Genomic DNA, 57,120 nt, shown 5'->3' on the forward strand with positions numbered 1-57,120 from the left:
CGCTGGGCGTGCCTGAGAGCCTTGCAGATGACGGCGGCTTTGGCGGCGGTACGGAAGCGGCTACTAATGCGGTGCTCGGGAAGCTGGGGTACAAGCAGAACGGGGTAGCGGGTAAAAAGCTGATGAAGAAGTTGGCTGAAAAATTGAAGTAAAAGGCAACAGCCGACAGGGGAGTTATTCCTTGTCGGCTGTTTTGGTTTACGGGTATAAAAAAATACCGCAAGAACGAATCCTTACGGCATTTTCACAACGATTGCAAACACATAGCGAAAAATTATGAGTTCGTATGTGTGCGTTTTGGTCGAGGTGACGGGACTTGAACCCACGGCCTCTACGTCCCGAACGTAGCGCTCTACCAAACTGAGCCACACCTCGATATTTTAGTCCTGTGCAGCAACACCGCACTCAAACCGATAATTATTATATCACATCATCGCGGTTTTGTCAAGCATATTTTTCAAATTGATATGCCGCTCTAATGATAATTGTGCAACATAAACAATATACGCAATCACAATTTAGCAAATTCGACGATTCATTCTCTCCACTTGTCGCGATTGAAAAGAAACTCGGCGTAGTTGAACTCTTCGGGAACGCGGGTTATGCCGTCTGCGCCGATGATGTAGTGCGCCGCCATTTCGCCGCCAAGCTCCAGCGCTCGGTTTTTGATGTACGCCGTTGACGATATATCGCCGGATGACGGCGTGCAGCTCGCGTTCGGGTGATTGTGCGTTATGATAAATCTGCCGCTCGGCTCGTTGAACATAAATTTGGATATTTGTCCGAAATCTACCTGAACATTGCTGTATGTGCCCTCAGAGATCAGCCGACGGTGCTTTAAAAATCCTTTTTTATCCACTGAAAACATATACAGCTTCTCGCGGCATTCAAGGCTGTACAGCGCTTTCAGATAGTCCGTCAGCGTGTTGAGGTCGTCGAATTTTATCGGCTTTTTGAAGCGCTCTAACAGCACACGCGTCATGAATGCGCTCACCAGACGTATGCCTCCCGCCTCTTTTTCGGTGACGACGCCGCCCTCGCATATCTCGTCGATGGTCGCAGAAAGTACTCGCTTTACCGTGCCGAAACGCGCTATCAGGAAATCCGCACAGCGCGCCGCCCTGTCCTCGTCGATGATGAAATTAAGCATTATCTCCTCCATTATCACCGACTGCGACATTCCGTCAAACGTACTGCCATTCTCCGTGAACACCCGCAGTATCTGCGAGCGCCGCGTTTCTCTTCTCGGTTTGTTTGACATCTGCGCACCCCTCTACTTGATCTTCAGCATTTTCAAATATTTTTTCGTTTCAGGCGGCACTTGACGGCTCTCGACCGCTTTTTGTATCGCCGCGTTGTGCACGAAAACCGAAAGCCGCCGCTCTGATATGTACTTCACCGCTTCATCGTAATTTTTCGCGAGCGCCATGCTGAAAAACCACGCGTTTGCCATGTCGATATAATACTCTCCGCTCGGGACAGCCGCCGCAAGTTCGCAATAATGCGGGTCGAAATCATCGTCCAGAAAATATGTCAGCAAACAAACTAATCCATATCTAACAACATATGTATGCTCACTTTTCAGCCACTTTTCTACGCACTTTATCAGCTCGGGGTGATTTTTCGCGAATATTTTCGGCTTCATGCTGTCGCAGGTCGCCCAGTTATCCGCGTGTATCATAAGCCGCTCGGCTTCCTCCGCGGCGCGCTGAAAATCGGCTATCTGCTCGATGAGAAACGCCCGCAAGTTCATCTCTTCATAGTAAAAATATGGCAGCTCCATCTGCATGAACTGCTCTGCCCTGCCGCTGCGAAAAAGCTCTTTCGCGTAGCTGCGCAGGCGTGGGGTGCGCACGCCGATTATCCTTTCGCGCGGGACGTTCGGTATCAGCCGTGCGTGAAAATTGCGGTACTTTTCATCGCGCATTGCGAAAAGCTCGGCAACTATCTCGCGCTCAAGCTCGCCGACGGGCGTGAATTTTTCAGACATTGCGATCCCCCATTTCACTAACAATTATAACATTTATCTAGCTTTTTGTCAAGAATTTGCCCAAAATTTCGACAAAAAAACCGCCGAGTTTTGCCCCGACGGTTTTCCGCACTATTAAGGCAACACCGCACAACTACCGCCTTCGGCTTTGTGCACGTCTTGCTTGCATATTTCCCGCCATATTGCACTAAAACTCCTTGACTAACGCGAGTTAGCCTGCGTCGCTTTAGCAGAATCTGACGAAAAATCTGACTGCGCAATTCGCACACAATAGTTGCGCGGTGTTGCCTTAAAATTATTTTGTCTTTACGCTCTTTGCAGCGCTGGCGTCGCCCCAGAATGTGCCGCCATACATCCACTTGTGGTAAGCTTTTACCTTGTATTTGTATGTCGTCTTGGATTTCAGCGATTTCTTGTCAACGTATCTGGTCTTGCCGTTCTTTACAGTAGCGAGTTTTTTCCACTTTTTAGTCTTGCTGTCGTATCTGTAAACACGGTAGCCGTCAGCGCTCTTGACCTTGCCCCATTTCAGCGTAATGCTGTTTTTGGTGGAGGAGGTGGATTTTATAACAGCCTTACCAGGAGTTGTCATTGCCGTTCCGTTTGAATAATCTCCCCAATAGGTCTTGCCGTTACGCTTCGCATATGATCTTACTCTATACTTGTATGTCGTTCCGGGCGTAAGGTTGTAAAGCTCGAAATATTCGCCCTTGCCATCGCGAACAGTGCCTTTGTTTACCCATTTTTTAGTTGATGAATTGTATATGTAAAATTTGTAACCGTCGGCGTCGGGAGCGGTAACCCAGTGGAAACGCAAAGACGTACCTTTCTTTACTCCATCAGCATCGCGGTTGAAGTAGTCTGCTATTATGTCAAGTATCGGCTGGGAATAATCGTAGTTGTAAAAAACCCTTTTATCATAAAATTCTGCTGAGGTCATTTCGATCTTTTCCCAATCAGATTTTGAACCCGTATAATACACCTTTTTTAAATGGAATGCTTGTTCAAACAAATAATCACCGATGTGATTTACTGTTTTAGGAATTACGATTGTCACTAGTTCAAAACAGTTTCCAAAGGAAAAGTTACCAATATAGGTGACTTTTTTAGGCAGAACAATATGTGTTAATTTATCACATTCATAAAATGCAAATTTTTCGATAACTGTAACGCTGTCGGGGAAATTAACATTTGTTATTTTGCCATTGTACTCAAACGCACCGGCAGCAATTTTGGTAACACCGTCCGGAATCGTTATATTGCCCTCTGCATTTGAACCATCAATAAGAATATTATTTAAGATAAAGAATGTTTTATTTGCTTTCTGAGCTTCAAGCCACGGCGTAGCGCAAAAAGCATTGTAACCAAAATTTGAAACAGTAGAAGGTACAGTAATGCTTTTAAGATTTACACAATGGCAGAAAGCTTCGTCCCCAATAGTTGTAACGCCATCTGGTATTACTACACTGGTAATATCAAGACCAACGCAATAATCTGCCGTAGTTTCACCGAAATCAACATAGTCAACAAAAGCTCTTTCGCCTATACTTGTGACCTTTTTTCCATTCAGCTTACTGGGAATATTCACCTTTTTAGATGAACCGATATACTTTGAAATCTCAACCGTACCATCTTCAAGCACTGTATAATTATAATCCCCGTAAGTCAGCGTAGCACCCGCTACCTGAACATCTTCTCCCGACTGCTCGGCTATGTAGGCTTCGCCATCGTCGAGCGAGATCTGCTCGTTAGCCGCGTAGTCCTCGCTCATCTCCTCGGCGCTTGCCGATACCGCCGCAAAACCGCTCTCCGCCGCGGGCAGAGCCAATCCGCCGAACGCTATACTGAGCGCCACAACGCCTGCAACAAATTTCTTCATAAATTTTCCTCCTATAATCTGCAAATTTAAGCCGAAAACGCGCTTTTTCCCGCGCTATACCGACCTTTCTTAAAATTTTATCAGAAATTTTTAACAAAAAAAAAAAAAAAAAAAAAAAAACGATAAACATTTTGTGAACTATGACTAAGAGCAAGTTTTCGCCGCCAAATAATCACGTTCACCAACGCCCCGAGCGTCACGGTACGCCGTTTTCGCCAAAAATCCAATATTTCCTTGACTTTTTTTATTATATGTGCTATAATAGCTAACAGTATTAGCAATGAAAAAGGCGGTGATTTTTTGGATAAGCGCGAAACTACTCAGGCGTTTTTGAGTGCTATGCGGGCTTCTTATTTTAACAATACAGCAAAGACCTCGGCCGACTACCTGCGCGGCGAGTGCCGTATGCTGTCTTTCCTCAACATCGACAAAGAGCGGCAGTACCAGTCGGGCGAGTTGGCGAAGCACCTCAACATCACCACCGCGCGCACTGCCGCCACGCTGAGAACGCTTGAAAAGAAAGGCTACGTTGCCCGCAGCGTATGTGACGGCGATAAGCGTAAGATATTCGTTTCCATCACCCCCGCAGGCTCGAGATTTATCGAGAAAAAGCGCGAGGACGTCTGCCTGTTTTTCGACCGCATTTTCGACGAGTTAAGCGAGAGCGACCGCCGCGATTTTATCCGCCTCATCTCTGAGATAACCGAGATAGCGGGAAATATGAAGTAACGAAAGGAATTTGGAAATTTATGTACATAGATGATTTTTTTAGCGGCAGAGCATTTGACGCATATGAGTTTTTCGGCGCTCACCCCACGTCAAACGGCGTAGTTTTCCGCACATTCGCGCCAGGCGCGGGCAAGGTGGCTATTATCGGCGATTTCAACGACTGGCACCCTTGGCAGCTTCACTGCGACCGCGGCATTTGGGAGCTTGAAGTGCCGCAGGCTAAGGTCGGCGACAAGTACAAATTCGTGATATACACACGCAGCGGCGAGATGATAGAGCACTGCGACCCCTATGGCTTCGGCATGGAGCTTCGCCCCAACTGGGCTTCTATCGTGCGCGACTTAAACGTTTACAAATTCACTGATGAAAAATGGCTCGCCCGTCGCGACAAGAATTACAACAAGCCGCTCAACATCTACGAAATGCACCTCGGCTCTTGGAAAACGAATGAAGATGACGAAAACGGCTGGTACGATTACGCCGCGATCGCCGAACTGCTTATCCCATATCTGAAAGAGCATGGCTATACTCACGTTGAATTCATGCCGCTTTCCGAGCACCCCGCCGATTGTTCGTGGGGCTACCAGAACACAGGCTTTTACGCGCCTACCTCCCGCTACGGCACGGCTGAGCAGCTTATGGAGCTTATCGACAAGCTTCACAACGCGGATATCGGCGCGATAATGGACTTCGTGCCCGTGCATTTCGCGATAGACGGCTACGCTCTGCGCAATTTCGACGGCACACCGCTTTACGAATATCCCGAATCTGACGTATCGGTCAGCGAATGGGGCACTTGCAATTTCCTTTTCAACAAGCCTTCTTCGGCGGTATTCATGCAGTCATGCGCAAATTACTGGCTGGAAAAATATCACTTTGACGGACTGCGAATGGACGCTATCAGCCGCGCGATATACTGGCAGGGTCAGCCCGAACGCGGCGTAAACCCCAACTCCGTCAACTTCATAAAGCAGATGAACGCGGGTCTGCAAAGGCTGCACCCGAACTGTATGCTCATCGCGGAGGACTCGACCGCATTCCCGAAGATCACCTGCCCCGTAGAGTATGACGGCATGGGCTTCGACTACAAGTGGGATCTCGGCTGGATGAACGACACGCTGAATTACTTCCGCACCCCGCCCTCCGAGCGCCCCGCGCAGCACAACAAGCTCACATTCTCGATGTTCTATTTCTACAATGAGCTGTATATGCTGGAGCTTTCGCACGACGAAAACGTACACGGCAAGGCGACGGTCGTACAAAAAATGTGGGGCGATTACGAGCAGAAATTCCCACAGGCTCGCGCGATGTACGCGTATATGTTCACCCATCCCGGCAAAAAGTTGAACTTCATGGGCGGCGAATTTGCACTGTTCCGCGAGTGGGACGAAACGCGCGAGCAGGACTGGGACATTCTAAAATACCCCCTGCACGAAAGCTTCGACCGCTACATGAAAAAACTGATGGGGCTTTACAAGACCGAGCCTGCGCTGCACAACGCCGAGTACAACAGCGACACGTTCCGCTGGCTGATGGCGGACAACGCCGAGCAGTGCAGCTACGCATACATACGCACCGCTGAAAATCAGACGATATGGTGTCTTTTCAACTTCTCGGATAAGGAGCAGACTTTCCCGCTTAATACCGATAAGCCCTGCGAGCTCTTGCCGCTGCTTTCATCTGACGAACAGACTTACAGCGGCTCTACGTCTGCGAATGAGCTTAAAAACATTGCGATAGAAATGGCAGGCGCGCACAAATTTACTCTGCCGCCATTTACAGCCGTGCTTTATGAAGAGCTGCCCGCCGAAACGATCAAGCCTGCAAAAACTGCAAAGAAACCAAAGTCTGCCGCTAAGTAACTTTTTCACCGCCGCCTGCGTAATATGTATGGGTGATGCTATGAAATTTCTTATCGGTATGACTTCGATAACCTACGCTATGCGGGCGCAGGAGCTGCTCACCGCAAAAAAGATACGCTGCCAAGTGGTATCAACGCCGAAAAATGTCGGCAGCGGCTGCGGATATTCGCTTTCGGTCAGCGGCGAACCCAACGAGGTCAAACGGCTTCTGAGTGAAAACGGGATAAAATACAAAGAAGTTTACCTTTAATAAAAAAAGTCCCTCTGTTTTGCGGCGGAGGGACATTTTTTTGTACTTGACGAAACGCGTCGAATATGGTATAATTATTACAAACATTTTAAGCGAGGTGAAGAGCATGATAAGCGATCATTCCATACTAAAGTCGATAATCGAAAACGGCGGCCGCGAGGGCTACATCACCGATGAGCGCTTTAACGTGGTATGGACAAATTCGCAGAAGCCGCTCACCGAGATACTTCTTTGCTCAGAACACAGCTCTCTGGAGCGTGCGCGCACTAAAGAAGCCATGATCTCATGCTCCGACGGCTCGGCACTGAAAATAACGCCGATAATGGTAGACGGCAAGGCTGAGGCTTACGTTTTCGAGCGCTTTACGGGCAATCAGATACTCGATATGCTCTCAAAGACCTCTGTTTTTTACAGCTTCGCCGAGCAGTACAATTCTTTTCGCGACTCCTCGCTGGAACTGCTGCTGAAAGCCGCCGAGAACGACCGTTTTATTGCCGAAAAGACCGACAAGCTCACGGCGGGCAGCGTAAACAAATCAGGCTCTTTCAAGATACTATCGCCCGAGTCTGAGCCTATCACGATGGATCTTTACGTTCCGCTCAGCTACTGCTGCGGCTCGCTGCAAATTCTTGCGAATTACACCGACCTAAAGCTTGAAACTGAAATCTCGATGGGGCTTTTCACGCTTACGCACCTTACTTCATTCGAGTACGTTGTGCTAAACCTCATCATAAACGCTTATCAGAACGCCGAGCCGGGCAACCGCAAGCTGCTTGTGCGCGGCTACCGCAAAGACGACAACGTCATCGTCGAAATACATAACAACGGCGACGCGCCTGACATTGAGAAGATAGAGGCTTTTCGTCATATTTACGCGGTAGACCGTCCAGAATACAGCGGCGAGGGCCTTGGCATCGCGATGGTGCAGCTTTTTGCCGACAAATACAACGGCGAATTTCTCATGAGCCGCAGCCACCTCGGCGGACTTTGTGCCGAACTGCGCCTGCCGTATCGCCTGCCTGACAGCCGCGTTTCGCTCTTCTCGCCGAATTACGGTGAAAACGACGATGAACTTATGATAGAGCTTCTGAAAAAATGCTTTACCGCGAAACAGCTTTCCGTACTGCAAAACAGATAAACTAAACCGCCCGACATTTCGCCGAGCGGTTTTTTCATTCTATAAAAATGTCAGCTTCGTTGAAAGTTATGCTTACACAAGTGCCTTTGCCGACCTCTGAGGTGATGGAAATACCGTGACCCAGTCTGCGGCATACCTCGCTGCAAAGGTACAGCCCGATACCACTCGAGCGCTTCTCTTCCCTGCCGTTGTAGCCCGTGTAGCTGCAATCAAAAATGCGCGGCAAGTCCTCGGCGGCAATGCCTATGCCTGTGTCAGAGATCATGAGCGTGCGACCGACTGTGCATATCTTTATCTCGCCCGCCGAAGTATATTTCAGCGAATTTGAAAGTACCTGCTCTATCACGAAGCAGAGCCATTTTTCATCGGTAAGTACGGTAATATCGCCAGGCTCGTACTCCAGTTTCAGGCGCTTCATTATAAACTGCTTTGAGTATTTGCGGATAGATGTGCGCACCGCCGAGTCAAGGCTGCGGCGGGTTATCACAAGGTCGCTGCTGCCGCAAAAAAGCCGCTGGTAATTCAGCGCCATCTCGACATACTGCTCTATGTGGAAGATCTCGTTTTGCAGCTCTGCCGAGCGTGCGCCGCTTTGTATAAGCAGGCGCAGTGCGGAGATCGGCGTTTTTATTTGGTGCACCCACATTGTGTAGTAATTGCGCATATCAGCTTCGCGGCGGCGGTGCTCCAGCGCGGCGCGCTCATACTCGGCGTAGGTCTTTTGCAGCATTTGCGTGTACAGCCGCTCGCTTTCATTTTGCGGCGTCGGCAGACTTTCGAGCGTTTCCGGCAACTCAGAAAGCGTTCTTTTCAGCGCGGAGACCCTTTTGTAATATCTGTAAAAGCCGACAAGCGCATACACTGCCGTAAACGCCAAGCAGAGCGCGCCCGCATACAGCACAGTTTCGGCAGGCACTTCCGCAGCGTAAAGCACCGTTGCAAATATAAGCAGATACGCCGCCGCAAGTATGACCATACGCCTATACCCCGAAATATACGCAAGAAATGTTTTCATTCTATGATGTACCCCATTCCCTTTTTGGTAGTGATGAAGCCGCTAAGTCCTGCGTCGTCGAGCTTTTTGCGCAGGCGCGCTATGTTGACGTTCAGCGTGTTTTCATCGATGTAGCAGTCGGTCTGCCAAAGCTTTTACATAAGCTCCTCGCGAGGAACTATCCTGCCCTTATTGTGCAGAAGCTCTGAAAGTATCTTTATCTCATTTTTGGTAAGGCTTATCTTCTCGCCGCCGAAATTAAGCATGCCGTCATCGGTATTGAGAACAGCGCCGCGGTGCTCGATATAGCTTACAGCCGCGGCAAATTCATACGTCCGCCGCAGCATTGCCTGCACCTTTGCGACAAGCACGTTCATGTCAAAAGGCTTCGCGATAAAATCATCGCCGCCCATATTCACAGCCATGACGATGTTCATATTATCGGAAGCGGAGGATATGAATATCACGGGCACGCGGCTGACGCGGCGTATCTCGCTGCACCAATGGTAGCCATTGAAAAAAGGCAGCGAAATATCCATAAGCACAAGCTGCGGCGAAAGATCGGAAAACTGCTTCATCACATCGGAAAAGTCGGTAATAGCTATCGGTTCAAGTCCCCACGCCGCGAGCTGTTCTGAGATTACTTTCGCTATCACCTCGTCGTCCTCTACTATCATTATCCTGTACATAAAAAGCCGCCTTTCAAATTTATCTATATCTATTTTAACACGTATCGCTGCGAATTGCAAGCGCAGACCCTCTCTTTTGCGAAAAGGTCTGCGCTTATATATATCCGTTTTGATGTCTGAAAAAAATCAACGGCTGACTATGTTGTAATATATCTTTGAAGTTATCTTGTAAAGCGCAAAGTATATCAGCGCGAATACCACGATAACAGCAGCCGTTGCTTCACCGAAGCGTGTGAGGTCTACCAGATTGAAAAGCTCCAATATGCGCCGCAGCATAGGGTACGCCGCGAGCAGGTGGCAGATAGCCGTGATGAGCGGCAGAAAAAATACTATCAGCACCTGAGAATTTATCGACTTTTTCACCTCGCGGTGAGTCATGCCGACTTTCTGCATTATCTCAAATCGGGAGCGGTCATCGTAACCTTCGGAAAGCTGCTTGTAGTAAATTATCAGCGCCATGCCCACGATGAAGATGCTGCCGAGGTACACGCCGATGAAAAGCAGTCCGCCGTACATCTGCAAAGCGAAAGCCCTTTCTGCCGACCTGTTCGGCACATAAAATGTATAGGGAGCGCTTTGACCCTCGTCAGCGAGCTTTTCAGACTTATTTGAAAAAAGTTCGCCGATCTTATCGAATATATCGTCTTTAAATGCTATTTGAGAGGCACTGCTTCCCACAAGATCAAACTGAAACTGTTTTGAAACTTGGCTGGCGTTTTCTTCGTAAACTTCTTCATTCACGCTGACCAGCTTATCAAAAAGTACTTTATCCCGAACAACTGCAAATTCTGTATCAAAGCCGTAATTCGAGCTTACTATCGGGAAAGCTTCAGTGTGTTTTTTGGCGTACACTTTCGTTCCGCAGAGGTCTATCTCGCCTGCGGGGGCGTCTTCGCCAAATACCATTATCTCATTTTCCGCAAGCTTTTCATTTTTATTTGTAAGCTTGTTGTAGTCGTCAAGCGTTATCGCGGCAAGAAGCATAGTGTCGGAATAACCATAGCTTGCAGGCACTACCTTATAGCCGTTTTCTGTACGAACAGCGCCGAACGATATGAGATCCATCTCGTGCATATCGTTGACTTTAAGGTCGTGCTTTTCAGCAATTTCATAGATATTCTTTTCAATGTCAGCGGCAAGGTCGTCGCCTAAATCAGTAAAGCAAACGGCGGTATTCTGCGCGAACATTTTGTCAATGTACCAGTCTACGCCCGTGTAGAGCGAAAAAGTGGTAGAAACCATTACAAGCACCATAGTCAGCAGTATGCAGATAGATGCAAGACCAGCCGCGTTCTGCTTCATGCGATACATCAATCCCGAAACCGCGGTAAAGTGGTTCGGCTTGTAGTAATATCGCTTGTTCTTTTTCATAAGTTTCAGTATCGCGATGGTAGAAGCTGTGAAAAGCAGATATGTGCCGATGATGACAAGCAGTACGGCGAGGAAAAACAGACTCATTGCGGTAAATGGGTTATCGGTGGTTATCGAAATGTAGTAGCCTGTGCCGATACAGCCGATACCCAGCATGGCGAGCAGCCACTTTGCTTTAGGCTCTTTTTCGCCGACGCTGCCGCCTTTCAGCATCTGTATCGGGTCGTTCAGACGAAGCTGAATGAGGTGGAAGATGAACGAAAGCAGGAATATTCCGCCGAAAAGCAGACAAGTAATGCCCGTCGCTTTCCAAGATATGAAAAAGTTCATGCCTATCTTCATATCCGCTACCTTATCGCAGACCATGAAAACAAGCTTTGAGAGAAGAAGACCCGCGCTAAGACCGCCCGCAAGCGAGATCACTGTGCTGTAAAGCGTTTCAAAGAAAAGCGTGATGCCGATGTGGCGCTTTTCCATGCCGAGGATGTTATATAATCCCAGCTCTTTTTTGCGTCGCTTCATCAAAAAACTATCGGTGTAAAAGAGGATTATCGCAGAAAATATCGCGACTATCCTGCCCGCCAGCGCCATTACGCTTACTATCGTTTCGCTGTTGGTAGCTTGGACAAGCTGCGGGTTGTACGAAAGCGCCATTATCATGTAAAACGCGCAAACGGTGAAAATACCCGTGCATAAATACGGTATCTCAAACTGTGAATTCTTGCGCATATTTGTGAAAGCGAGCTTTTGATAAAACAGCTTACCCATTCAGCTCACCGCCCGTCGCTATCATCGTAAGTGTGTCTGAGATCTTTTGGTACATCTCCTCACGCGTACAGCCGCCGCGGTAGAGCTGGTGGAACACCTCGCCGTCGCGCAGGAAAAGCACACGTTTTGCGTGGCTGGCAGCCTTTACCGAATGTGTTACCATAAGTATAGTCTGCTCGCGCTCGTTTATGGAATTGAAAAGATCGAGAAGCTGATCGGCGGATTTAGAATCCAGCGCGCCGGTAGGCTCGTCGGCAAGCACGAGCTTCGGCTGAGTGATGAGCGCTCTCGCCACTGCCGCGCGCTGTTTTTGTCCGCCGGAAACTTCATACGGATATTTTTTCAGCAGGCTCTCTATGCCCAATATCCGCGCCAGCAGACCCAAACGGCTGTTCATTTCCTTATAGCTTTTGCCCGAAAGTACCAGCGGCAGAAATATATTATCCTGCAAAGAGAAAGTATCGAGCAGGTTGAAATCCTGAAAGACGAAGCCCAGATTATCGCGGCGGAACTGCGCTATGTCGCGCTCCTTGATATTTGAGAGCGGCATACCGTCGAGAATGACCTCGCCGCCCGTAGGCTTATCGAGCGCGGCAAGAATATTCAAAAGCGTAGTTTTACCGCTGCCAGATTCGCCCATTATAGCGACATACTCTCCTTTTTCCACCGTGAAATTCACGCTTGTGAGAGCCTGCACCTTAGCGCCTCCCAGCCGCGTAGTGTAGATCTTTTTTAGATCTCTTACTTCAAGCATACTCATTTTGTTTTGTCCTCCTTATTCAGATGCGTTGTTTTCTTTATGTATATATCATACCACATCTGAGAGCGCCTTTGCAATATCCCGCGCTTACAAAAATACGGCGTACCTTACATAAACGTAATTTATGGCGAAAAAAATCGCCGCTCAAAGCCTTTTGCAGCTTCGGCGGCGGATAAAAATACTATCAAAGCTCGACCTTGTCGCTCACATCACCATTTACAACATAGTAAGCGGCAGATTCCTCAGGCTTGATGTACACGCTGATAGACTTTACAGCGCCCTTGTTCTTTGCCTTGAAATCGGCCTTGCAGGCTTCGGTAACAGCGGCAACGTCATATTCTTTGCCTAAGCACTGTACCTTTACTTCGCACTTCTCAGCAGTTTTTGCAGCGGTTTTCTTAGCAGCAGGCTTCTTTGCAGGGGCCTTCTTTGCGGGGGCTTTCTTTGCAGGAGCTTTAGCCTCTTCCTTTACTGCGGGCTTGCTTGCGGCAGTCTTTGCAGCTTCGGACTTTACTGCCTTTTCATCGGTCTTCTTAACAGCCATTGATTCTTTCCTCCTATTACTATTTCTCGGGTATATCTGGCGGGCGTTAGCTTATGCTGCCCGCCGCTATGATTGTATTATATACTATTTTCTTGGCTTTGTCAAATGTTTAACAAGCTTTTTCGGCAGTTTTTAATGAAATTTGTATACTGTAACAAAATTTTAACATACGACAAAAGCGCAATTGTGATTTTTGAAATGAAAAACCCCGCAGTATCAGCGTTTCTGCGGGGTAAATGCTCAAATATTCAGTATGTTTTTGCCTCGTTCAGCAGTTCTTCCGCGTTTTTCAGCGTAAGCTCGGTTATCTGGTCGCCGCCGATTATGCGCGCTATCTCACGCTTGCGCTCCTCGAAATCAAGCCTGCGTATCTGTGTAGAGGTACGGTCGCCAATGACTTTTTTCTCGATAAGCAGGTGCGTGTCTGCCATCACAGCCATCTGCGAAAGGTGGGTAACGCAGAGCACCTGACGGAATCTCGATATACTTTTCAGCTTCATGCCTATCTTCTGCGCCGCTCTGCCGCTGACGCCTGTGTCGATCTCATCAAATATCAGCGTGCCGATGCTGTCTTTATCGGCGATAACGCTTTTGAGCGCGAGCATTATTCGCGAAAGCTCACCGCCCGATGCTATCTTAGCGATGGGGCGCGGCTGCTCGCCGACGTTCGCCGAAATGAGAAATTCCACATTGTCCATTCCGCTGAGGGTAAGCTTGCCCTGCTTGATGTCTACGACGAGCCGCACCTTCGGCATATTCAGAAATTCCAGTTCGCCCGTTACCTGCTCTACAAATCGCTCGGCTGCTTTTTTGCGAAATTCCGAAAGCTCCGCCGCTTTGAGCGAAGTTTCGCGAAGAAGTTTTTTCTGACTTTCCAGCAGCTCTGAAAGGCTTTCCTCGCCGCCGTTTAGCTCGTCAAATTCCTGCTGCGCGCTCTCTAGGCGTTTCAGCACGTCTTCGAGGGTCGGGCCGTATTTCAGCTTCGCCTTATCCAGCTCGCGCGAGCGCGAATTCAGCCATTCAAAGCGCTGCGGGTCTGCGCCGAGCCTTTCGACCAGCGCGCTAAGTTCCGACGAAATATCGTTGACCTCTATCTGCGCCGAGCTGAGGCGTTCATACAGCGCGGAAAATTCGCTCATCAGCTCAGTGCCGTTCTCGATCTGCTTTAGCGCCTGCTGCATAAGACCCTCGGCGCCGTCGAAATCTTCATCGCCGCCCAGCAAACGCGCCGCCGCGAACGCCGCTTCCGATAGGAACACCGCGTTTTTAGAGATCGCCAGTTCCTGATCTATCGCTTCGTCCTCCTCGGGCTTTGCGTCAAGCTCAGTAAGCTCAGCTATGATCTCGCTAAGCTGCTCCAAGCGCGCCGCCCTGCCCGCCTGCTCTTTTTTCTTGCGGCTGATCTTGCGCGAAAGCTCCTGCAATTTATGGAAAGACGCGCGGTACTTGGCTATCAGCGGCTCGGCTTCGGCGTAACCGTCAAGTATCTCGATATGACGCTCTGGCGCCATGAGTATCTGATTATCGTGCTGACCGTGTATATTTACGAGCAGCGAGCCTATCTCGCGCATCGCCGAGATATTTATACTGCGTGAATTTATGCGCGCCGAGCTTCCGCCGTCGAAATTTATCTCGCGCGAGAGAAAGAGTTTGCCGTCCTCTGCTTCGATACCCAGCTCGTCCAGTTTCTTCATGCACTCATCGCTGAGGTGTGAAAAGCAGCCCGAGATAACGGCTTTCTTCGCGCCGGTGCGCACGATGTCTTTAGTAACACGCTGACCCAGCAGCGCGTTTATACCATTTATAAGTATAGATTTTCCCGCGCCGGTCTCGCCCGTGAAAACATTGAGATCGTTTGTGAACTGCACGGTAGCTTTTTCAATAACGGCTAAATTTTCGATATAGATCTCTTCCAGCATTTTCTCACCGCCTATTTACATTTGCCGATTATCTGGCTGAATTCTTTTACTAATCTTGCCGCGTCCTTTTCGGTGCGCATGAGCACGAATATCGTGTCGTCGCCCGCCAGCGTGCCGACCGCGTTGTAAAGGTCGGTAGAGTCGAGCTTTGCGCATATCGCCTGCGCCATGCCCGAAGCGCACTTTACCACAACGGTATTGACCGCATAATCAACGTCCTTGACGCTTTCGGCGATTATCGAAAAAAGCAGCCCGTCACTTTCCGAGATCGACCCGCGTTTCAATGCTGGAACGGCATACTTTGAGCCGCCCTCGGCATCGGGTATCTTTATCAGCGCCAGCTCTTTAATATCGCGCGAAACAGTCGCCTGCGTTACGCGGTAGCCCGCCTTTTGAAGCTCTTCGCAGAGCATTTCCTGCGTTTTTATCTCCTTTTCGGCGACAAATTTTATTATCTTTTCCTGACGTTCATTTTTCACGATACCACCCCGTTCACATCGTTTCTTTCAGCGGCGTCATAAGCTTTCGGTTGACCGTCGGGAAAAAGCTGCCGCCCGTAATGTCTATTATCTGCGTGGTAAGCTGCGAGCGCTCTATCACTACGATGTCACGGTCGGAAAGCTTCGCGAGCTGAGTTCCGTCAACGGTGAGTATCGCGTGGCCGCCGCCGCGGTTGTGGCAATGTACCGATATGTGCGAGCTTGGCGAAAATACGATAGTCCGCGCAAATAGCGAGTGCGCGCAGATCTGCGAAAACTCGATGCACTGCATATCCGGTTCGATGATGGGGCCGCCCGCCGAGAGCGAGTACGCCGTAGCGCCCGTTGCGGTGGAAAAGATCACGCCGTCCGCACGCAACGATGAGATAACGCTGCCAGATTTCGACACCTCGAAGTCGGTTATCTTGCAGTCCTCACCTTTGATTATAACGGCGTCGTTGAGCGCGTCAGCGGAAAGCTCCTCACCGTTTTCGCACTTCACCTTGACCGAAAGCATCATTCTGTCAGTCACGGTATACTCGCCGCGGCAAAGCAGGCGCAGCTTTTCGATCTCAGTAAATTCAAGCGAAGCCATAAAGCCGAGAGTTCCGCAATTTATGCCGAGTATCGGTTTTCCGTATTTTGAAGCGACCGATGAGCAGCGCAGTATAGTACCGTCACCGCCTGTGACCACGATAACGTCGCACTTCTCGACGCACTCGGTCTGGCTGAGGTACTCTATTTCGTAAAGCTCGCCGAAGATCTCGCGGTACTCCTCCTCCATGCAGATCTGCGCGCCCTCTGAGATCAGCACGGCGCACGCCTGTTCGGTGTACTTGCGGCTGTTCGGCTTGACAAGGTTCGGGTACATATAAATTTTCATTTTCATCACCACTGATCAGCGTTTTCAAATGCTATATCCACAATTTTCTTTATGTCGAATGACTTTGACGGCACATCAGACTTTTCCAGATGTGCCAGATATTCAATGTTGCCGTCGCCGCCGCAGATAGGCGAATTTGTAAGCCCGCGCAGTGAAAGACCCATCTGCGCAAAGAAAGCGCAGAGCGTATCCAGCGTTCTGATATGGTCTTTTTTGCCGCGCACAAGACCGTTCTTGTTCAGCGCCGCCTTGCCAGCCTCAAACTGCGGCTTTATCAGCGCGACTATCTCGCCGCCGTCCGTCAGCGACGCCGCCATTTGCGTAAGCACCTGCGTCAGCGAGATGAATGAGAGGTCACAGCACATGAACTGCGGCAAGCTGTCAAAGATTTCGGGCTGCATATACCGAGCGTTCACGCCCTCGATATTTCGCACGCGGCTGTCCTGCGCCAAACTTTGCGCAAGCTGCCCGTGACCGACGTCCACCGCGTAGACGAGCTGAGCGCCGTTTTCCAGAAGCACTTGCGTGAAACCGCCCGTTGAAGCGCCGATGTCCGCACATATTTTTCCGCGAACGTCTATCGGAAACGCCTCAAACGCGCCGATCAGCTTGTAAGCGCCCCTGCCGACGTATTTTTCGCTCTCCAGCGCGGCAAGTTCGTCGCTGTCGGAAACCGCAAACGCAGGTTTTGTCACAACCGCGCCGTTCACCGTGATCTTACCGTCAGCGATAAGCCGCTTGGCTTTTTCACGGCTTGAAGCCAATCCGCGCTTAGCAGCGGCAACGTCTAGTCGTTTCATATGTTCATACTCCCTGCTATCTTTTCAGCCATTTTGCATGCGGATAATCCTGCTTCGTCCAGTAGGTCGCAAGTCTTGCCGTGAGCAACAAAGCCATGCAGTGCTACTCTTTTGCAGACAGTATTACCCGCCGTCAACGCCGCATATTTCTCACCCATAGAGCCGTATTCATAGCACTCTTCAAAGATAAATACTCTTTCATATTTTTTCATAATGTCTATGATCTCATCCGCTATAGGGAAGATCTCAACGGGCTTGAGCAGGTCTATCTTACAGCCTTTTTCAAGCAGAATGTCGCTCGCTTCGCGCAGATCACCGTAAAGTCTGCCGTAAGCTATCGCGAGCGCTTTGCCGCCGTTCTGCTCATAAACGTAGTTTGTCGAGCACTCAGCGTCGCGCGCCAAAACGCTCTCAGCACCGCGTGGATAGCGCACCGCGCAAAGTCCTTCGTCCGTGAGCGCCGCCTTTTCTAAGCAAGCTTCAAGTTCAGCATAATTCGACGGAGAATATATCTTGATATTTGGAATTGTTGTAAGAAATGGTATGTCAAAAATACCCTGATGGGTTTCGCCGTCCTCCCCGACGATACCCGCACGGTCAACGCCGATAACTGCATGAGTGCCCATTATCGCCAGATCATGCATGAGCTGATCGTAACTGCGCTGCAAGAACGTGGAATATACAGCGAATACAGGTATCATTCCGTCAGAAGCAAGACCCGCACAAAACGTCGCGGCGTGCTGTTCGGCAATGCCGACGTCAAAAAATCTGCGTGGCAAAGCCTTGTGAAAATATTGCAGACCGGTGCCGTACTTCATCGCGGCGGTCACAGCGCAAATTTTCTTGTTGTCATAAGCCATGTCCAGCAATTTTTTGCCAAAAACGGTCGAAAAGCTGTCGGTCGCGACAACGTCGGGGTTGCCCGTAGCTATCTCAAACGAGCCGACACCGTGAAATTCGCCTGGGTTCGCCTCTGCGGGCGGATAGCCGTGACCTTTAATAGTATTAACCATCACGATTGTCGGGCGGTGAAGCGATTTCGCTGCCGTGAGCTGCTCTTCAAGCTCTGCAATGTTATGACCGTCAACGGGGCCGACAAATTCAAAGCCGAGATCCTCGAACATCGTGCTATGGAAAATAATATCTTTTAAGGCATCTTTTGAGTAGGTCATCGCCTTTTTAACAGGCTTGCCAATTACCGGCGTTTTGTCAAGCACGCGCTCGACCGCAGATTTCGTGCGGTGATATCCCTCTTTTGTGCGGAGGGTCGAGAGATATTTCGCCGCCGCGCCGACGTTTTTCGAAATGCTCATTTCGTTGTAATTTATTACGATAACGAGGTTTGTGCCGCTTTTTCCGGCGTTGTTCAAGCCCTCGTAGATCTCGCCGCCCGTGAATGCGCCGTCGCCGAGTATCGCAACGGTGTGGTGCGGGTCATTTTGCAGTTTCATAGCGGTGGCAATGCCGAGCGCCGCCGAAACGGAAGTCGAGCTGTGACCGCTAATGAATGCGTCATGCTCCGACTCATCGGGTCGAGGAAAGCCGCTCAGACCATTTTCTGTGCGAATTGTAGAAAACTGCGCTGCCCTGCCCGTCAGCAGTTTGTGGGTATATGCCTGATGACCAACGTCCCAAACAAATTTATCCGCGGGCGAGTCGAAAACGCGGTGCAGAGCTATGGTCAGCTCCACCGTGCCGAGATTTGATGCGAGGTGTCCGCCGTTTTTTGAAACAGTAGTTATCAGCGTTCGGCGTATCTGCGCGGCAAGCTTGCGGCACTCATCTATGTTCAGATATTTAAGATCCTTCGGCAGATTCATATTGTACAGATCAGCCTTATTTTCAATTTTATCCATATGAAAAACTCACACGACTCAGCTTCTTCTGTGCAGCAGATATTCGGTCAGATCACGCAAAAATTCGTTATCGTCAAACTGCTCAAGGATCAGCAGCGCCTGCTCGGTGAGTCTGTCAGCCTCCTTTTGCGCACCCTCGATACCCAAAGCGGTAACGTAAGTGCTTTTATGCTGTTCGGCGTCGCTTCCGATAGGTTTTCCAAGCTCTTCAAAAGATCCTGTAACGTCGAGAATATCGTCCACTATCTGGAACGCTCTGCCAAGTGCCTGCGCGTAATCGGCGGCGGCAGGTATCTTCTCAAAATCGCCCGCAAGGATAACGCCCATCACGCAAGCCGCCTCGATAAGCGCGCCGGTTTTGTGCGCCTGAAGCAGGTCAAGCTCTTCAATGCTTATCTCCCTGCCCTCAGCGCCAAGGTCGATTATCTGACCGCCGATCATGCCGTTCACGCCGACAGCTTTTGCCAGCACGGAAACGAGCATGATAGCCGTCTGCGCAGAGATAACGCCCTCAGTCGCGGCGTCTGCGATAGCTTCAAAAGCCAGTGTATTCAGCGCGTCGCCCGCAAGCAGAGCGGTAGCTTCGCCGTAAGCTTTATGACAGCTCGGCTTGCCGCGTCTGTAATCGTCGTCGTCCATACACGGCAGATCGTCGTGTATCAGCGAAAAAGTGTGTATCAGCTCGATGGAGCAAGCGGTCTTCATCAGCCCCGAAGCGTTTCCGCCGCACATACGGCAAAATTCCAGCATGAGTATCGGGCGCAGGCGCTTGCCGCCCGCCGTCAGCGAATAGTCCATCGCCTCGCAGATATTCTCGCGCAGTGTGGGCTTTTCGGCAGCGAATTTTTTCAGCTCCTCGTTTATCATCTCGCTGTACACGTTGAGTTTTATCATTGAATTTTCAGTCATTTTCATTTCCTCGATATGTCAAAGATCAGTCCTGAGCGTTTTCCACCGAGAGCTTCGCCGAATCAAGCGCGTTTTTGCAGCTTTCCGCCAGCGCGCTGCCCTCCTTATAAAGTGCGATAGATTCTTCAAGCGAAAGCTTGCCGCTTTCAAGCTTCTGAACTATCTCGTCAAGACGTTTCATCGAATTTTCAAAATTTACAGCTTCGTTCATATTTTATACCTCGTTGATCTCAGCACACCCAGTGATCTTCGCCGTTACGGCAAAATCTTTGAAACGGATAGTCACCTCGTCGCCCTCGCTGAGCTGTTCCACTTCGGTAACTGCCGCGCCGTTTTTCAGCGTGATAGCGTAGCCGCGCTCCAGCACCTTGTACGGATCCATAGCTCTAAACGCCGCGAGTTTTTTCTCAAGACGTGTTTCTAAGCAGTTTAATATTTTTTTATATAATGTGTTTAATCTCCGCAGAGTGTCATCAAGAACTTTCTCATTTTTCTCTATATCTTTCAGCGGAGAAGAATTTTCCAAACGTTTTTCAATCTCTGCAAACCGCGCAACACGTCCGTCGATGTCTGAGATGAAAGTTGCGTTTAACCTACACAGCATCTCGTCAACCGCTGCTTTCATATTTTCCAACTGTGGAGCGCATATCTCCGCCGCAGCAGAAGGCGTAGGCGCGCGAACGTCAGCAGCGTAGTCCGCTAAAGTAGTGTCAGTTTCGTGACCGACAGCGCTTATAACAGGCGTTTTGCAGGCAGCCACCGCAAGTGCAACTTCCTCAGTATTAAATGGCATCAGATCTTCAAAAGAGCCGCCGCCGCGCGCTAAAATTATAACGTCTACGCCGCTAGCGTCCGCCTTTTTCAAAGCTTCTGCGATTGTCGCCGCTGCCGCTTCGCCCTGCACCTGCGCGGAGTATACTTCCAACGTTCCTACTGGGTATCTGCGCTTTAATATATTTATAACGTCCTGCAAAGCAGCGCCGCCCAGCGACGTTACAGCGGCTATTTTTTTCGGCAAAGCGGGCAGCTGCTTTTTACGTTCAGCAGCGAATATGCCCTGCTTTGAGAGCTTTTCTTTCACAGCGTTAAGCTGCATAAATTTTGCGCCGATACCCGCAGGAAACATCTCTGTCGCGATTATTTGGTACGCGCCGTTAGGTTCATATACTTCTATACTTCCCGAGCAGATAACGCTCATACCGCTCTGCGGCATAAAGCCGAGCCTGCCCGCCGAGCGCGCGAACATCACGCCTTTCAGCAGCGAATTTTCGTCCTTCAAGCTGAAATACGCATGACCCGATTTATAATGTATCTTAAAATCAGAAAGCTCGCCGCGCACGGTGACGTTTTTCAGCTTCAGATCTCCGCCGATCTTCAGCGAAATGTACCTGTTCAGCTGCGAAACGCTAAGGATCGAAGACATCAGATCAGTCCTTTCATCAATGCGGCGTAAAGCGCCATGCCCGCGGCGTTGTCGCACGAAAAATCGGGAGCGGCAAAGTCAGCGCCGAACTTTTTTCTGAGCGAGTCGGCGATAAGCTTGTCTGACATCACGCCGCCCGCGTAAAGCACGGGCAGTTCGCCGTATTCAGCGATAGCCGCGCGGGTGACAGCCGCCACAGCGCTCTCCACCGAACGCAGGCAAAACGCCGCTATGTACGAGCTATCCGCACCGCTTTCAAACAGCGCCCTGCACTTATTTTCAATACCCGAAAGCGAACATTCGCAGCCCTTTATCACAGGCTTTATTCGAATCTTTTCTTCAGACTGCACCGCCAATTTTTCAAGCTCTGCGCCGCAGGGAAATCTCAGACCCAGCATAACGCCGCAGCGGTCTATCGCCTGACCTGCTTTGAGGTCGGAAGAACCGCCAACGCGCGTGATCTTTATCAGCTCATCGCCGCCGCAAGGCTCGCAGAGCAGCATATCGGTAGTACCGCCGCTGACGTGAAATGCGTAAAAACTTTGACGCTGAGCTATCCACTCCAGCTTTTTCGCCGAGTATAGCGCCGCGAGAATGTGGCCGATCTGGTGCGTAGTTCTGAAAACCTGCACGCCCGTCACCGACGATATTGCCGAAGCCGCCGACACGCCCGCCAGAAAACATGGCATATACGAGCCTTCGCGGCAGGATGGTCTGTCGCTGACGCCGACTGCACACACATCGCGAACCGCACCGTTCAGCCTTTCAAACATCTGCGGCAAAAGCGAAGTGTGGTGGAAAACCGCGTCAGACTGACGTATGCCCTTTTCGCCAGCTTTCACAGGCAAAAGCTGCTTAGCCTGCACAATACTGCCGTCCGCCGCATTGTAAACCGCGGTCGAGCAGGTGTAATTCGAAGTGTCAATGCCTAGAGTGCGGAGGTCACTCATTATCTTCCGCCGCTTTTTTGCCCGCAGTTCTAGCCGCTTCACTGCGCGAGAATGCGCCAAGAACGCCGTTTATGAACGCAACGTCAGGCTCTCTCGCGTACTTTTCCGCAAGACCAACCGCCTCGCTTATCGCTACGTTTACAGGCACTTTTTCCGCGTAGATAGCCTCGTAAAGACCAAGACGCAGTATCGCAAGATTTATCTTAGCGATTCTCTCAATGCTTCTTTTCTTTGAATATTCAGCGATTATAGCGTCGAGATCTTCGGCTTTTTCGTCGATATTTTTAGCGAGAGCCAGCGACTTTGAGCTGATATTCAGTTCGTCAGCGCCCGCCTCTTTAGTTATCTCAAAGATCTCGTCAAGGGGATCGTTTCTAAAAAGCTTTTCAAAATACAGGATAAAAGCGCCCTCTCTTACCTCGCGCACCTCTCTTTTTTTATTTTCCATGATTTTACACATCCTTTTTTTAGACTTCTATGTCAACTATCTTTACATCTACTCTCGCAACTGCCATTCCGAGCGTATTCTGCACTGCGGATTTTATCGTGCTCTGCACTCTTTCGGCAGTTTCCACGGCAGAAGCGCCCTCTTTGAGCACAACGGCTATAGAAACAAAAAGTACGTCGCCGTTGAGCTTTATCTTGATCTTGCCGCAGTTGGTCTTTCCCGCAAGCAGCTTTATCGGGTCGGCGGGAGCTTTCGCTATCGCGGCCACGCCCGACACAGAGCACGCCGCGCGGCTGACGGTCTTGGTTATAACTTCGTCGCTCATATAAAGGCATGATTCGGTATTATTATCAATTTTATTCATACTTGCAGTTCCTTTCCGCTCAAATTCTGAGCCGCTGTGCGTTTTTATACGTTACGGCACACTTTTATTCATTATAGCATATTTTTTCGTTTTATACAACGCTATAACCATTTGTTTTCATTTGCTTAACAATTGATACATATTTTATCCTGTAAAAAAACTTCATCATCGCCCGCATAATTATATAATTTATTCGGGCATGATTTTTACGGAGGTAATCCCACATGTCAAAATTGTTGATAATAGCAGCCGTGCCTGCCGGCAGTCCGCACATTCATCAAGGTATGCAACTCGCTTTCAAAAAAACGGCATAAAATAAAGGCAACGCCGCTTTTTTCCAACGGCATTGCCACACTTGTCATTCTACATCGTAGATCCTAATATTTTCCGCAGGAACGCTCACCTCGCTCAGCAAGATGTCTTTGATCTGCGCAGCTTCTGTCTGTATCAGCCCATCCGCAGTCTGCACCACAATGTTCGCGTTTTCACCATCGAGGTAAACAACACAGTCGCTGAAACCCGCCGCTTTTATCAGATTTTCTACCTTGCTCTCTTTCTCGATAAGCCCCGTCATAGCCGCCGCTTCTTCACTAGCCGCTTCCTGCTCCTCAGGGGTGCTGTCGCCGCCGCCGATTATATTTTGCAGCGTTTCAGCCGCCTTATCGCGCGAAGCAGTACGCTCCATGCGAGCTTTTGCAAAATAATCGCTGCCGTTCTCCTCAGCCTGCACGAGCTGTGCATCGCCGTAATTTATGTTTTTCGAGTTGACTTTATCGGTAGCCTTTATCCCTCCCGAAGCCGTCATTGCGTAATTGACGTAGATAGCCGTGCCGAGCACCAGCGTCATGCCCGCCAGCATTATCTGCCGCTTGCCGATTATAAAGCTGAACTTTTTGAAATTTGGTTTTTTCATTGCAATTACCTCCGTTTGAACTTTTGTCAAGATATGTAACGCGGCTACTCACCGCGAAGGTTCTACGCTTATCTTTGTGCTTGGCAGACCCAGCGCCGCCGAGACCGCGTTGACTACCCGTTCGCGCGTGCGGTCGTCGTTCGCACCCTCGCACACCACCACTGCCCCGCTTATCTGCGGGGTCATTATTTTTTTCAGCACCGGTTGTGTTTTGCCGCTTGCGCCCGCCAATATCACCTGCCCCGACTTCTGAGTGTCCTCGCCGCCCGACTGGCTTTTTCGGCTGACATCGTACTGCTCGGCGTAAACGTACTCTTTCGTACCGCTCACCGTTATCATAACGTCCGCTTCGCCAACGCCGCTTATCTGCGAGATTATGCCCGTGAGCTGTTTCTCGATATTCTCGCGGTAGCGCTCGCTCTCGTCTAAAGTAAGCTCGCTCTGCTGTGCGGTGTCGGCGGAGTTCTTATCGGGCAGAAGCTCCGAGCCAGCTATCAGCAGTACGCCAGCCGCGCCGAGAATAAATATCAGCCGCGTGCGCTTCTTGCCGTCTTTACAAAGCTTTTTCAGCTTATCCGTCATTGTATTTTCACCTCGATCACGGCTTCGGGTATCAGCCCGCGCACGGTCTGCTCCGCCTGCGAAACGCTTTCGGGCTCGCTGTTTTCAGTCAGCGTGATCTCTACCCTCTCAGCCTTTATCTGATTATATTCACCGAGCGAACAAACTATGCCGACCGCCGCTACATCAAAGCCTTTATCTTTTAGCTGTGCGGCAAGCGCCTGCTCCGCCGTGCTCTCGCTCTCGGCTATCACCATGTTTTCGTAGTCAGCGCCGCGTTCGGGATCATCTGCAAACGGCGAAGCGCCCAGCGAAATATCCATACCCCCGCCGAAAAGGCTCGCGAACATACATACAGCCAACGTCAGCCCACACACCAGCCCCATCTCCCTTTTCATTTTTTCCGCCGAAAGCAGCTGCACCGCCGATGTCAGTATCGCGCAGAGGCAGGCTGTAAGCACGGCGTTTTTCAGCGTTTCCATTATCCCGCCCCCTTAATTCGTCCCCGCCGCCATCATCACCACGGCGGTCGAGATTATAAACATCATGCAGAAGCAGAGCATAGTGCTCAGTGCGGCGGAGATCGCGTAGCCTGTGCTTTTCAGCAGCTCGGATATTTCGCACGCGCCAAGCAGGTCGGCGATAAGCTTCGCCATGCCGAGGACTATTTTTATGCATATCAGCTCGGCGAAGGGTTTCAGCATCATCACCCCCGCGGCAACTATCCCGAGCGTACCGACACTGCTTCGTATCACGCCCACCCCCGCGTAGACCGTTGAGTAAGCTTCTGAAACCGAGCTGCCGATTATCGGGATAAAATTGCTCGCGCCGAATTTTACAGCCCTAGCCGCCGCGCCGTCCGCCGCCGCACCGCTGAAACTTTTTATCGTTATCATGCCAGTGAAGATCGTCATGAGCGCAGTCAGCGTGAAGCGCACGGCGTTTTTCAGCGACTCCGCCGCCGAAGAGAAGCGCAGGTTCGGGTTTATAGCAGCCGTGAAAGAGAGCGCCATGAAAACGCTCAGGAAAGGCATTATCAGCCTGTTTGACACAAAAGCGATCAGTTCGCAGACCCCGAGCGCCGAAGCGTAATACCCGCCGCCCTCTGTTAGCCGCCCCGAAGCCGCCGTAACCGAAGCGTATATCGGTATATACGCCAACATAAATTCGCCCAGTCTGTCGAGAAATCCGCAAACGCTTTGGAACGCGGCGTAAACACTGCCGTATATCACCGTGACGCTGCCCAGCACGCTTACGGCGGAAAATGTCTGCGAAGCCCCGCCGCGAGCCATGCTTGCCGCGAGCGACGAAAGCATTATCACAGCACAAAGCCTGGCGAAAACCCTCAGCGGCTCGGTCATCTGCTCCGCCAAGGCGTTCCAAAGCGCGGATAATATGCCCGAAAAGCTGAGCTTTTGCGGGTCGCCGAGATCGGGATCTTCGGCGATCGTCTGCTTTGTTTCATCGTCCACCGCTTCATTCAACCGCTCGGATATTCGCTGCGAATAATCGCTCTTTGCCGAATCGGCAGACTGATGTGCGCAAACTTTCAGCGGGAAGATAAGCATTATGCAAACTGCGCAGACAAGCGTTAAAACTATCTTTTTCATTGCAATTCCTCGGAAATATCAGATCATGAGCAGCGTGCGTACCATCTCGGCTGCGGCTGAAAAGAGCGGCAGCGCGGTGACGAGAATAGCCGCCTTGCCCGCCAGCTCTAGCTGCGAAGCCATGGCGTTCTCGCCCGAATCACGGCAGCAGTCGCAGCCAAGCTGAGTGACGAAGCAGATGCCCAAACTTTTGAAAATGATCTTCAAATACTCGCTCTGCATACCCGTCTGCTGGAAAATATCCTCGAGCGCCGCCGAGATCTCACGCCAATTATCCAAAAAGCGCAGCGTAATAAGGCAAGCCGCCGCCACCGAGCAGACAAGTTTCACCTCGGAGGCGACCCCCGCGAGCGGCTTTATCAGCACGCAGGCGGCTATGCAGAAAAGCGCGGCTGTAAGAATGTCCATCAGTAAAACCCAAAAAGCGTTTTTATCGTGTCGAAAAGCTGCGCTATTTGGTCGATTATCATCATAAGCACAACGATCAGCCCCGCCAATGTCGTCATCATAGCCTGCTCGTCCCGCTCGGCGCGTTTCAAAAGCTGCGCCAGCACCGCCACAATTATTCCGACGGCGGCTATTTTAAAGATCAGATCTATTTCCATTCGCTATCCTCTTTTTCTCTACAAAAGCATCACCGCGAAAAATATCCCGCCCAACAGACCAAGACTTTTCGCGAGCTTTTCTTTTCTGCGGCACTCGGGCTCGCACTTTTTTCGCCGCTCGGCAAAATACGCCGCCGCGCCAGCTATACGCTGCTGTTCGCAAAGCTTGTCTGCGCTGCCCAGTCTGCCAAAAAGCGTGCAAAGCTTCTGCACGTCCTGTTTGGTAAGTCCGTCGGGGCAACGCTTTATCGCTTCGCAAATTCGCTCGGGGTCGGCATTTTCGGGCAGACGCATGATAAATTCGGGAGCGCTCCCCTTTCGCAGCTCGCTAAGCATGATCTGCACGGTAGGCGCTTCAAATTCGAGCATTATCATCATCTGCGCGAGCATATCTTCAACGCTTTGCAGCGCCAGCCTTTGCTGTTTAATCTCATCAGCCGCTGCCGAACCTGCCGCCGCTCCCGATACCGCCAGCAGCACCGCACCCACAAGCTCAATCATCTTTCAGCTTATAGAACGCCGTCAGCCGACCGCACATAGCGCCCGTTCCGAGCATCGCGGCGAAGTCGAAATACCCCTGCTTCATAAGTCTGCCGACGGCGGGGCGCTTTTTCAGATCGTCAAAATCAGCGGCGTGGCAGGTGCACACCAGCCGCACGCCCGAATTCAGCGCGTACTCCAGTGCTTCGAGATCGCCTTTCGCGCCTATCTCGTCGCAAACCAGCACGTCGGGCGACATAACTTTTACCGCCGTGACGACCGCCGCCGATTTATCGTAAGCATTGAAAATATCACTTCTCGCGCCAACATCGTTTTGCGGCTCGCCCTCATAAACGCTTGCAAGCTCGCCGCGCTCGTCGATAATGCTTACCCGCCGCCGCTCGCCGAGAAGACGGCAAAGGTCGCGAAGAACGGTAGTCTTGCCGCCGCATGGCGGAGAAGCTATCACCAGCGAAGCTAGTCCATCGGAAAAAGCACGGTCGAATATCGCCTCGGCACAGCCTATCACCTCGCGGGCGATGCGAATATTTATGGAAGATATATCCTTTACAGAAGTCACCTCACCCACTCTGTCGCTGACGGCAGTTCCGCAAAAGCCTACGCGGTTGCCACCCTCACAGGTAATGTAACCCTGCGCCATCTCGCGCGGAAAAGAGTGCACAGAGCCGCGAAACGCGCGGGTAAACACCTGCGAAATATCCTCTGCCGTGACCTCGACAGCGCCCTCGAACGAATTCATAAAGCGCCCATCGTATGTAAGAAAATACTCGCGCCCGTAAAGCACCGCCGAAAGGCTTCTGCCTCGGCGCAAACGCAGCTCGGTAATTTTTTCACGCTCGCCCTGACCCGCACTGAGCACCGCGGCTTTCAGCCTATCGGGCAGCAGAGCCATAGCGTATGAAAGCTTTGAACGCTCTCTCATAAAAGCGCCACCTCCGTTTTTTGCAAAACGCATCTTGCGGCAATGCCGACAGCGCGTCCCGTCTGATAAATACTATGCCGCCGCGGGAAGATATATTCGCAAAAATATAGCGCAAAAAGCTGTAAAAATGTTTCAAAACTATTGAAATAAAAAAAGCATTATGTTATAATTAAAATGTATGCTGAATTTTTTAATGGCAAGGAGAACAAAATTATGCAGAACGAATTATCAGATGAACAGAAGCAGGTGCTGGAGATGTGCCACCGCGTTATCCGCGAGATAAAAAAGGTGATCATCGGCAAAGACGACATTATTATAAAGGTGCTGCTTTCGGTACTGGCGGGCGGCCATGTGCTTATCGAGGACATACCCGGCGTTGGCAAGACCACCCTCGCGCTGGCGCTTTCAAAGGCGCTATCGCTGGAGTACAAGCGCGTGCAGTTCACACCCGACGTACTGCCCTCAGACCTCATAGGCTTTATGGCACTCAACAAAAAAGCGGGCGAATTTGAGTACAAGAGCGGCGCTGCACTCACAAACCTTTTCCTCGCCGACGAGATCAACCGTACTTCCTCAAAAACGCAGTCGGCACTGCTGGAGGTAATGGAAGAGGGCAAGGTAACGGTAGACGGCAAAACCTACAAAACTCCCGACCCATACATCGTAATAGCGACGCAGAACCCTATCGGCTCTATAGGCACGCAGATGCTGCCCGAATCGCAGATGGACAGATTCATCGTGCGGCTGACTATGGGCTACCCCTCGCTGCAAAACGAGGTGCAGATGCTAAAATCAAAGCACGCGCAGGTTTCTATCGACGAAGTACAGCCTGTTTCATCAGCCGCGCAGGTATCACGCGCGGTGGCTGTTACCGACGATATTTACGTTGCCGACCCCGTGTTTGAATACATCGCTTCGCTGGCGGCGGCTACGCGCAATCACCCGTGCGTAAGGCTGGGACTTTCGCCGCGCGGCACGATAGCCCTGCTGAAAATGACGAAAGCCACCGCCCTGCTCAACGGCAGAGATTTCGCTATACCTGACGACACGCTCTACGCTTTCAAGGACGTTTGTATGCACCGCATACTGCTCAACTCAAAGGCGAAAATCAACGGCATGAACACCGAAAGCGTGCTGAAAGAGATAGTAGCCGCCGTGCAGATACCAAAAATAAAGAGATAAGTCGATTACAGGGACATTAAAATGATTTTTATATATCTTGCAATGCTGATAATATCAGTATTGTTTTACATACTTTACAAGGGCGTTATATCGTTCCTAGTACTGATATTCGTGTTCGCCGTGCCGATAGTAATGCTGACGATGCTTCTTATCTGCCGCAGAAAGATAACCGCGGCGCTTAGGCTAGAAAATTCGCGCTGTACGTCGGGGCAAAGCATACCCATCGCGGCGGAGCTTACCAACCCCACGCTGATACCTGTACTGAACTGCGAGATAACGTTTGAGATAACTCTCGCTTCGGAAAACAGCAGTGAAAAGATACGCATAAACACGCCCATTTTTCCGCGAAATATGCAGCGGCTCTCGGCTTCATTTTCATCGTCACACTATGGACTGGTGCGGTGCAAAATGATCTCGGTGAAGATCTACGATATGCTTCGGCTTTTCCGATTCAAGCTGCCTGCAAAAAAGCTTAACCATATCAACTGCGAAGCGATAATACTGCCGAAGCAGATAGACCTTGAAAACACCGTTTCTGACTACTCAGACATCGGGCTGGAGAGCGAAAACTATTCGGCAGTAAAGGCGGGGGACGACCCATCAGAGATATTCTCGATACGCGATTACAGCGACGGCGACAGGATGAGCAGAGTACACTGGAAGCTTACCGCGAAAGAGGACAGGCTGATGGTAAAAGACTACTCGCTGCCGCTGGCAGACAGCTTTTTCATCGCCGCGGACACATACATACCGCCGCAGTTTTCGGGGCACAGCGCCGAGATATACGACACTCTAGCGGTCATGACGACATCTATATCGCAGCTTTTATGCCAAAACAACGCGCGGCACATCGTCGGCTTTTTTGACGATAGGTCGCAGGAAGCGGAGTTTATAAAGGTAGATGAAGAGGGCGAAAGCATAACCGCCTGCGTGCGGCTGATGATGGCGGGCTGCTGCAACAAACCCTCGCGGCTGGTGAACGAAATACTTGAAAGCGGCGACCAGCGGCGCAGGTACGGACACATGATCTGCATAAGCGCGATATACGATGCCGCCTACGCGGAAGCGCTGATATGCTCGGGGCTTGCCTGCCGATACACATTTCTGATATGCGGCGGCGGAGCTGACGGCACAGAGTTGGCTGGCGACCACGCGAATGCCGAGATAGTACGAATAGACCCGAAAAATGCCGCGGCGTCGCTGGCGGCGCTGACGCTGTAAAGGAGTATGGATATGAACAGACGAAATACTTCTAAAAATACAGTAGGCATATCGGGCAAAATGGCTTGCGGAAACGGTATATCGTTCCGCTCAGACATAGGCTTTTCGCTCGAGAAAGACCCCGGCCGCGGATTTTACCCGCTTGTACAGTTTGCAGTTACCGTGATCTCTTCGCTGGCGGCGGTATTTATGCTGATAAGCTTTCTCAGCAGCGAGCTTGGGTACATATCGCCCACTCCGCTTATCGTCAGCATTTTCGCTACGGCATTCGCGGTACTTCTCGTCAGCAGAGGCGGCAGATTTCTAAAAATATCGGGCGCGGCTTTTCTGATACTTGAAACGGTATATGTGATGTTTCAGCTGAAGACTGCGGTCAACGGACTGCTCTACAGCGCTTACGCCTACACAGTGAAAGCGAAGCTTTCGGTACCCGCATTTTCACAAATGATAACGGCTTCCTCAAAATACGACGCGCAGATATTCTTTCTGACGCTGGCATTTCTGATAACGCTTGGAATATCGCTGGGCTGTATTTACTACACAAATTTCCCGATACTTTTCTTATGCACCTTCCCGATTTTCGAGATGGGCGCGTTTTGGGGCTGGGAACCTGCGGCGTGGACATTCCCTGCGATGGTAACCTGCTGGATAGTTATACTCTCGCTGAACCTCATAAACCACACCACAAAAAAGCGCGGCAGTACGAACACTTTTGCCGTTTACAAGCACAAAAAGACGTTTTATCTGACGTCTGAGGGCGTGAAAAAGCGCTTTTTCGGCTTTGCGGCATCTATGGCGGCGGTGGTATGCGCGGCGGTCTTCATTATCGCGGCAGGCGCTTCGATGATAATGGACTCGTATCGCAGTCAGCAGACCGACGAACTGCGCGTGAAATTATCGAACGATTTTCAAGACTTTACCAACAGATTATCAAACAAAGTGAACCTCTCGCCGAACGATTTTCCTGGCAGAGGCAAGATGATAGGCGGCACGAACGGCGGCAGACTGGGGCTTTACGACAAGATCACATTCAGCGGCAACACGGCGCTGAACGTCTACTGCGACAAACTTGACGAACCTATGTATCTGCGCGGCTATACGGGCACTGATTACACCTCAAACTGCTGGAACCCCATCGAGCTGAACGACGACATTCAGCAGAATTTCACAGCTGACGGCGACACGGCGCTCGACTACGGCTGGCTTCGCAGCAGCGAGATCACGCCTGTTTCGAGCATCGAGATAAAGGCGATTAATGCCAACAAGGAGGTTATCTATGCGCCGTACAACGCCGATTACACCGACTGCGACAACGTCAAAGAGCAGAAATACGAGGGCATGATCTCGCCGAAAAAGGGTTCGGAAAAGTACAAGCTCAGTTACGCCGAGGGCGACGCGAGCGGCGAAAAGTTTGCAGACCTTGCCGACGAGCATTCAGATTATAACGAATATGCGCTTTACAGTTCAGATTTCGGCAGCGTGCCCGACGACCTCAAACCTCTGCTGGACGAGATATTGCAGGAGCGCACCGACACTGATCTGTACTCGACAGCGCAGTACATTTCGGATTATTTCAACGAAAACAGCTTTAAATACACGCTCACGCCGGGCATAACGCCATCGGGTGAAGACTTTATCAGCTATTTTCTTACCGAGCAGAAAAAGGGCTACTGCACATATTTTGCATCTGCGGGCGTAATGCTGATGCGCGAGGCGGGCTTTTCGGCAAGGTATGTCGAGGGCTACGTTATCGAGCCTGCTCAGCAAAGCGATGCTAACGAGCGCATACGCGTCAGCGACCGCTGTGCGCACGCTTGGTGTGAAGTCTACATCGACGGGGCAGGCTGGTATCCGCTGGAGTTCACGCCCGGATTCGAGAATGACAATCCTAATCTGACGATGGACGAGCGTGTTGCCGAGAAGAGCGATTCGAGTGAGAGCGGCAATTCATCTGCGGCGAAAACCGAATCTATGTCATTCTCAAAATCGGAAAGCTCCAGCAAACGCGACACATCGTCGGCGGGCAAAAACAGCAAACCGAGCGCTTCATCGAAGAGCGGAATAGCTGATACGAGCAACGCGAGCGGCGATGGAAATGTCGCCGACACATCTCTCACAGGCAGCGGAACGGCAGGCGGCGGCTCAGGCGGAGCGAGTGTGAAAATAAACTCTGCAACGGTCGGGTACGTCGGCGGAACGGTGATATTCTTCTTGATACTCGCCGCGGCGGCGACCATACGCCGAAAGCACGGGCTTGAGAAAATGGACCGAGAGATAAATTTCGAAGACAACAGCGCGGCGGTCATTGCCTGCTACAAATATTATCTGGCGTACCTCGCGCTGGCAGGAATCGAGAGCCGCGAAAATTCGACCGACAGTCAGACGGCTGAAAAGCTTGAAAAGGCTCTGCGCGAGCGTTTTCCGCAGCTTTGCGACGGTTTCATGCAGCTATCCGAGCTAGCGATAAAGGCGTACATGAGCGCCGAGAAAGCCGACGATTCTGACGCGAACACTGCGCGCGTGCTGCTTTCTCAGGCGGCGCAGGCAGTTTACAGCCAGCTTGGCACGTTTGAAAAGGCAGCGGCTAAGTGGGGCAGGAATTTGTATTGAGTCAGTTTGGGTAAAATGGAAAAGGTCCGTACTTTTTGGGAGTACGGATCTTTTATTATGTTGGTCAAATTCCTGCACTTATCGAAAGTCCAATCTCCATTTCCAACCATCGAAAACGCTTAGTATAACGGCATTTCCAACTTCGCTGAAATATTCACCCCTCTAGTGATAACTCCGCTTTCGAGCCACCGAACCGAACGTCAGGGACAGCGCCAACAGCGCTGCTAAAAACTTTTTCATAAAAAAACCTCCATCTTATTTTTTAGGGAATAATATCCCTTTATAAAATAAGACGGAGAAACGCACGAAAAGTTGTAAACGAAATTATAATAAATTGTAAACATTTTATTTCATAAAATCAGCCTCGTGCTCGATGTCCTCTTTAATGAACATCAGCGCAAAGCACACAAAAAGCAGTGCGCACGACGCCCAGATGAGTTGTCTGCCGATGTGCTGAGCGGCTATTCCGCCTACGCCTGCGCCGAGTATGAACATCAAAATCACGAAAAAATACTGCCCCGACTGCCGCAAAAGCCGCCTCTCGCCAAGCCGCAGATACGCACTAAGCGACTCCATAGCGCTGCGCATATTGCCAATACACATCGTGCTCGCGTAAGAGTAGCCGTTGACCTTGCGGAACGCCTGCACCTGCATCGCGCACGAACACGAAGTCAGCGCGTTCGCCAGCGGGTCGAGCGTTTTCGTAACGGGCAGCAGACCCGTGATAAAGAGCAAAAATATTTCAATCGCCGCGATGAACTGCCGCCAGTGAAAAAGCTTCGAGTTTGAAAACTTCGCCCTAAGCTGTTCCGCAATAAGCACGCCAAGCGCGAACGCCAGTATCGGTATCAGATACCTTATGCCGCCCCTAACGTCGCCGCTGAAAAAATGCTCGCTCATCAGCACGATGTTGCCCGTTTGCGCGTTGGCGAAAACCTTGTCGCGCACAAAGTACGAGTAGGCATCCTGCAGCCCGCCCGAGATCGTCAGCGCCACCATTACCGAGGTCGCTTCCGACATTTGCTTTTTGCTTTTCATATCCCATCACTTTCCCTATTGACAATTCTTCTAATATATATTATAATTGACAATGCGGGATATGTAAAATATATGTTTGATATATCTGCAATACAATTTTGACATGGAGAAAATATGGATATAAACTACGAATATTACAAGATCTTTTATTATGCAGCCAAATACCGCAGCTTTACACGCGCCGCCAAAGCGCTTTACAGCAATCAGCCAAACATCACCCGCTCGGTCAGACTACTGGAGAACGAGCTTGGCACGAAGCTTTTTGAGCGCTCGAACAAGGGCGTTTCACTGACCGCCGAGGGCGAGCGGCTGTATGAAAAAGTCGCCGCGGCGATGGAGCTGATACAAAAGGGCGAGGAGGAGCTGCGTGCTGAGCGCGAGCTGAAGTGCGGCAGTGTGAGCATCGGCGCAAGCGAAACGGCTCTGCACGGCATATTGCTCGGCGTGCTGAACACCTACCGCAAAGAGCACCCGCACATCAAGATAAAGCTTTTCAACCATACCACCCCGCAGGCGATAAACGCGCTCAGCTCGGCGCTGGTGGACATCGCGCTGGTGACCACCCCCGCCGACATTTCCACTGGGCTTACGGCGCACAGCATACGCAGTTTCCGCGAGATACCCGTTTGCGGCGAAGAGTTTTCCGAACTGACGAAGCGCAAAATAACCCTCGCCGAGCTTGCAGAAATGCCGCTGATCTCGCTCGACAGGTCTACCAAAACATACGAGTTTTACAGCGAGCTTTTCCTGCGCCACGGTTTGAAATTCTCGCCCGACATCGAAGCCGCGACCGCCGACCAGATCCTTCCGCTGGTCAAAAACAATCTCGGCGCGGCATTTTTGCCTGAACCATTCGCAGTCGGTGGCGGCTTTTGCAAATTGGATATTGCCGAGGAAATACCGCGCCGCGAGATACTGCTCGTCCGCCGCACAGGCAAGACCCTCTCACCTGCCGCGCAAAAGCTCTGCGATATGCTCATTAGCAACTAAAATCGACCCGTTCAAAAACATGAGCGGGTCGAAATTTTTATCTTTTTAATCCGTATTTTTCGTAAAAATCGGCGACGTCCTGCTCGCTGCAAACAAGCTCTCTGTATAGCAGTTTCCGCGAAATGGGGTCGAAAAAGCCGATGGTCTTTTCGCCCGTGCAGGTCGAGCTTTCGATCTTCACTTCCATGCCGCGGCACTCTTCGGGAACGGAATGTCTGCGCGATTTTGAAAAAATGCTCACGTCAGTTCACTCCGCGGTGTCGAGCAGCTTTTCGGCTTTCAGCGCGATGGCACACTCTAGACGCTTCTTTTCGATGTCGCAGGAAAGCTTGTACGCGTTGTGGATATCGCCGGCGTAGATGTAATTGTTGGCGTTGCATCCGCCGCTGCAATAGAATTTCGCCCAGCACTTGCGGCACTCCGGCTTTGAGTAAACGTGCGCACGCGCAAAGTCCATCTTCATCTCAGTGTCGAAAGTGCCGTCGTTCAGCGAGCCCATTTTGTACTCGTCGATGCCCACGAACTGGTGGCAAGGGTAAATATCACCGTCCGGCGAAATTGCGACATACTCATTGCCGCAGCCGCAGCCGCGCAGGCGCTTGATAGCACATGGGCCTTGGTCGAGGTCAAGCATGAAGTGGAAGAAGTTGATAAATTTGCCGTTCGCGCGAATCTCTTTGATCTTATCCGAAAGCTTTTCGTACTCTTCAAAAATTCTTGGCAGATCAGCCGCCGTAAGCGCATAAGGCTCGTTCGGGTCAGCCATTACCGGCTCGATGGAGATCTGGTCGAAGCCCTCGTCATAAAGGCTGAGAATATCCTCGGTGAAATCCATGTTGTATTTGGTGTAAGTTCCGCGAACGTAGTATTCCTTATCACCGCGCTTTTCTACCAGCTTTTTGAATTTTGGCATAAATAAGTCATAGCTGCCCTTGCCGTCAACACGCTTTCTCATACGGTCATTGACGCATTTTCTGCCGTCTACCGAAAGTACAACGTTGTACATTTCCTTATTTATGAATTCGATCTTGTCATCGCTGAGAAGCGTGCCATTGGTGGTGATGGTGAAGCGGAAGTTTTTGTCGTGCAGTTTTTCCTGCTCGCGCGCGTACTCGACTATCTGCTTTACAACGTTGAAATTCATGAGCGGTTCGCCGCCGAAAAAGTCAAGCTCGAGGTTGCGGCGGTTAGCGGACTTTTGGATAAGAAAATCTATCGCCTTTTTGCCTGTTTCAAAGTCCATCAGCGTTCTGCCCTTGCCGTAATCGCCCTTGCCCGCGAAGCAGTATTCACAGCGCAGGTTGCAGTCCTGAGCTATAAGCAGGCACATAGCCTTTACAGGCGAAGCGACCGCCGAAAGGGCGTACTTCTCATAATCGTCCTCAGAGAACAGGATCTTATCCTTATAAAGCGAATAAAGCTCAGCATAACACTCACGCAGATCAGCCGCAGGGTACTTGCCGCTTAGCGCTTCGATAGCCGCCTGAGGACATTCCTCAGCGGGCGGGTCGGAAACGTAATCGAGCAGATCGTAAGTAAGCTCGTCGATAATATGCACACCGCCGCTGTTCACATCGAGCAGAATGTACATTCCGTTCTGTTTAAATTTATGTATCATTTGAAAACCTCCGTTACATCTATGCGCAAAAAATAAAGGGACATTCGGGGAATGTCCCTTTATGTAAAATCAAATCAGATCAAGCGTCTCTTTCGCACTTCTGGTTAGCTACTGTGCAGGAAGTCTTGCAAGCAGACTGGCAGGAAGCCTGACACTTACCGCAGCCGCCCTTTTCAGCAGACTGCTTGAGGTTAGCCTTATTGATCGTTTTGATATGCTTCATAGTTAGTTCCTCCAATGCTTTTTCTTATATTATACCATAATGCGCGCCTTATTTTATTAACATTCTGCTAACTCACGATAAATATTTTATCACAGCCTGAAACGTCTGCCGGCAGAGTTCACGCCGATGACTCCGCCGGTACCCGCACAGACCAGCGTCATGATAAGCTTTGCCGATGCCGAAAAGCCGCCCGCCGTGCCCGCAAAGAAGTACGAAAGCGCGAATATCACGAGAAACATGAACAGCCCGCAGCAAAGCCCCATCAGCAGACCGTTTCTGCGCCGTCTGCGCGAAGCCGTGTATCCGCCGACGTATGCTCCCACGCAGAGCGCCAGCGATGTGAGAACCGAAAGCACAGGCTCGGAAACATCTATCCTCGTCATTATGAACGAAAACAGCAGCAGACCTAGAAACACCAGCGAAAAGCCCGCCAGCGCCGATAACAGCATACCCGCCGCGCCCGATAGCAGGTTTCTGTAACGTTTTTTGCTCCGCATAAGCGCACCTCCATACCGTTTTTGCAAGTATATGCAGGTGCGCTGGAAATTATGCGGGGTGTATGCATTTGAAAATTTTGCTGAGCCATGCAGCTGTTATGCGCGCGCCGTGTGCCGACATCAGAATAAAGAGCGGCAGGAAATTTATCAGATAGCGCGAGCGCGTTTCCCATATCAGCAGGAAAAGTGCCAGCCCAAACACCGCCATCTGCACCATAAACATAGGCGTTACCCGCCTTTGGCGAACGCCGTATATGAACGAGATAGACATCAGAGCGAGCATCGAAAGCTGCATCGCTTGGCAGAAGACGTCAAAACCCCTGCCGCTTGTGAGCATATATTTGAGCGGTGTGCGGCTTGTTTCCTGCAAATGATGTCTCGAAAAATACTTGCCGTGTGCCCATGTAAAGTTTGATTTTTCCACAAGATGGTCGGTAAAAGTTCGCGGCGTGTAGTCCTTGATATGCTGTTTCAATCGCTCTAGGTCGGCGGCTTTTTTCTCCTCATATCCCTCATAATGGATAGTGTAGCGAAACTCCTCTTTGTTAAAGCCGCCCTCGTTGACAGCCGACATCATCACCCAGTGAATGGTCGGTATCCTGTGGCGTTCGAGCATTTCGCGCGTACTAATGCCTTGCGCCAAACCGATATTGAAAACCGTGGAATTGCAAACGAGCAGCGCCGCAACGAACATAGCTGACACGCCGGCGGCTTTGAGTGGACGAAGTCTGAAAAAGCAGTAGATCACCTCCGCCGCGAGCAGTACGCAAAGACTGCCTTTCAGCGTGTATCCAACGCCTGTAATAACCGCCGCGCCAGCCATCCAGCCGAAGAGAGCGCCGTTCTTTTGAGCGCGTGTGCCTCGGATAAAGCAGTAGAGCGCCGAGATAACAAACGGCATCGAGAGCGTATCGGTATAGAATATCGGCGTGTAGAGGTATATCGGCGGCAGTATCGCGGAGAAGATCGCAGCAAACATCTGCGTGCCCTTGTCTTTAAGCACCAATTTCGCCGTCATAAATGTCATAAATACTGAAAATTTCAGCAGAACTATGTTGAGTACCTGCGCCGCAAAGCTCGGGACTGTGCCGAATATTAGGTATATCGATCTGTAAAAGTAAGACAGCAGAAGCAGTATGCCCCAATTGTTTGGAAAGCGCGTAAAGTAATTCTCCTTGCCGTGAAGACCTGCGTACATGCCAGCAAAATTGCCGTCGCGGGCAAAATTCCGCGCAGCTGCGTCAACGTAGTAAGCGTCATGAACAGGCTTGTAATCCAGCCGAACAATAAGATAGATCTGGATCGCAAGCATAATGATACTGCAAACCGTGAACACCAGGTCGGGCGTAATGATTTTAGAGATCTTTTTTCCATTCGCTATACGCTTCAGCACGGCATACACGCCGACCAGAGCCGCAAACACAGCGACCGCCGCCAGCAGATAAACCGCGGCGCTGCCGGTTTTGTACGCCGACATATCGCCTATCGCGACCACCGCATTAGAGAATGTAAATATTGGAAAAGCTAAAAAGATCACAGAAAAAGCTATTTTGATCTTAGTTTTCATTTTGTTGTCCTCAAAAATTCTTGGCGGGTTTCATTTCTATATTTAATTCTTCAAAACCCGTGAAATTGTGACTATTTATTTATATATTTTTATTTTCGTCACAATATACAAAAACCGCTGTCGTATGTATGACAGCGGTTTTATAATTTGTCTTATTTTTCTCCGTCACCGTCGTGAACAGTGAGGTTCTTGGCGATAGCCCATTTCATGATCCTGATCTTGCTTCTGTCGCTTCCGGTTTCGATAACTACAGTATCGTCCTTGATAGAGAATACGATACCTACGATACCGCCGTTTGTAACAACTTCATCACCGATCTCAAGCGAATCGCGCATTGCTTTTTCCTTTTTCTCCTGCTTCTTCTGCGGGCGGATTATAAGGAAATAAAAGAACACAACTATAAGAACAAGCATGATAACAGATGACCACATACTTGCCGACTGTGCGCCGTTGGCGGTGTAAAGCATAATATTTGACATAACTTTCTAATCCTCCGATTTTAAATATATCTGTATTATACCACAAAAACGCTGTTCTTGCAATAGTATTAACAAATTGTTTTCAATCGAAAAGATTTTTGTTTATATCAGTTCTTGCCCTTGATGTACTCGTCGATAGAGGCAGCAGCCTTCTTGCCTGCGCCCATCGCGAGGATAACGGTAGCCGCGCCTGTTACAGCGTCGCCGCCTGCGTATACGCCTTCCTTAGTGGTCTGGTTTGTTTCCTCGTTTACGATAAGGCAGCCGCGCTTGTTTGCTTCTACGCCGGGAGTAGTACTTCTGATGAGCGGGTTAGGCGAAGTACCTATCGACATGATAACCGTATCTACGTCGATGACAAATTCCGAACCTGCGATCTCTACAGGGCGTCTTCTGCCGCTCTCATCAGGCTCGCCAAGCTCCATCTTTATGCACTCGATTCCGCAAACGTTGCCGTTTTCGTCGCCGATGATCTTAGTAGGATTATTGAGAAGCATGAACTCGATGCCCTCTTCCATAGCGTGGTGAACTTCTTCTTTTCTTGCAGGAAGCTCGTCCATCGAACGGCGGTAAACTATGTAAACGTGCTCCGCGCCAAGACGCATTGCCGAGCGTGCAGCGTCCATAGCAACGTTGCCGCCGCCGACTACCGCTACCGACTTCGACTTCTTGATAGGAGTTTCGTAATCTTCAAGGTAAGCCTTCATAAGGTTTATTCTGGTGAGGTACTCGTTAGCAGAGTAAACGCCTACCAGCGCTTCGCCATCAATACCCATAAATCTGGGCAGACCTGCACCAGAGCCTACGAATACAGCCTCAAAGCCGTCATTCATCAGCTCATCGATAGAAAGAACTTTACCGATCACCATATTGGTCATTACGTTTACGCCAAGGTCTTTCAGGTTGTCGATCTCTTTCTGAACGATAGCCTTAGGAAGTCTGAATTCTGGGATACCGTACATCAGAACGCCGCCTGCGGTATGGAAAGCCTCAAAAATAGTTACGTCATAACCCTGCTTAGCAAGGTCGCCAGCGCAGGTAAGACCCGAAGGGCCTGCACCTACTACTGCAACTTTATGACCGTTGCTCTGCGGCTTCTCGACCTTTTCAACTTCGTCAGCGTGATTCATAGCGTAGTCAGCGCAAAATCTTTCAAGACGGCCGATAGCTACGGGCTCGCCTTTTATACCGCGAACGCACTTGCCCTCGCACTGATTTTCCTGCGGACAAACTCTGCCGCTGATAGCGGGAAGGCTGTTGGTGGATTTGATTATATTGTAAGCTTCCATAAATTCGCCAGCCGCGACCTTAGCGATAAAGTCGGGGATGCGAACGCCTACGGGACATCCGCTTACGCAGGGTCTGTGCTTACAGTTAAGACATCTCTGAGCCTCAAATTTTGCTTCTTCTTCGGTATAGCCAAGACATACTTCCTTAAAGTTTCTCGCTCTTACCTTAGGATCCTGTTCGGTAACAGGAGTTTTTGTCATCTGCATATTAGGCATTGCGAACACCTCCTGTGAGTCTGCATAAATGAGCCTTTTCCTGTTCTTTATAAGTCGAGTTTCTTCTCATAAGCTCGTCGAAATCCACCTTGTGACCGTCGAAATCAGGGCCGTCAACGCAGGCATATCTGATCTTGCCGTCTACAGTAACACGGCATCCGCCGCACATTCCCGTACCATCGACCATGATCGGGTTGAGAGAAACGATGGTCTTTATACCGTAAGGCTCGGTGGTCTTACATACGAATTTCATCATAGGTACAGGGCCTATCGCGATAACTTCGTCAAACTTAGCGCCGCCGTCGATAAGCTCTTTTAGCTTATTGGTAACAAAGCCGTGGTAGCCTGCGCTGCCGTCATCGGTGCAGAGGTGAAAGTGTGTGCTTACAGCAGCCATCTCGTCCTCAAGGATAACTATGTCCTTGCTTCTGAAGCCTGCGATAAGGTCTACTTCTACGCCCATCTTGTGCAGAGCCTTAGCCTGCGGATAAGCGATAGCGCAGCCAACGCCGCCGCCAACTACTGCTACTCTCTTGACGTTGCCGTACTCGGTAGCAACGCCGAGAGGGCCTACTACGTCAAGTATCGAATCGCCCTCGTTGAGCATAGCGAGCTCTTTAGTAGAAGCGCCTATTGTCTGGAAGATTATAGTTATGCTTCCCTTTTCTCTGTCGTAATCTGCAATGGTAAGAGGGATCCTTTCGCCGTGCTCATCTACTCTATAAATGATAAACTGACCGGCAAGAGCTTTTTTAGCAATGAACGGCGCGTCGATCTCCATAAGTGTTATCGAGTCGTTCAGCTGCTTTTTCTTTAAAATCTTATACACTGTTTTTTACCTCCTGATTCATTTATGGCTGCGCCGAGTGGGCGCTATATGCCTTAATAAACATTATACTACATTCTTTCCCGATTTTCAAGTATATTTAATAAAAAATTGCACTTTACACAAATTCTTTTCGGCATTTTTGTCAAATCTTCATAGCATTTTCACATGATTTATTATCACATAGTAAAAAAGTAAAAAATGTTATTTGAGCTGCGCAGATATTTCTTTTCTTTCTTCCAAAAAGCGTTCGTCCGTTTTGGTAAAAAGGCTTTGATAGCTGTAAAGTGCGAAGCCCGAGCAATTTTCGTCCGCTTCGGTATCGCCTATCTGCCGCGCTATTATGCCCATGTCGTTTATAAATTCGTCCTCGCGCTCTAGCTTGTAGACACCCAGCCCGCAGACCAGCTTAACATTTTTACATATCACGATGTTCTCCCAGTTTTTCAGCGTTTCTGAAAACGGGCACACGCTGTTCTCGTAACCGAAATATATCTGCGGCGCGATGTAATCGAGATAGCCTTCTTCCGAGCACCATTTTTTCACGTCGGCGTACATCTGCGTATAATTGTTATCCATATTTCCCTGCGGCGACACGCCGAAAAGAAGCCTTTTGTCCACCGATTTTACAGCTTCGTAAATATCATGCACCATCTCAGAACAGTTATCCATCCGCCACTGCGAAAGATCGTCAGCCGTCTGCGCCGCCGTAAAAGCCTGCATATCAAAGCTTTTTTCAGTAGTCGGATAAAAATAATCGTCGATATGCACGCCGTCTATATCGTAATTCTCTGCAAGTTCCGCCGCGCCGTCCGCTATAAGCTTGCGCACCTCGGGATAAGCAGGATTTAGCCAATAATAATCGCTGTTATCGGGCTTTGAAACATACTCCGGATATTTCCCGGGCTGCGAATACCATTCGTAGATCTGCGTGCCCTGCATTTTTTCCATATAGACCTGTGTGTCGCAGCGCAGAGGGTTTAGCCATGCGTGAAACGATAATCCATATTTGTGCGCCTCGTCGGTCATGATCTTCAGCGGGTCATAGCGCAGAGTGCCATCCTCTGCGGGAATATACTTTGACGGTGCAAAATACTGCGAAACATAATAAGCGTCGCCGAAAGCACGAACGTGGACATACACAGTGTTGCACCCGAGGTCGCTCACATTCTCAAAAGCCTTCGAGATATTCTCGCGAAAAGCGCTTTCGCTGTCATCAAGCATACCCGCGAGATCGATATACGAGATCCAAACAGCCTTTTGCTCATCGTAGTTGAGCGGCGTGTACTCTTCATTTTTGACTGTCTGCTGAGTCTGCTTGCTGTCCTGCGAAGCCGTCAATACATTCTGCGGCACTGGCGAATTTTGAGTTATCTTCGGCTTGTCCGATTTAGTTGAGCAGGAACAAAGCAATGCCGCCGTGAGAAGCACGGCTATTCCATTCATTTTTTTCAATTCCAAAGCACCCCCTCTGCAAATCTTATGCGCGTAATACGGGTTATATGCCAAAAAAACAGCGCGGCTGCAGCGCCGCGCCATTTGTGTGATTTTTTACGGGATAAGTCTGTTTATATCTCTCGGGAACATTGATGTTTCGCGGATATTTGATTTATTGAGCAGCTTCATCAGCAGACGCTCAAGGCCGATGCCCAGACCGCCGTGCGGGGGCAGACCGTACTTGTGCGCGTCGAGATAGCTCTTGAAATCTGCGGGGTCAAGACCCTGCGCTTTCATCTTAGCTACCTGCTCATCATAATCGTGTATACGCTGACCGCCGGAAGTTATCTCGAGTCCGCGGAAGAGCAGGTCGAATTTGTAAGCTTCCTTGGGGTCTTCCCTGCTGTTCATAGCATAGAAAGGCGGCTTTGAGGACGGGAAATGAGTTACGAAAATGAAGTCGCTGTTGTACTTTTCTTTAGCGTATTTGCCGAGGTTCACTTCGTCCTCGGGGTCGAGGTCGAACTTCTTGCCCGCGGCGTTATCGCCTCTCAGCATCTTTATAGCGTCTATGAACTTGATCGAGGGTATCTCGGTGATCTGTGGAACGTCAGCTTCAAGTATTTTCAGCTCGTAAGCGTAGTTCTCAGTGATATACTCCATGATGAATTTCAGCATAGCCGTTTCCATCGCCATAACGTCGTACATACTGTCGATATAGCCCATCTCGAGATCAAGTCCGATGTACTCGTTGATGTGGCGCGAGGTAGCGTGCTTTTCAGCTCTGTAAACAGGTGCAATCTCGTAAACGCGGTTGAATACGCCTACGCAGGCCTGCTTGTAGAACTGCGGCGACTGGTTGAGGAACGCGTTTTTCTGGAAGTAGTCAAGCCGGAAGATGTTCGCGCCGCCTTCTGCGCCCTGCGCAACTATCTTAGGCGTGTGTATCTCGGTGAAATTGTTCTTCTTCATGAAGATGTGCATACCGTGCACAAGACCCTCCTGAAGCTTGAATATAGCGCGCTCGTAAGGATTTCTCAGCGCGGCAACGCGGTTATCGAGCTTAGTGTCGATAGCGCAGTTGAGTCTGCCCTGCGAGATCTTGAGCGGCATTTCGCTCTTGGGGGTGCTGATAAGGCGAATGTCTGAAAGCTGGATCTCTACGCCGTTGAAGTCCTTCGGGTTTTCGGTAACAGTACCCTTTACCCATACGAAGAAGCCCTCGCGCAGACCCTGTATGCTGTCGGCGCAGTCCTTCTCGTTATAAACGGTCTGGATAGTGCAGAAAGCAGTTCTTACAACTATAAACGTTACACCTGCCATCTTTCTTATGCGGTGTACGCAAGCCTTAAAGTCTACCACTTTGCCGATGTTATCCAGCGCGTCGGAAAGAGTAAATTCGCCGAGCAGGTTTTCGGGCGATACCATAAGCATAGCGCCGTCCGCGTCGGGAACGTATTTATCGGGATTTGTGTAAGGCGTGAGCGCGGAAATATCATAGCTTTCTTCTTCCTCAGCCTTAGTATCAGCGGTATCGTCGGCAGCGGAAACAGCCGCAAGCTTTTCTTCAAGCACGCCCTTTATCAGCTTAGGAGTTGCAAAGCCCTTAAGAGCCTTTGTGCACTGACCCATGATAAAGCCGAATACTTTCTTTTCGCCCGAAGCGTACTGCTGTACCTGCGCGGCGTTCGCAGCGAGTATCTTGTCGATCTCAGCACCTACTTTTTCGGTATCTACGGTGATTATAAATCCTGCCTTCTCAGCCAGTTTTTCGGGATCGCCGCCCTGCTCTGCCATAGTGCGGAAAACGGTCTTGGCGTCGTTCTTCGAGATCTTTTCGGTATCAGCCATGCGCACCAGCTCGGCAAGCTGTGCGGGTGTGAACTTGACATTCTTTACGTCGATCTCGCCCAGATTTATACGGCGCATAAATTCGGTGAGTATGAAAGCCGAGATAGTCTTCGGCGAATCGTACACCGCAAGTGCCGCGTCAAAGAAATCGGAAATATCCTTATTATTGATGATAGTCTGCGCGTCGATGTCGGAAAGTCCGTACTGCTCGGTATAGCGCGCAAAGCGCTTGTTTGGCATTTCGGGAAGCTTCGCTCTGATCTCAGCCAGCTGCTCATCGGTGATGTTTACCTGTAAAATATCAGGCTCTGGGAAATAGCGGTAGTCATGCGCATTTTCCTTAGTACGCATCGACTTTGTGGTATCTCTGTTCGCGTCGTAGCGGCGGGTCTCCTGGATAACCTTTTTGCCTGCTTCGAGCAGAAGTGCCTGACGGCGCTCCTCGTACTTGATAGCTCTGCCTACAGACTTGATAGAGTTGATATTCTTGATCTCGGCGCGCGTACCGAATTCCTTATCGGTAGGCTTCATGATCGAGATATTTACGTCGCATCTCAGCGAGCCCTGCTCCATCTTACAGTCGCAAACGCCTGCGTACTGAAGAAGCAGCGATACCTGCTCTACGAAAGCCATAGCTTCCTCAGCGGAGGACATATCCGGCTCGGTAACTATCTCTATCAGCGGAATGCCGCAGCGGTTGTAGTCCGCCAGCGAAACGCCGTTGTAATCGTCGTGAACGAGCTTGCCGGCGTCCTCTTCAACGTGTATATGGTTTATTCTGATGTTCTTCTTCTCGCCATTTACCTCTATTGGCACATATCCGGGGCCGCAGAGGGGTCTGTAAAGCTGCGAGATCTGATAAGCCTTAGGCAGGTCGGGATAGAAGTAGTTCTTTCTGTCGAATACCGAGAATTTGTTTATCTCGCAGTTAAGGGCGTAGCCCGCCTTTACCGCGTACTCGATAGCCGTCTGATTTATAACGGGCAGAGTTCCCGGCAGACCCATGCATACGGGGCAGCAGCGGGAGTTGCGCTCTCCGCCGAACTCAGCGGAGCAGTTGCAGAATACTTTAGTTTTTGTAAGAAGCTCGGCGTGGATTTCAAGACCGATGACTGTAATATATTTTTCCATTTGTCTTTTCCTCCTTTAAAGCTTAGGCGCGATGGGCGTAAAGGTCTGTTCGTAAGCGTCGGCGAGCTGGATAACCGTCTGCTCGTCAAAGCGCTTGCCGATTATCGACATACCTATCGGCATACCCTGTGCGTTGTAGCCGCAGGGCGTGGATATTGCAGGAAGTCCCGCGATGTTTACAGTTACGGTGCATATATCCGCCTGATACATCTTTACGGGGTCTGATACCTGCTCTTCAGGGCGGTAAGCTACCGCGGGGGTAGTCGGGGTGAGTATAGCGTCGCACTTAGCAAATATCTCGTCGTACTCATCTCTTATGACCTGACGCAGAGCCATAGCTTTGCCGTAATAAGCGTCATAGTAACCGCTAGAGAGCGCGTAGTTTCCGAGGAGTATCCTTCTCTTTACCTCGTCACCGAAGCCTTCGCTGCGCGAGTGCTTTATAAGCTCTTCGTAACTGTCGGCGTCCTTAGCGCGGTGACCGTACTTTATACCGTCATATCTCGAGAGGTTTGAAGCAGCCTCGGCAGAGGATATAAGGTAGTATGCAGGGATAGCGTATTTCAGAGAAGGCATAGAGCAGTCGATAAGCTCAGCGCCAAGCTCCTTATACTTTTCAGCCGCCGAAAGTACGGAAGCCTTTATCTCGTCGTCGATACCTGCTGCGTAAAATTCAGCGGGCAGCGCGATCTTCATCCCCTTGAGCGGCTGACCGATCTTAGCGTTGAAATCGGGAACCTCGTTTTTCGAGCTTGTACCGTCGTGCATATCAAAGCCGCAGATCTGATTGAGGATAACGCCGCAGTCAGCGCTGCTCTTTGCGATAGGGCCGATCTGGTCGAACGAGGAAGCGAAAGCTACAAGACCGAATCTGGAAACACGGCTGTAAGTAGGCTTGATACCGACCACTCCGCAGAAAGAGGAGGGCTGGCGTATAGATCCGCCCGTATCAGAGCCGAGAGCCGCCGCGCAGAGGTCTGCCGCAACCGCCGCCGCCGAACCGCCAGACGAACCACCGGGTACGCAGTCGGTATTATACGGATTGCGGGTCTTTGCGAAAGCGGAAGTTTGAGTAGAGCCGCCCATTGCAAATTCGTCCATAGAAGTCTTGCCGAGCATAACTATGCCCTGCGAGTCGAGCTTCTGCATAACGGTAGCATTATAAGGGGGGATAAAATCCTCCAGCATTTTGGAAGCGCAGGTAGTGCGCACGCCCTCGGTGCAGATATTGTCTTTGATAGCGAGGGGGATACCCGTAAGCGGCTTCTGCTCGCCTGCGTCGATAAGCTTCTGCGCCTCGTCAGCCTGCTTTAGCGCGCCCTCTTCGGTAACGGTGATATAAGCTTTGATCTCGCCGTCGCGCGATCTTATATTTTTCAGATATTCTTCCGCCAGCTCGCGCGAGGAGATCTTTTTCTCGTCAAGCGCCTCACGCATATCGCGGATAGATTTCAGTGAGCTGTCCAACATTTACACGACCTTCCTTATATATTTTAGGTTATTCAACGACCTTGGGCACTACGAAGCAGTTGTCGGAATTAACTGCGTTCTGAAGCACTTTTTCGGTAGACATCGAAGGAAGCTTTTCGTCCTTGCGAAGGTCGTTGAGGAATACGTTGTGATTATCTTTCAGCGCGTCGTACTCCAGCCCGAAGTCTTTAATTGTATCCATAAGCTCGATAATGTCGGTCATTTCGTCAGCGGTCTTAGCCAGCGCTTCGTCTGTAAACTCCAACTTTCCCAGTTCTGCGAGATACTTTACCATTTCAAGATCCATAGAAAAAACCAATCCTTTCTCTATTGCTGCGGCGGCATATCGCACATTAGCTGCAAAAGCACCGCATACTCAAATTTTATTATACTATATTTCCGCGCATTTTGCAAGTAGTTTTACCAATTTACAAAAAAAGTTCATAATTGAGGGTACAAAAAGCAAAAACGCCGCAGCTGATATAGTAAAAGCTGCGGCGTTGCGGCATAAATCATTTATCTTTGTTGAGATATTTGTCCATAATGTGGCAGAAGTCAAATGTTGCAAAATAATCTGCGGGTGTTTCTGCGCGGCGGATCATCTTCACGCTGCCGTCCTCCTGCAAAAGAAGCTCGGCATGGCGAAGTCTGCCGTTATAATTATAGCCCATAGAGTAGCCGTGCGCGCCCGTATCGTGGATAACGAGTATATCGCCGGTATCTATCTCAGGCAGCATTCTGTCTACTGCGAATTTATCATTGTTCTCGCAAAGCGAGCCTGTAACGTCGTACTTGTGGTCGCAGGGAGCGTTTTCCTTGCCCAATACGGTGATGTGATGATAAGCGCCGTACATAGCGGGACGCATGAGGTCGCAGGCGGTAGCGTCTACGCCGACATATTCCTTATAGATATGCTTGTGGTGAATGCACTTTGTAACGAGATGTCCGTAAGGCGCGAGCATATATCTGCCCAGCTCGGTAAAAATAGAAACATCGCCCATGCCTGCAGGTACGAGTATCTCGTCAAACGCCTTGTGCACGCCCTCGCCGATAGCGAAAATATCGTTTGGCTCTTTATCGGGAGTATAGGGTATGCCAACGCCGCCCGAGAGGTTGATGTACTTGATCTGTGCACCGGTCTTTTCCTTTATCTCGACAGCCAACTCGAAAAGTATGCGGGCAAGCTTAGGATAGTAAGCGTTGGATACGGTATTGGAAGCGAGGAACGCATGGATACCGAAATTCTTAGCGCCTTTTTCCTTGAGTATCTTAAAGCCTTCGATGATCTGTTCGTGGGTAAAACCGTACTTAGCGTCGCCGGGGTTATCCATTATCTGAGTTTCGATCTCAAAATGTCCGCCGGGGTTATAGCGGCAGAAAATAGTTTCGGGAATACCGCAGAGGTCGTCGAGGAACTTGATGTGGGTGAAGTCATCGAGGTTTATGAAAGCGCCCATCTCTCGCGCCTTGAGGTAATCCTCCTTAGGGGTAACGTTCGAAGAGAACATTATGTCACTGCCTAAAAAACCGCAGCACTCGCTCATCATAAGCTCGGTAAGCGAAGAGCAGTCAACACCGCAGCCCTCTTCCTGAAGCACTTTGAGGATAAAGGGATTAGGGGTAGCCTTTACGGCAAAGTACTCTCTAAAGCCCTTGTTCCACGAAAACGCCTTGAAAAGGTCGCGCGCGTTCTGACGGATAGCTTTCTCGTCATAGATATGAAAAGGCGTAGGGTAAGTTTTGATTATCTCTTCCGCCTGCTCTTTGGTGATAAAAGGTTTTTTCATTTCTTTCCTTCCTTTATAATAAGATTAAGATTCCACTTATAAAATCATAAGAAATACATTTTTATAATATCATTTTTTGCATTGTTCGTCAAGTAATGTCGCAAAATTTAATAGAATAGATATATTTCATTTACTTATATATAATATAGAATACATATTTGTAGATTTAGGCATAAAAACTTGCTAACGCCACGAAAATGTGCTATAATATAAAGGCAAGCGTACAAACGCTTGATAACACGTTCGAGGAGGTAAGATCACAGTTATGGACATTTCAAAAGGCGATACACTGCTTATGAAAAAGAAACACCCATGCGGCAGCTTTGAGATGGAAGTGCTGCGCTCGGGCATGGATTTCAAGCTGCGCTGCCGCGGCTGCGGAAGAGAGTTTATGATACCCCGCAGCAAGGCCGAAAAAAACGTAAAGAAAGTCATAAAGCCTGCGGAAACTTAGCCGACTGTCTGTAAAAAATCGCGATCAATACAGATGTAAGGAGCTAAGAGATATGACAGATAAGTTAGAGATAATAGACGAGCGTTTTTCCGAGATCGGCGAAATGCTCACCCAACCCGACACCGTGAACGATACGGCGAAGTACACCGAGCTGATGAAAGAATACAGCCGCCTGGAGCCGATATGCCAGAAGTACGGCGAATACAAACGCGCAGCAGCTGAAAATGCCGAAGCACGCGAGCTGCTGAAAGAAGGCGGCATGGACGAAGAAATGCACGAGATGGTATCAGAACAGCTGAACACCTCGGCGGGCGATATGGAGCGCCTTTCAGAAGAGCTGAAAATAATGCTGCTGCCGAAAGACCCGAACGACGAGAAGAACGTAATAGTAGAGATACGCGGCGGCGCTGGCGGCGAAGAATCAGCGCTTTTTGCAAATTCGCTTTACCGTATGTACTCAATGTACGCGGCTTCAAAGGGCTGGAAAACGGAAGTGCTCAGCGCCAACGAAACGGAGCTTGGCGGATACAAAGAGATAAGCTTTTCAATAGAGGGCGCGGGCGCTTACTCGCGCATGAAGTACGAAAGCGGCGTTCACCGCGTACAGCGCGTTCCCGAAACGGAATCGCAGGGCAGGATACACACATCTACCGTAACGGTAGCAGTACTGCCCGAAGCCGAAGAGGTAGAGCTTGAGCTGAATGAAGCTACTGAGCTGAAAATAGACGTCTTCCGAGCTTCGGGCGCGGGCGGCCAGCACATCAACAAGACCGAATCGGCAGTAAGAATAACGCACCTGCCTACGGGCTTGGTTGTAGAGTGTCAAGATGAGCGCTCGCAGTACAAGAACAAAGACAAAGCTATGCGCGTGCTGCGTTCACGTCTGCTGGAGATGAAGCAGGCCGAGCACGACGGAGAGATAGCCGCAAAGCGCCGCTCTATGGTCGGCACAGGCGACCGCTCAGAGCGCATACGCACATATAATTTTCCCGAGAGCCGAGTTTCAGACCACCGCATAGGGCTTACGCTTTACAAGCTCGACAGCATACTTAACGGCTCTCTGGACGAAGTGATAGACGCACTTGCGCTCGCTGACAGAACAGCGCAGCTTGCGAATGAAAAATAACGAGGATAGAAAAATGAGTTTTCAAACAGAGATCTTGAATGATTCAGAAGTTTCGATAAACCGCGCCGCCGAGCTTATAAAAAGCGGCGAAGTAGTAGGTATGCCTACCGAAACGGTGTACGGTCTGGCGGCTGACGCTTACAACGAAGAAGCGGTAGCAAAGATATTCCGCGCGAAAGAGCGACCCGCCGACAACCCGCTCATAGTGCACATCAGCAGCCTTGCGGAGATCTCAGAGGTAGCTTCCGAGATACCCGCGCTTGCCCTAAGCTGTGCAAAGGCTTTTTGGCCGGGGCCGCTGACGATGGTACTTCCGAAAAATCCGCGCATACCGCTTATCACATCTGGTGGGCTGGATACCGTAGGCATTCGTATGCCCTCGCACCCCACCGCACGCGCGCTGATACAGGCTTCGGGCGTGCCGCTTGCCGCGCCCTCGGCTAACCTTTCTGGAAGCCCCTCGCCAACCTGCGCCGCTCACGTTTTTAAAGACATGAACGGCAGGATACCCGCGATAATCGACGGCGGTTCATGCGAGGCAGGCGTGGAGTCTACCGTTATATGCTTTGAACAGAACGCCGTTAAGATACTGCGCCCCGGCAGGATAACCGCGCAGATGCTCGCCGCCGTAACGCCCGACGTGCGCATAGACAAGGGCGTACTGCACGAGGTCGAGAGCGGCGCTAAGGTCGCTTCACCCGGCATGAAATACAAGCATTACTCGCCGAAAGCAAACGTTGTTATCCTCGACGGCAGCTCGACGGCTTTCCGCGAATATGTCGATACTCACGATAAAAGCGGCGTACTGTGCCTTGTATTTGGCGAAGAGGACGCAGCTGATGACGTGCCGTACATCAATATCGGCGCGACGAGTGAAGAGCAGGCGCACAATCTTTTCGACGCTCTGCGCGAAGCCGACGAGCGCGGCGCTTCTACCGTATATGCGCGCTGCCCGAAGTTTGACGGAGTAGGTCTTGCGGTGTACAACAGGCTTATCCGCGCGGCGGCATTTCAGGTGATAAAGCTGTGAGCGCGCTGACGGCGGGGCTTACGGGACAAAGCGGCGCGGGCAAGACGACTGTCAGCCGAATTTTTGCCGAGCACGGGTTTTACGTCATAAACTGCGATATACTCGCGAGAAAAGCCGTAGAGCCGAACAGCGAATGTGCGAAAGATCTGGAGCAGAAATTTCCGCAGTTTTTTGAAAACGGAGTGCTTAACAGAAAAAAGGCGGGCGCTGCGCTTTTTGCGGACAAAGACCTTCTCAACAGATACAACGCCGCGATATTCCCGCACATAAACAAGCTGATCTCGAAGGAGATAGCGCAGGCTGAGAGCAGCGGCGAGAGATATATCTTACTTGACGCGCCGACGCTTTTTGAAGCGGGAGCGGATAAACTCTGCACGGTGATAGTAAGCTGCGTGGCGGATACTGAAAAGCGCATAGAGCGTATCTGCGCGCGCGACGGACTTAGTGTGCAGGCTTGCAAAGACAGATTTTCTTCGCAGCACAGCGAGGAATTTTTCAGAGAAAGATCAGATTATATTATAGAGAACAACGGCAGCGCGGAACAAGCCGCGGCGCAGGCTGCGGAGGCTGCTGAAAAAATAAAGGAAAGAGCAAATGGCTAACAAGCGAAAGAAAAAAAACGAGAACATACTCGGGCTGATGATCTTCGTCATAATTATGCTGCTGATAGCGGTGGGTATTTTGATAATATTTCGCCAGCCCGAAACGCAGAACAAGGCGAAGAACTTTTTTACATACCCCACCGAGTACGAGGAATACGTTATAAAATACTCGGCGGAGTACGATATAGACCCGCGCTACATTTTCGCGGTGATAAACACCGAGAGCCACTTTGACCCGCAGGCGGAGTCGGAAGTGGGTGCGCGCGGACTTATGCAGATAATGCCCGACGCTTTTGACTGGATAAAATTTCGGCTGAACGACGAGCGCGACATAACCTTTGACGATATGTACGACCCCGAGCTGAACATTCAGTACGGCTGCTATATGCTTTCATATCTCTATCAGGATTTTGACGAAAGTTATGAGCTGGCGGCGGGTGCATATCATCAGGGAATGAACGCCGTGCACGGCTGGATAGAGGACGGCACGATAGACCCAGAGCATTTCAGCATAAACGAAAACCTAGATGACGTACCATCTGAGCTTACACGAGATTATATTTACAAGGTCATGAAAGCCTTTGAAAAATATAAGAACAATTCACAGCTAGAGGAGGATATTAACAATGGAAAATACGAATAGATCGCCCGGCGAAGAGCTTGCCGCAAAACTGCTCGAAGAACCCAAAAATGCGGGACTTATCATGAGCGATGAAGAGATAGCCGCAGCTGACGGCTTTTGCGAGGACTACAAGAAGTTCCTCAACGCCGCAAAGACCGAGCGCGAGGCCTGTACAGAGGCTATCAAGCGCGCGAAAGCGGCAGGATTTACCGAGTACGACCCCACCGCCGACTACAAAGCGGGCGATAAATTCTATTTCTGCAACCGTGAAAAGTCGGTGATACTTACTGTAATGGGCAAAAAGCCGCTTGCAGAGGGCATACGCCTTGCCGCGGCGCACATAGACTCTCCCCGCCTGGACCTCAAGCAGCACCCGCTTTACGAAGACCGCGAGCTTGCGCTCTTTAAGACGCACTATTACGGCGGTATAAAGAAGTACCAGTGGACTACTATACCCATGTCGCTGCACGGCGTTATTGTAAAGGCTAACGGCGAAAAGGTCAGCGTAGCCATCGGCGAGGACGAGGGCGACCCCGTTTTCTGCGTTACCGATCTGCTGATACACCTCGCTTCCGAGCAGATGAAGAGAACGCTTGCGGAGGGCGTAAAGGGCGAAGAGCTGAACCTGCTGATAGGCTCTCGCCCCTTCAAGGACGACAAGGTATCTAAGAAAGTAAAGCTCAACATAATGTCGATACTCAACGAAAAGTACGGCATCACCGAGCACGATTTCGTTTCGGCAGAGCTGGAGATAGTGCCCGCTTTCAAGGCGCGCGACCTCGGCTTTGACAGAAGCATGGTAGGCGGCTACGGTCAGGACGACAGAGTTTGCTCCTACCCCGCGCTTCAGGCTATACTCGACTGCGAAGCCCCTGAGCACACCTGCATGACTATCCTCACTGATAAAGAAGAAACAGGCAGCGATGGCAACACGGGTCTTAACAGCTCTTATCTGCCCTATTTCATCGACGATCTTGCAGCTAAGCAGGGCGCGAAGGGTCATAACGTTATCAGCAAGTCGCTTTGCCTTTCGGCTGACGTAAACGCCGCGGAAGACCCGACATTTGCAGACGTTACCGAAACGCGCAACGCCTCAAAGCTCAACTACGGCGTAGTGATCACGAAGTACACGGGCGCTCGCGGCAAGAGCGGTACATCTGACGCTTCGGCTGAATTTGTCGGCAGGATAAGAAAGATGATGAACGACGGCGGCGTTATCTGGCAGACCGGCGAGCTCGGCAAGGTAGACGCAGGCGGCGGAGGAACGGTAGCGCAGTACATCGCGAACCTCGACATGGACGTTATCGACGTAGGCGTGCCAGTTCTCTCTATGCACGCGCCTTTTGAAGTTACCGCAAAGCTCGACACATACATGGCGTACAAGGCATTCTCGGTATTCTTTAAAGACTAAATAAATAACAACAGCCGCAGGGTGAAACAAAGCACTCTGCGGCTAATTTTTTGCATAAAAAAGCTGCGGATATTTCACCGCAGCTTTTGCTTTTTATAACATATATAACGTTACTTTACGTTAAGGTAACTCTTTACAAGCTCCTGTAAAAGTTCATCTCTGTCTATATGACGGATCAAGCTTCTAGCGTTATTGTATGTTGTTATGTAGGTCGGGTCTTCGGAAAGAATGTAGCCTACTATCTGATTTATAGGGTTATAGCCCTTTTCAACCAGCGCGGCGTACACCGTCTGGAGGTCTGATCTTAACCGGCTGTCATTTTCCTTGACTACCGAAAATTCTACTGTCTGTTCGTGCATGAAAGCTCAACTCCTTTTCCTACTATAATTTATTCTGACTGCAATACTATTATACCGCATTTCTTTAAAAATAACAAGCCTTTCAGAAAAAGATTGTACACACTGCACAAATTTCAACACGCGAATTTTACATTCTGAGTTCTGCGCCGTGCTCCTTTAGCGCATTTACTATCTTTTCCATAGTCTTGTCAGCCTGCTCGTCGGTAAGAGTGCCGTCGTGCGAACGCAGTGTCAGCGCGTAAGAAACGCTCTTCTTGTCTTCGGCTATCTGCTTGCCCTTGTAAATATCGAAAAGCGTTACCTTTTCGAGGATAGCTCCGCCTGCTTTTCTTATCGTCTTTTCGATAACTGCGGCGGGCAGCTCGTCGTCGCAAACCAGCGAGATGTCGCGGGTGGTAGCGGGGTACTTAGGCAGCGGCTTGTAAGTCTTTTCCTCGGTGCAGAGCGCCATAAGCTCAGGCAGATTTACCTTAGCGGCATACGCACGACAGCCGATACCGTAATTCTCCAGAGTTTCGGGGTGCAGTTCGCCGAATATTGCAAGCTCTGTGCCATTAGCGGTGATAACTGCGCATCTGCCGGGGTGGAAAGCGGCAGCCTCGCCGAAAGCGGTATTTTCATCAGGGCGTGCAACATCGTACTCGGGCGCGCCGCACTTTTTCAGCAGCTCTTCCACAATTCCCTTGATGGTGTAGAAATCTACGCTGCCGTTTGTATCATAAATACCGACGCCGAGTCTTTCTGGCTCGTTAGGCAGCACCTCTCCCTCTACAGGCAGGTACTCGTTGCCAAGCTCGAAAGCGTAGCACTCGGGGTTACGATAGCTGTAATTGCGAGCCAAAACTTCGCAAACCGAGGGGAGAATGGTAGTTCTCATAACGCTGGTGTCCTCGCCGAGGGGGTTCATGATCTTAACAACGTTTCTCAGCGGGCTGTTTTCGGGAAGTCTTATCTTATCGAAATACTTAGGCGAGATGAACGAAAAAGTAGTGATCTCGTTTACGCCCATGCCGAGCATTGCCGCAGTAACGTTTCTGTCAAACTTCTGCTTGCGGGTCAGCTTAGCTTCGGCAACGCCGCGGATTATGGTATCCGGTATCTTGTTGTAACCGTACAGGCGGGCAACTTCCTCTGCAAGGTCAGCTTTGCATTCTATGTCTATTCTGTAATAAGGCGCATAAGCCTTGCCGTCCTTGATGGTGAAGTTAAGACGGGTGAGGTACTCTTCCATCTCAGCGGCGGGTATCTCAGTGCCTAAGAAGCTGTTTATCCAGTCGGGGTCGAAAACTACGCCCTCGCGGTTCTTATTTGACTTATCGCAGTCGATGTATGTCTTTACTACTTCGCCGCATCCGAGCATTTCTACAAGCTCGAAAGCTCTCATCAGCGCGGGGAAAGTGTTTTCGGGGTCAAGACCCTTTTCAAAACGTGCGGATGCGTCAGTCCTCATGCCGAGCTTCTTAGCGGTGGTTCTTACGCTTGCGCCGTCGAAGCAGGCAGACTCAAATACTACTGCGGTGGTGTCGTCCATGATACCACTGTACTCGCCGCCCATTACGCCTGCTACGGCTACGGGCTTGTTCTCATCGGCGATAACGAGCATTTCTTCCGAAAGTTTGCGCTCTACGCCATCGAGAGTGGTTATGCTCTCCCCTGCCTTAGCGTTGCGAATGTTGATCTTAGCGCCGTCAACATAGCGCAGGTCGAAGGCGTGCATAGGCTGACCATACTCGAGCATTACATAGTTTGTGATGTCAACAAAGTTGTTGATGGGGCGCACGCCGCTTGCGCGCAGGCGCTCTCTCATCCATCTGGGCGAAGGGCCTATCTTTACGTTCTTGACGTAGCCGCACATATATCTCGGGCAGAGCTTTTCGTTGTGTATCTCTACCGACATTATTTCGTTTATATCGCCGTCGATGCCTGTGAACTTAGGCTCTTTGATGTCGGCGGGAACGTTGAAAGTT

General features: G+C 50.3%; 56 protein-coding genes, 1 tRNA gene and 1 pseudogene (1 of these 58 only partly in view). 14 read left to right on the top strand and 44 right to left on the bottom strand.

The genetic code is table 11. From position 1 onward, the window contains the following. Positions 1-298 precede the first annotated feature (298 nt). The 4 genes from LI114_RS00005 to LI114_RS00020 form a co-directional block, all read right to left on the bottom strand. Positions 299-375: transfer RNA gene (locus LI114_RS00005), tRNA-Pro, on the bottom strand. Positions 376-535: 160 nt separating this feature from the next. Further along, positions 536-1,261 carry a JAB domain-containing protein gene (locus LI114_RS00010; RefSeq protein WP_227218300.1) on the bottom strand — a complete coding sequence of 242 codons (726 nt, stop codon included), beginning with the start codon at positions 1,259-1,261 and terminating at the stop codon, positions 536-538. Positions 1,262-1,273: 12 nt separating this feature from the next. Further along, on the bottom strand, positions 1,274-1,990 hold the full coding sequence (locus tag LI114_RS00015; protein WP_227218302.1) for a DNA alkylation repair protein: 717 nt from the start codon (positions 1,988-1,990) through the stop codon (positions 1,274-1,276). A 295-nt stretch (positions 1,991-2,285) separates the two neighbouring features. Beyond that, positions 2,286-3,869, bottom strand: a complete 1,584-nt coding sequence (locus LI114_RS00020; RefSeq protein WP_227218304.1) for a fibronectin type III domain-containing protein — start codon at positions 3,867-3,869, stop codon at positions 2,286-2,288. A 300-nt stretch (positions 3,870-4,169) separates the two neighbouring features. Between LI114_RS00020 and LI114_RS00025 the strand changes: the two genes are divergently transcribed. The 4 genes from LI114_RS00025 (at position 4,170) to LI114_RS00040 (ending at position 7,848) form a co-directional block, all read left to right on the top strand. Continuing rightward, positions 4,170-4,598 carry a MarR family winged helix-turn-helix transcriptional regulator gene (locus tag LI114_RS00025; protein ID WP_227218305.1) on the top strand — a complete coding sequence of 143 codons (429 nt, stop codon included), beginning with the start codon at positions 4,170-4,172 and terminating at the stop codon, positions 4,596-4,598. Positions 4,599-4,618: 20 nt separating this feature from the next. Then, the gene (gene glgB, locus LI114_RS00030; protein WP_227218307.1) at positions 4,619-6,460 is read left to right on the top strand and encodes a 1,4-alpha-glucan branching protein GlgB; all 1,842 of its coding nucleotides are present in this window, start codon (positions 4,619-4,621) and stop codon (positions 6,458-6,460) included. 40 nt (positions 6,461-6,500) lie between these two features. Further along, positions 6,501-6,710: a DUF3343 domain-containing protein gene (locus LI114_RS00035; protein ID WP_227218309.1), complete on the top strand. Its 210-nt coding sequence runs from the start codon at positions 6,501-6,503 to the stop codon at positions 6,708-6,710. Between the two features lie 106 nt (positions 6,711-6,816). Continuing rightward, positions 6,817-7,848, top strand: coding sequence for an ATP-binding protein (locus LI114_RS00040; RefSeq protein WP_227218310.1), 1,032 nt, complete (start codon positions 6,817-6,819; stop codon positions 7,846-7,848). A 34-nt stretch (positions 7,849-7,882) separates the two neighbouring features. On the opposite strand, the gene LI114_RS00045 is transcribed toward LI114_RS00040, so the two are convergent. From LI114_RS00045 to LI114_RS00160, 24 genes and pseudogenes are all read right to left on the bottom strand, one after another. Next, a complete protein-coding gene (locus LI114_RS00045) occupies positions 7,883-8,863 on the bottom strand; it encodes a sensor histidine kinase (protein WP_227218312.1) in 981 nt (326 codons plus the stop codon). Further along, a pseudogene (locus tag LI114_RS00050) lies at positions 8,860-9,531 on the bottom strand (response regulator transcription factor). Before LI114_RS00050 ends, LI114_RS00045 begins: the two are co-directional and overlap by 4 nt. A 126-nt stretch (positions 9,532-9,657) precedes the next feature. Continuing rightward, positions 9,658-11,670: an ABC transporter permease gene (locus tag LI114_RS00055; protein ID WP_227218314.1), complete on the bottom strand. Its 2,013-nt coding sequence runs from the start codon at positions 11,668-11,670 to the stop codon at positions 9,658-9,660. Beyond that, positions 11,663-12,430, bottom strand: coding sequence for an ABC transporter ATP-binding protein (locus LI114_RS00060; protein ID WP_022128138.1), 768 nt, complete (start codon positions 12,428-12,430; stop codon positions 11,663-11,665). The genes LI114_RS00055 and LI114_RS00060 overlap by 8 nt, the downstream gene beginning before the upstream one ends. Before the next feature lie 184 nt (positions 12,431-12,614). After that, on the bottom strand, positions 12,615-12,974 hold the full coding sequence (locus LI114_RS00065) for a DUF6465 family protein (protein ID WP_022128139.1): 360 nt from the start codon (positions 12,972-12,974) through the stop codon (positions 12,615-12,617). Positions 12,975-13,222: 248 nt separating this feature from the next. Continuing rightward, positions 13,223-14,893 carry a DNA repair protein RecN gene (recN, locus tag LI114_RS00070; RefSeq protein ID WP_227218316.1) on the bottom strand — a complete coding sequence of 557 codons (1,671 nt, stop codon included), beginning with the start codon at positions 14,891-14,893 and terminating at the stop codon, positions 13,223-13,225. Between the two features lie 11 nt (positions 14,894-14,904). After that, positions 14,905-15,372 (bottom strand): arginine repressor, encoded by a 468-nt coding sequence (gene argR, locus LI114_RS00075; protein ID WP_227218318.1) that lies wholly within the window; start codon positions 15,370-15,372, stop codon positions 14,905-14,907. 13 nt (positions 15,373-15,385) lie between these two features. Further along, on the bottom strand, positions 15,386-16,255 hold the full coding sequence (locus tag LI114_RS00080; RefSeq protein WP_227218320.1) for an NAD(+)/NADH kinase: 870 nt from the start codon (positions 16,253-16,255) through the stop codon (positions 15,386-15,388). A 5-nt stretch (positions 16,256-16,260) separates the two neighbouring features. Next, the gene (locus tag LI114_RS00085; protein ID WP_227218322.1) at positions 16,261-17,055 is read right to left on the bottom strand and encodes a TlyA family RNA methyltransferase; all 795 of its coding nucleotides are present in this window, start codon (positions 17,053-17,055) and stop codon (positions 16,261-16,263) included. Next, positions 17,052-18,911 carry a 1-deoxy-D-xylulose-5-phosphate synthase gene (gene dxs / locus LI114_RS00090; RefSeq protein ID WP_227218324.1) on the bottom strand — a complete coding sequence of 620 codons (1,860 nt, stop codon included), beginning with the start codon at positions 18,909-18,911 and terminating at the stop codon, positions 17,052-17,054. Before dxs ends, LI114_RS00085 begins: the two co-directional genes overlap by 4 nt. Positions 18,912-18,929: 18 nt before the next feature. Next, positions 18,930-19,820 carry a polyprenyl synthetase family protein gene (locus tag LI114_RS00095; RefSeq protein WP_227218326.1) on the bottom strand — a complete coding sequence of 297 codons (891 nt, stop codon included), beginning with the start codon at positions 19,818-19,820 and terminating at the stop codon, positions 18,930-18,932. Between the two features lie 25 nt (positions 19,821-19,845). Then, positions 19,846-20,031, bottom strand: a complete 186-nt coding sequence (xseB, locus tag LI114_RS00100) for an exodeoxyribonuclease VII small subunit (protein ID WP_227218328.1) — start codon at positions 20,029-20,031, stop codon at positions 19,846-19,848. Positions 20,032-20,034: 3 nt separating this feature from the next. Beyond that, positions 20,035-21,243 carry an exodeoxyribonuclease VII large subunit gene (xseA, locus tag LI114_RS00105; protein ID WP_227218329.1) on the bottom strand — a complete coding sequence of 403 codons (1,209 nt, stop codon included), beginning with the start codon at positions 21,241-21,243 and terminating at the stop codon, positions 20,035-20,037. Then, entirely contained in the window at positions 21,243-22,193 is a 951-nt protein-coding gene (locus LI114_RS00110) for a peptidase M22 (protein WP_227218331.1), read from the bottom strand. Before LI114_RS00110 ends, xseA begins: the two co-directional genes overlap by 1 nt. Then, on the bottom strand, positions 22,186-22,641 hold the full coding sequence (gene nusB / locus LI114_RS00115; protein WP_227218333.1) for a transcription antitermination factor NusB: 456 nt from the start codon (positions 22,639-22,641) through the stop codon (positions 22,186-22,188). The genes LI114_RS00110 and nusB overlap by 8 nt, the downstream gene beginning before the upstream one ends. Before the next feature lie 19 nt (positions 22,642-22,660). Beyond that, on the bottom strand, positions 22,661-23,005 hold the full coding sequence (locus LI114_RS00120; protein WP_227218335.1) for an Asp23/Gls24 family envelope stress response protein: 345 nt from the start codon (positions 23,003-23,005) through the stop codon (positions 22,661-22,663). A gap of 358 nt (positions 23,006-23,363) precedes the next feature. Beyond that, a complete protein-coding gene (locus LI114_RS00125; RefSeq protein ID WP_022128151.1) occupies positions 23,364-23,918 on the bottom strand; it encodes a SpoIIIAH-like family protein in 555 nt (184 codons plus the stop codon). A 48-nt stretch (positions 23,919-23,966) separates the two neighbouring features. Beyond that, positions 23,967-24,500: a stage III sporulation protein AG gene (locus tag LI114_RS00130; protein ID WP_227218337.1), complete on the bottom strand. Its 534-nt coding sequence runs from the start codon at positions 24,498-24,500 to the stop codon at positions 23,967-23,969. Then, the gene (locus LI114_RS00135) at positions 24,497-24,961 is read right to left on the bottom strand and encodes a hypothetical protein (RefSeq protein ID WP_022128153.1); all 465 of its coding nucleotides are present in this window, start codon (positions 24,959-24,961) and stop codon (positions 24,497-24,499) included. Before LI114_RS00135 ends, LI114_RS00130 begins: the two co-directional genes overlap by 4 nt. Positions 24,962-24,973: 12 nt before the next feature. Further along, positions 24,974-26,089: a stage III sporulation protein AE gene (locus tag LI114_RS00140; RefSeq protein ID WP_227218339.1), complete on the bottom strand. Its 1,116-nt coding sequence runs from the start codon at positions 26,087-26,089 to the stop codon at positions 24,974-24,976. Between the two features lie 18 nt (positions 26,090-26,107). Next, positions 26,108-26,497: a stage III sporulation AC/AD family protein gene (locus tag LI114_RS00145; protein WP_227218341.1), complete on the bottom strand. Its 390-nt coding sequence runs from the start codon at positions 26,495-26,497 to the stop codon at positions 26,108-26,110. After that, on the bottom strand, positions 26,497-26,694 hold the full coding sequence (gene spoIIIAC / locus LI114_RS00150) for a stage III sporulation protein AC (RefSeq protein ID WP_022128156.1): 198 nt from the start codon (positions 26,692-26,694) through the stop codon (positions 26,497-26,499). Before spoIIIAC ends, LI114_RS00145 begins: the two co-directional genes overlap by 1 nt. 18 nt (positions 26,695-26,712) lie before the next feature. Beyond that, positions 26,713-27,195, bottom strand: a complete 483-nt coding sequence (locus LI114_RS00155; RefSeq protein ID WP_227218344.1) for a stage III sporulation protein AB — start codon at positions 27,193-27,195, stop codon at positions 26,713-26,715. After that, entirely contained in the window at positions 27,188-28,117 is a 930-nt protein-coding gene (locus LI114_RS00160) for a stage III sporulation protein AA (protein ID WP_227218346.1), read from the bottom strand. Before LI114_RS00160 ends, LI114_RS00155 begins: the two co-directional genes overlap by 8 nt. 213 nt (positions 28,118-28,330) lie before the next feature. Between LI114_RS00160 and LI114_RS00165 the strand changes: the two genes are divergently transcribed. From LI114_RS00165 to LI114_RS00175, 3 genes are read left to right on the top strand one after another with little or no spacing between them, the layout of a single operon-like run. Continuing rightward, a complete protein-coding gene (locus tag LI114_RS00165; protein WP_227218348.1) occupies positions 28,331-29,299 on the top strand; it encodes an AAA family ATPase in 969 nt (322 codons plus the stop codon). A gap of 21 nt (positions 29,300-29,320) precedes the next feature. Further along, a complete protein-coding gene (locus tag LI114_RS00170; protein ID WP_227218350.1) occupies positions 29,321-30,520 on the top strand; it encodes a DUF58 domain-containing protein in 1,200 nt (399 codons plus the stop codon). Between the two features lie 12 nt (positions 30,521-30,532). Further along, entirely contained in the window at positions 30,533-33,130 is a 2,598-nt protein-coding gene (locus LI114_RS00175) for a transglutaminase-like domain-containing protein (RefSeq protein ID WP_227218352.1), read from the top strand. Between the two features lie 345 nt (positions 33,131-33,475). Here LI114_RS00175 and LI114_RS00180 read toward each other — a convergent pair whose 3' ends face one another. Then, a complete protein-coding gene (locus LI114_RS00180) occupies positions 33,476-34,168 on the bottom strand; it encodes a YoaK family protein (protein WP_227218354.1) in 693 nt (230 codons plus the stop codon). A gap of 114 nt (positions 34,169-34,282) precedes the next feature. Between LI114_RS00180 and LI114_RS00185 the strand changes: the two genes are divergently transcribed. Further along, a complete protein-coding gene (locus tag LI114_RS00185) occupies positions 34,283-35,158 on the top strand; it encodes a LysR family transcriptional regulator (RefSeq protein WP_227218355.1) in 876 nt (291 codons plus the stop codon). Between the two features lie 37 nt (positions 35,159-35,195). Here the strand turns inward: LI114_RS00185 and LI114_RS00190 are convergent, their stop codons facing one another. The 13 genes from LI114_RS00190 to LI114_RS00255 form a co-directional block, all read right to left on the bottom strand. Then, positions 35,196-35,399, bottom strand: coding sequence for a hypothetical protein (locus tag LI114_RS00190; RefSeq protein WP_227218357.1), 204 nt, complete (start codon positions 35,397-35,399; stop codon positions 35,196-35,198). A 6-nt stretch (positions 35,400-35,405) separates the two neighbouring features. Further along, entirely contained in the window at positions 35,406-36,776 is a 1,371-nt protein-coding gene (gene scfB / locus LI114_RS00195; RefSeq protein ID WP_227218359.1) for a thioether cross-link-forming SCIFF peptide maturase, read from the bottom strand. A gap of 79 nt (positions 36,777-36,855) precedes the next feature. Next, positions 36,856-36,999: a six-cysteine ranthipeptide SCIFF gene (scfA, locus tag LI114_RS00200; RefSeq protein ID WP_022128165.1), complete on the bottom strand. Its 144-nt coding sequence runs from the start codon at positions 36,997-36,999 to the stop codon at positions 36,856-36,858. 89 nt (positions 37,000-37,088) lie between these two features. Beyond that, the gene (locus LI114_RS00205; RefSeq protein ID WP_227218361.1) at positions 37,089-37,496 is read right to left on the bottom strand and encodes a TIGR04086 family membrane protein; all 408 of its coding nucleotides are present in this window, start codon (positions 37,494-37,496) and stop codon (positions 37,089-37,091) included. Positions 37,497-37,545: 49 nt separating this feature from the next. After that, a complete protein-coding gene (locus LI114_RS00210; RefSeq protein WP_227218363.1) occupies positions 37,546-39,063 on the bottom strand; it encodes a glycosyltransferase family 39 protein in 1,518 nt (505 codons plus the stop codon). A gap of 152 nt (positions 39,064-39,215) precedes the next feature. Next, positions 39,216-39,542: a preprotein translocase subunit YajC gene (gene yajC / locus LI114_RS00215; protein ID WP_022128168.1), complete on the bottom strand. Its 327-nt coding sequence runs from the start codon at positions 39,540-39,542 to the stop codon at positions 39,216-39,218. Positions 39,543-39,649: 107 nt separating this feature from the next. Beyond that, a complete protein-coding gene (gene gltA / locus LI114_RS00220; protein ID WP_227218365.1) occupies positions 39,650-41,047 on the bottom strand; it encodes an NADPH-dependent glutamate synthase in 1,398 nt (465 codons plus the stop codon). Then, entirely contained in the window at positions 41,040-41,876 is an 837-nt protein-coding gene (locus tag LI114_RS00225; RefSeq protein ID WP_227218367.1) for a sulfide/dihydroorotate dehydrogenase-like FAD/NAD-binding protein, read from the bottom strand. Before LI114_RS00225 ends, gltA begins: the two co-directional genes overlap by 8 nt. A 201-nt stretch (positions 41,877-42,077) precedes the next feature. Next, positions 42,078-43,334 (bottom strand): glycoside hydrolase family 10 protein, encoded by a 1,257-nt coding sequence (locus tag LI114_RS00230; RefSeq protein ID WP_227218369.1) that lies wholly within the window; start codon positions 43,332-43,334, stop codon positions 42,078-42,080. A gap of 90 nt (positions 43,335-43,424) precedes the next feature. Further along, positions 43,425-46,292 (bottom strand): Asp-tRNA(Asn)/Glu-tRNA(Gln) amidotransferase subunit GatB, encoded by a 2,868-nt coding sequence (gatB, locus tag LI114_RS14255; RefSeq protein WP_319638283.1) that lies wholly within the window; start codon positions 46,290-46,292, stop codon positions 43,425-43,427. Positions 46,293-46,307: 15 nt separating this feature from the next. Continuing rightward, positions 46,308-47,759, bottom strand: a complete 1,452-nt coding sequence (gatA, locus tag LI114_RS00245) for an Asp-tRNA(Asn)/Glu-tRNA(Gln) amidotransferase subunit GatA (protein WP_413770890.1) — start codon at positions 47,757-47,759, stop codon at positions 46,308-46,310. Between the two features lie 31 nt (positions 47,760-47,790). Further along, the gene (locus LI114_RS00250; RefSeq protein ID WP_022128174.1) at positions 47,791-48,069 is read right to left on the bottom strand and encodes an Asp-tRNA(Asn)/Glu-tRNA(Gln) amidotransferase subunit GatC; all 279 of its coding nucleotides are present in this window, start codon (positions 48,067-48,069) and stop codon (positions 47,791-47,793) included. Positions 48,070-48,274: 205 nt separating this feature from the next. Next, on the bottom strand, positions 48,275-49,549 hold the full coding sequence (locus LI114_RS00255) for a diaminopimelate decarboxylase (protein WP_227218373.1): 1,275 nt from the start codon (positions 49,547-49,549) through the stop codon (positions 48,275-48,277). A 265-nt stretch (positions 49,550-49,814) separates the two neighbouring features. On the opposite strand from LI114_RS00255, the gene LI114_RS00260 reads away from it, so the two are divergent. From LI114_RS00260 to LI114_RS00285, 6 genes are read left to right on the top strand one after another with little or no spacing between them, the layout of a single operon-like run. Beyond that, positions 49,815-50,003, top strand: coding sequence for a DUF951 domain-containing protein (locus LI114_RS00260; RefSeq protein ID WP_022128176.1), 189 nt, complete (start codon positions 49,815-49,817; stop codon positions 50,001-50,003). A gap of 52 nt (positions 50,004-50,055) precedes the next feature. After that, the gene (gene prfA / locus LI114_RS00265) at positions 50,056-51,129 is read left to right on the top strand and encodes a peptide chain release factor 1 (RefSeq protein ID WP_227218375.1); all 1,074 of its coding nucleotides are present in this window, start codon (positions 50,056-50,058) and stop codon (positions 51,127-51,129) included. A gap of 13 nt (positions 51,130-51,142) precedes the next feature. Beyond that, a complete protein-coding gene (locus LI114_RS00270; protein WP_227218377.1) occupies positions 51,143-52,159 on the top strand; it encodes an L-threonylcarbamoyladenylate synthase in 1,017 nt (338 codons plus the stop codon). Then, positions 52,156-52,761 (top strand): dephospho-CoA kinase, encoded by a 606-nt coding sequence (coaE, locus tag LI114_RS00275; RefSeq protein ID WP_227218379.1) that lies wholly within the window; start codon positions 52,156-52,158, stop codon positions 52,759-52,761. The genes LI114_RS00270 and coaE overlap by 4 nt, the downstream gene beginning before the upstream one ends. Continuing rightward, complete coding sequence (locus LI114_RS00280; protein ID WP_227218381.1) at positions 52,754-53,404, top strand: lytic transglycosylase domain-containing protein; 651 nt, start codon at positions 52,754-52,756, stop codon at positions 53,402-53,404. The genes coaE and LI114_RS00280 overlap by 8 nt, the downstream gene beginning before the upstream one ends. Further along, complete coding sequence (locus LI114_RS00285) at positions 53,388-54,794, top strand: aminopeptidase (RefSeq protein WP_227218382.1); 1,407 nt, start codon at positions 53,388-53,390, stop codon at positions 54,792-54,794. Before LI114_RS00280 ends, LI114_RS00285 begins: the two co-directional genes overlap by 17 nt. Positions 54,795-54,904: 110 nt before the next feature. Here the strand turns inward: LI114_RS00285 and LI114_RS00290 are convergent, their stop codons facing one another. After that, positions 54,905-55,153 (bottom strand): IreB family regulatory phosphoprotein, encoded by a 249-nt coding sequence (locus LI114_RS00290; protein ID WP_227218384.1) that lies wholly within the window; start codon positions 55,151-55,153, stop codon positions 54,905-54,907. A 127-nt stretch (positions 55,154-55,280) separates the two neighbouring features. Beyond that, on the bottom strand, positions 55,281-57,120 hold the 3' portion of the coding sequence (gene pheT, locus LI114_RS00295; RefSeq protein WP_227218386.1) for a phenylalanine--tRNA ligase subunit beta. 575 nt of this gene lie beyond the right edge of the window; 1,840 of the gene's 2,415 nt are visible here — the last part of the coding sequence; the start codon falls outside the window, past its right edge; its stop codon occupies positions 55,281-55,283.

Source organism: Ruminococcus sp. 210702-SL.1.03 (assembly GCF_020559915.1).
Classification (GTDB): Bacteria; Bacillota; Clostridia; order Oscillospirales; family Ruminococcaceae; genus YE71.

Excerpts from the sequence above, each read along its gene's own strand:
- LI114_RS00210 (WP_227218363.1), bottom strand. The coding sequence starts at position 39,063 with ATGAAAACTAAGATCAAAATAGCTTTTTCTGTGATCTTTTTAGCTTTT.
- LI114_RS00170 (WP_227218350.1), top strand. The coding sequence starts at position 29,321 with ATGATTTTTATATATCTTGCAATGCTGATAATATCAGTATTGTTTTAC.
- LI114_RS00035 (WP_227218309.1), top strand. The coding sequence starts at position 6,501 with ATGAAATTTCTTATCGGTATGACTTCGATAACCTACGCTATGCGGGCG.
- LI114_RS00135 (WP_022128153.1), bottom strand. The coding sequence starts at position 24,961 with ATGGAAACGCTGAAAAACGCCGTGCTTACAGCCTGCCTCTGCGCGATA.
- LI114_RS00130 (WP_227218337.1), bottom strand. The coding sequence starts at position 24,500 with ATGACGGATAAGCTGAAAAAGCTTTGTAAAGACGGCAAGAAGCGCACG.
- recN (WP_227218316.1), bottom strand. The coding sequence starts at position 14,893 with ATGCTGGAAGAGATCTATATCGAAAATTTAGCCGTTATTGAAAAAGCT.
- LI114_RS00120 (WP_227218335.1), bottom strand. The coding sequence starts at position 23,005 with ATGAATAAAATTGATAATAATACCGAATCATGCCTTTATATGAGCGAC.
- LI114_RS00260 (WP_022128176.1), top strand. The coding sequence starts at position 49,815 with ATGGACATTTCAAAAGGCGATACACTGCTTATGAAAAAGAAACACCCA.
- LI114_RS00060 (WP_022128138.1), bottom strand. The coding sequence starts at position 12,430 with ATGAGTATGCTTGAAGTAAGAGATCTAAAAAAGATCTACACTACGCGG.
- LI114_RS00280 (WP_227218381.1), top strand. The coding sequence starts at position 52,754 with ATGGCTAACAAGCGAAAGAAAAAAAACGAGAACATACTCGGGCTGATG.
- LI114_RS00145 (WP_227218341.1), bottom strand. The coding sequence starts at position 26,497 with ATGGACATTCTTACAGCCGCGCTTTTCTGCATAGCCGCCTGCGTGCTG.
- gltA (WP_227218365.1), bottom strand. The coding sequence starts at position 41,047 with ATGCCTAATATGCAGATGACAAAAACTCCTGTTACCGAACAGGATCCT.
- LI114_RS00110 (WP_227218331.1), bottom strand. The coding sequence starts at position 22,193 with ATGAGTGACCTCCGCACTCTAGGCATTGACACTTCGAATTACACCTGC.
- LI114_RS00080 (WP_227218320.1), bottom strand. The coding sequence starts at position 16,255 with ATGAAAATTTATATGTACCCGAACCTTGTCAAGCCGAACAGCCGCAAG.
- LI114_RS00290 (WP_227218384.1), bottom strand. The coding sequence starts at position 55,153 with ATGCACGAACAGACAGTAGAATTTTCGGTAGTCAAGGAAAATGACAGC.
- scfA (WP_022128165.1), bottom strand. The coding sequence starts at position 36,999 with ATGAAGCATATCAAAACGATCAATAAGGCTAACCTCAAGCAGTCTGCT.
- LI114_RS00040 (WP_227218310.1), top strand. The coding sequence starts at position 6,817 with ATGATAAGCGATCATTCCATACTAAAGTCGATAATCGAAAACGGCGGC.
- LI114_RS00255 (WP_227218373.1), bottom strand. The coding sequence starts at position 49,549 with ATGAAAAAACCTTTTATCACCAAAGAGCAGGCGGAAGAGATAATCAAA.
- LI114_RS00185 (WP_227218355.1), top strand. The coding sequence starts at position 34,283 with ATGGATATAAACTACGAATATTACAAGATCTTTTATTATGCAGCCAAA.
- glgB (WP_227218307.1), top strand. The coding sequence starts at position 4,619 with ATGTACATAGATGATTTTTTTAGCGGCAGAGCATTTGACGCATATGAG.
- xseA (WP_227218329.1), bottom strand. The coding sequence starts at position 21,243 with ATGTCTTCGATCCTTAGCGTTTCGCAGCTGAACAGGTACATTTCGCTG.
- LI114_RS00140 (WP_227218339.1), bottom strand. The coding sequence starts at position 26,089 with ATGAAAAAGATAGTTTTAACGCTTGTCTGCGCAGTTTGCATAATGCTT.
- LI114_RS00085 (WP_227218322.1), bottom strand. The coding sequence starts at position 17,055 with ATGAAACGACTAGACGTTGCCGCTGCTAAGCGCGGATTGGCTTCAAGC.
- LI114_RS00055 (WP_227218314.1), bottom strand. The coding sequence starts at position 11,670 with ATGGGTAAGCTGTTTTATCAAAAGCTCGCTTTCACAAATATGCGCAAG.
- gatB (WP_319638283.1), bottom strand. The coding sequence starts at position 46,292 with ATGGAAAAATATATTACAGTCATCGGTCTTGAAATCCACGCCGAGCTT.
- spoIIIAC (WP_022128156.1), bottom strand. The coding sequence starts at position 26,694 with ATGGAAATAGATCTGATCTTTAAAATAGCCGCCGTCGGAATAATTGTG.
- prfA (WP_227218375.1), top strand. The coding sequence starts at position 50,056 with ATGACAGATAAGTTAGAGATAATAGACGAGCGTTTTTCCGAGATCGGC.
- LI114_RS00015 (WP_227218302.1), bottom strand. The coding sequence starts at position 1,990 with ATGTCTGAAAAATTCACGCCCGTCGGCGAGCTTGAGCGCGAGATAGTT.
- LI114_RS00250 (WP_022128174.1), bottom strand. The coding sequence starts at position 48,069 with ATGGATCTTGAAATGGTAAAGTATCTCGCAGAACTGGGAAAGTTGGAG.
- LI114_RS00285 (WP_227218382.1), top strand. The coding sequence starts at position 53,388 with ATGGAAAATACGAATAGATCGCCCGGCGAAGAGCTTGCCGCAAAACTG.
- LI114_RS00175 (WP_227218352.1), top strand. The coding sequence starts at position 30,533 with ATGAACAGACGAAATACTTCTAAAAATACAGTAGGCATATCGGGCAAA.
- LI114_RS00125 (WP_022128151.1), bottom strand. The coding sequence starts at position 23,918 with ATGAAAAAACCAAATTTCAAAAAGTTCAGCTTTATAATCGGCAAGCGG.
- LI114_RS00020 (WP_227218304.1), bottom strand. The coding sequence starts at position 3,869 with ATGAAGAAATTTGTTGCAGGCGTTGTGGCGCTCAGTATAGCGTTCGGC.
- LI114_RS00010 (WP_227218300.1), bottom strand. The coding sequence starts at position 1,261 with ATGTCAAACAAACCGAGAAGAGAAACGCGGCGCTCGCAGATACTGCGG.
- scfB (WP_227218359.1), bottom strand. The coding sequence starts at position 36,776 with ATGATACATAAATTTAAACAGAACGGAATGTACATTCTGCTCGATGTG.
- LI114_RS00155 (WP_227218344.1), bottom strand. The coding sequence starts at position 27,195 with ATGATTGAGCTTGTGGGTGCGGTGCTGCTGGCGGTATCGGGAGCGGCG.
- yajC (WP_022128168.1), bottom strand. The coding sequence starts at position 39,542 with ATGTCAAATATTATGCTTTACACCGCCAACGGCGCACAGTCGGCAAGT.
- nusB (WP_227218333.1), bottom strand. The coding sequence starts at position 22,641 with ATGGAAAATAAAAAAAGAGAGGTGCGCGAGGTAAGAGAGGGCGCTTTT.
- LI114_RS00180 (WP_227218354.1), bottom strand. The coding sequence starts at position 34,168 with ATGAAAAGCAAAAAGCAAATGTCGGAAGCGACCTCGGTAATGGTGGCG.
- LI114_RS00205 (WP_227218361.1), bottom strand. The coding sequence starts at position 37,496 with ATGCGGAGCAAAAAACGTTACAGAAACCTGCTATCGGGCGCGGCGGGT.
- LI114_RS00165 (WP_227218348.1), top strand. The coding sequence starts at position 28,331 with ATGCAGAACGAATTATCAGATGAACAGAAGCAGGTGCTGGAGATGTGC.
- LI114_RS00270 (WP_227218377.1), top strand. The coding sequence starts at position 51,143 with ATGAGTTTTCAAACAGAGATCTTGAATGATTCAGAAGTTTCGATAAAC.
- LI114_RS00095 (WP_227218326.1), bottom strand. The coding sequence starts at position 19,820 with ATGACTGAAAATTCAATGATAAAACTCAACGTGTACAGCGAGATGATA.
- LI114_RS00045 (WP_227218312.1), bottom strand. The coding sequence starts at position 8,863 with ATGAAAACATTTCTTGCGTATATTTCGGGGTATAGGCGTATGGTCATA.
- LI114_RS00065 (WP_022128139.1), bottom strand. The coding sequence starts at position 12,974 with ATGGCTGTTAAGAAGACCGATGAAAAGGCAGTAAAGTCCGAAGCTGCA.
- dxs (WP_227218324.1), bottom strand. The coding sequence starts at position 18,911 with ATGGATAAAATTGAAAATAAGGCTGATCTGTACAATATGAATCTGCCG.
- LI114_RS00160 (WP_227218346.1), bottom strand. The coding sequence starts at position 28,117 with ATGAGAGAGCGTTCAAAGCTTTCATACGCTATGGCTCTGCTGCCCGAT.
- xseB (WP_227218328.1), bottom strand. The coding sequence starts at position 20,031 with ATGAACGAAGCTGTAAATTTTGAAAATTCGATGAAACGTCTTGACGAG.